Annotated in this window: 57 protein-coding genes (2 of these 57 running past the window's edge); 45 read left to right on the top strand and 12 right to left on the bottom strand. The window is 59.9% G+C overall.

Annotation, left to right across the window (positions count from 1 at the left end):
• From fabD to AC1RL4_RS21585, 14 genes are all read left to right on the top strand, one after another.
• Window positions 1-812 carry the 3' portion of an ACP S-malonyltransferase gene (gene fabD, locus AC1RL4_RS21650; protein ID WP_026286430.1) on the top strand. The gene continues 127 nt to the left of window position 1, outside the view, so 812 of the gene's 939 nt are visible here — the last part of the coding sequence; its start codon lies beyond the left edge, outside the window; the stop codon is at window positions 810-812.
• Window positions 813-828: 16 nt separating this feature from the next.
• The gene (gene fabG, locus AC1RL4_RS21645; protein ID WP_007942004.1) at window positions 829-1,572 is read left to right on the top strand and encodes a 3-oxoacyl-ACP reductase FabG; all 744 of its coding nucleotides are present in this window, start codon (window positions 829-831) and stop codon (window positions 1,570-1,572) included.
• Window positions 1,573-1,764: 192 nt separating this feature from the next.
• A complete protein-coding gene (gene acpP, locus AC1RL4_RS21640; protein ID WP_003175607.1) occupies window positions 1,765-2,001 on the top strand; it encodes an acyl carrier protein in 237 nt (78 codons plus the stop codon).
• Window positions 2,002-2,110: 109 nt separating this feature from the next.
• Entirely contained in the window at window positions 2,111-3,355 is a 1,245-nt protein-coding gene (gene fabF, locus AC1RL4_RS21635) for a beta-ketoacyl-ACP synthase II (RefSeq protein WP_007942005.1), read from the top strand.
• Window positions 3,355-4,170, top strand: coding sequence for an aminodeoxychorismate lyase (gene pabC, locus AC1RL4_RS21630; protein WP_019582733.1), 816 nt, complete (start codon window positions 3,355-3,357; stop codon window positions 4,168-4,170). Before fabF ends, pabC begins: the two co-directional genes overlap by 1 nt.
• 3 nt (window positions 4,171-4,173) lie before the next feature.
• Window positions 4,174-5,364, top strand: coding sequence for an endolytic transglycosylase MltG (gene mltG, locus AC1RL4_RS21625; RefSeq protein WP_493120119.1), 1,191 nt, complete (start codon window positions 4,174-4,176; stop codon window positions 5,362-5,364).
• Window positions 5,365-5,383: 19 nt separating this feature from the next.
• Complete coding sequence (gene tmk / locus AC1RL4_RS21620) at window positions 5,384-6,016, top strand: dTMP kinase (RefSeq protein ID WP_007942008.1); 633 nt, start codon at window positions 5,384-5,386, stop codon at window positions 6,014-6,016.
• Window positions 6,009-6,995 (top strand): DNA polymerase III subunit delta', encoded by a 987-nt coding sequence (locus tag AC1RL4_RS21615; protein ID WP_489078958.1) that lies wholly within the window; start codon window positions 6,009-6,011, stop codon window positions 6,993-6,995. The genes tmk and AC1RL4_RS21615 overlap by 8 nt, the downstream gene beginning before the upstream one ends.
• Before the next feature lie 32 nt (window positions 6,996-7,027).
• A complete protein-coding gene (locus AC1RL4_RS21610) occupies window positions 7,028-7,384 on the top strand; it encodes a PilZ domain-containing protein (RefSeq protein WP_019582736.1) in 357 nt (118 codons plus the stop codon).
• Between the two features lie 14 nt (window positions 7,385-7,398).
• Complete coding sequence (locus AC1RL4_RS21605; RefSeq protein ID WP_019582737.1) at window positions 7,399-8,190, top strand: TatD family hydrolase; 792 nt, start codon at window positions 7,399-7,401, stop codon at window positions 8,188-8,190.
• Between the two features lie 383 nt (window positions 8,191-8,573).
• Complete coding sequence (locus tag AC1RL4_RS21600; protein WP_007942012.1) at window positions 8,574-9,212, top strand: TetR/AcrR family transcriptional regulator; 639 nt, start codon at window positions 8,574-8,576, stop codon at window positions 9,210-9,212.
• 146 nt (window positions 9,213-9,358) lie between these two features.
• Window positions 9,359-10,327: a GTP 3',8-cyclase MoaA gene (locus tag AC1RL4_RS21595; RefSeq protein ID WP_018926212.1), complete on the top strand. Its 969-nt coding sequence runs from the start codon at window positions 9,359-9,361 to the stop codon at window positions 10,325-10,327.
• 159 nt (window positions 10,328-10,486) lie between these two features.
• Window positions 10,487-11,092, top strand: coding sequence for a DUF4823 domain-containing protein (locus AC1RL4_RS21590; RefSeq protein ID WP_019650440.1), 606 nt, complete (start codon window positions 10,487-10,489; stop codon window positions 11,090-11,092).
• Window positions 11,093-11,108: 16 nt separating this feature from the next.
• Window positions 11,109-11,669: a DUF1285 domain-containing protein gene (locus AC1RL4_RS21585; RefSeq protein WP_019582739.1), complete on the top strand. Its 561-nt coding sequence runs from the start codon at window positions 11,109-11,111 to the stop codon at window positions 11,667-11,669.
• A 56-nt stretch (window positions 11,670-11,725) separates the two neighbouring features.
• Here AC1RL4_RS21585 and AC1RL4_RS21580 read toward each other — a convergent pair whose 3' ends face one another.
• Entirely contained in the window at window positions 11,726-12,598 is an 873-nt protein-coding gene (locus tag AC1RL4_RS21580; RefSeq protein WP_019582740.1) for an esterase/lipase family protein, read from the bottom strand.
• Between the two features lie 241 nt (window positions 12,599-12,839).
• On the opposite strand from AC1RL4_RS21580, the gene AC1RL4_RS21575 reads away from it, so the two are divergent.
• From AC1RL4_RS21575 to AC1RL4_RS21530, 10 genes are all read left to right on the top strand, one after another.
• Entirely contained in the window at window positions 12,840-13,556 is a 717-nt protein-coding gene (locus tag AC1RL4_RS21575; RefSeq protein ID WP_018926208.1) for a FadR/GntR family transcriptional regulator, read from the top strand.
• 41 nt (window positions 13,557-13,597) lie between these two features.
• Window positions 13,598-14,473, top strand: coding sequence for an SMP-30/gluconolactonase/LRE family protein (locus AC1RL4_RS21570; protein WP_433785606.1), 876 nt, complete (start codon window positions 13,598-13,600; stop codon window positions 14,471-14,473).
• Between the two features lie 273 nt (window positions 14,474-14,746).
• Window positions 14,747-15,565 carry an SDR family oxidoreductase gene (locus tag AC1RL4_RS21565; RefSeq protein WP_018926206.1) on the top strand — a complete coding sequence of 273 codons (819 nt, stop codon included), beginning with the start codon at window positions 14,747-14,749 and terminating at the stop codon, window positions 15,563-15,565.
• Window positions 15,566-15,695: 130 nt separating this feature from the next.
• Window positions 15,696-16,700 carry a substrate-binding domain-containing protein gene (locus AC1RL4_RS21560; RefSeq protein WP_019582742.1) on the top strand — a complete coding sequence of 335 codons (1,005 nt, stop codon included), beginning with the start codon at window positions 15,696-15,698 and terminating at the stop codon, window positions 16,698-16,700.
• A 65-nt stretch (window positions 16,701-16,765) separates the two neighbouring features.
• A complete protein-coding gene (araG, locus tag AC1RL4_RS21555; RefSeq protein ID WP_019582743.1) occupies window positions 16,766-18,310 on the top strand; it encodes an L-arabinose ABC transporter ATP-binding protein AraG in 1,545 nt (514 codons plus the stop codon).
• Window positions 18,311-18,319: 9 nt separating this feature from the next.
• Complete coding sequence (gene araH / locus AC1RL4_RS21550; RefSeq protein ID WP_018926203.1) at window positions 18,320-19,288, top strand: L-arabinose ABC transporter permease AraH; 969 nt, start codon at window positions 18,320-18,322, stop codon at window positions 19,286-19,288.
• A gap of 199 nt (window positions 19,289-19,487) precedes the next feature.
• The gene (locus AC1RL4_RS21545; RefSeq protein WP_096480889.1) at window positions 19,488-20,201 is read left to right on the top strand and encodes a GntR family transcriptional regulator; all 714 of its coding nucleotides are present in this window, start codon (window positions 19,488-19,490) and stop codon (window positions 20,199-20,201) included.
• The gene (locus AC1RL4_RS21540) at window positions 20,198-21,196 is read left to right on the top strand and encodes an ADP-ribosylglycohydrolase family protein (protein ID WP_019582745.1); all 999 of its coding nucleotides are present in this window, start codon (window positions 20,198-20,200) and stop codon (window positions 21,194-21,196) included. The genes AC1RL4_RS21545 and AC1RL4_RS21540 overlap by 4 nt, the downstream gene beginning before the upstream one ends.
• Window positions 21,197-21,351: 155 nt before the next feature.
• Window positions 21,352-22,830, top strand: coding sequence for a purine-cytosine permease family protein (locus AC1RL4_RS21535; RefSeq protein WP_019582746.1), 1,479 nt, complete (start codon window positions 21,352-21,354; stop codon window positions 22,828-22,830).
• Window positions 22,823-23,752, top strand: a complete 930-nt coding sequence (locus AC1RL4_RS21530) for a PfkB family carbohydrate kinase (protein WP_019582747.1) — start codon at window positions 22,823-22,825, stop codon at window positions 23,750-23,752. The genes AC1RL4_RS21535 and AC1RL4_RS21530 overlap by 8 nt, the downstream gene beginning before the upstream one ends.
• Window positions 23,753-23,794: 42 nt before the next feature.
• Here AC1RL4_RS21530 and AC1RL4_RS21525 read toward each other — a convergent pair whose 3' ends face one another.
• The 3 genes from AC1RL4_RS21525 to AC1RL4_RS21515 form a co-directional block, all read right to left on the bottom strand.
• Complete coding sequence (locus AC1RL4_RS21525; RefSeq protein ID WP_086944608.1) at window positions 23,795-24,175, bottom strand: Rho termination factor N-terminal domain-containing protein; 381 nt, start codon at window positions 24,173-24,175, stop codon at window positions 23,795-23,797.
• A gap of 17 nt (window positions 24,176-24,192) precedes the next feature.
• Window positions 24,193-24,447: a hypothetical protein gene (locus tag AC1RL4_RS21520; RefSeq protein WP_490135348.1), complete on the bottom strand. Its 255-nt coding sequence runs from the start codon at window positions 24,445-24,447 to the stop codon at window positions 24,193-24,195.
• A gap of 127 nt (window positions 24,448-24,574) precedes the next feature.
• The gene (locus tag AC1RL4_RS21515) at window positions 24,575-25,228 is read right to left on the bottom strand and encodes an HD domain-containing protein (RefSeq protein WP_019582749.1); all 654 of its coding nucleotides are present in this window, start codon (window positions 25,226-25,228) and stop codon (window positions 24,575-24,577) included.
• 231 nt (window positions 25,229-25,459) lie between these two features.
• Between AC1RL4_RS21515 and AC1RL4_RS21510 the strand changes: the two genes are divergently transcribed.
• The 6 genes from AC1RL4_RS21510 (at window position 25,460) to AC1RL4_RS21485 (ending at window position 31,247) form a co-directional block, all read left to right on the top strand.
• Window positions 25,460-25,942, top strand: coding sequence for a GNAT family N-acetyltransferase (locus AC1RL4_RS21510; RefSeq protein WP_019582750.1), 483 nt, complete (start codon window positions 25,460-25,462; stop codon window positions 25,940-25,942).
• A 218-nt stretch (window positions 25,943-26,160) separates the two neighbouring features.
• Window positions 26,161-27,153, top strand: coding sequence for a 2-dehydro-3-deoxygalactonokinase (locus tag AC1RL4_RS21505; protein WP_204124556.1), 993 nt, complete (start codon window positions 26,161-26,163; stop codon window positions 27,151-27,153).
• Between the two features lie 19 nt (window positions 27,154-27,172).
• Window positions 27,173-27,793, top strand: coding sequence for a 2-dehydro-3-deoxy-6-phosphogalactonate aldolase (locus AC1RL4_RS21500; RefSeq protein WP_018926189.1), 621 nt, complete (start codon window positions 27,173-27,175; stop codon window positions 27,791-27,793).
• A gap of 47 nt (window positions 27,794-27,840) precedes the next feature.
• On the top strand, window positions 27,841-28,989 hold the full coding sequence (gene dgoD, locus AC1RL4_RS21495; RefSeq protein WP_007903915.1) for a galactonate dehydratase: 1,149 nt from the start codon (window positions 27,841-27,843) through the stop codon (window positions 28,987-28,989).
• 83 nt (window positions 28,990-29,072) lie between these two features.
• Complete coding sequence (locus AC1RL4_RS21490) at window positions 29,073-30,383, top strand: MFS transporter (protein ID WP_105343049.1); 1,311 nt, start codon at window positions 29,073-29,075, stop codon at window positions 30,381-30,383.
• Between the two features lie 60 nt (window positions 30,384-30,443).
• A complete protein-coding gene (locus tag AC1RL4_RS21485) occupies window positions 30,444-31,247 on the top strand; it encodes an IclR family transcriptional regulator (RefSeq protein ID WP_018926186.1) in 804 nt (267 codons plus the stop codon).
• Here the strand turns inward: AC1RL4_RS21485 and AC1RL4_RS21480 are convergent.
• The gene (locus AC1RL4_RS21480; RefSeq protein WP_019582753.1) at window positions 31,244-32,296 is read right to left on the bottom strand and encodes an NAD(P)-dependent alcohol dehydrogenase; all 1,053 of its coding nucleotides are present in this window, start codon (window positions 32,294-32,296) and stop codon (window positions 31,244-31,246) included. The genes AC1RL4_RS21485 and AC1RL4_RS21480 overlap by 4 nt on opposite strands.
• 190 nt (window positions 32,297-32,486) lie before the next feature.
• Here AC1RL4_RS21480 and AC1RL4_RS21475 point away from each other — a divergent pair, with 190 nt between their 5' ends.
• Window positions 32,487-33,377: an AraC family transcriptional regulator gene (locus AC1RL4_RS21475; RefSeq protein ID WP_064616620.1), complete on the top strand. Its 891-nt coding sequence runs from the start codon at window positions 32,487-32,489 to the stop codon at window positions 33,375-33,377.
• An 83-nt stretch (window positions 33,378-33,460) separates the two neighbouring features.
• Here AC1RL4_RS21475 and AC1RL4_RS21470 read toward each other — a convergent pair whose 3' ends face one another.
• On the bottom strand, window positions 33,461-35,125 hold the full coding sequence (locus tag AC1RL4_RS21470; protein ID WP_096480883.1) for an electron transfer flavoprotein-ubiquinone oxidoreductase: 1,665 nt from the start codon (window positions 35,123-35,125) through the stop codon (window positions 33,461-33,463).
• A 546-nt stretch (window positions 35,126-35,671) separates the two neighbouring features.
• Here AC1RL4_RS21470 and AC1RL4_RS21465 point away from each other — a divergent pair.
• From AC1RL4_RS21465 to AC1RL4_RS21420, 10 genes are all read left to right on the top strand, one after another.
• Window positions 35,672-36,421: an electron transfer flavoprotein subunit beta/FixA family protein gene (locus tag AC1RL4_RS21465; protein ID WP_028938957.1), complete on the top strand. Its 750-nt coding sequence runs from the start codon at window positions 35,672-35,674 to the stop codon at window positions 36,419-36,421.
• Between the two features lie 2 nt (window positions 36,422-36,423).
• Window positions 36,424-37,353, top strand: coding sequence for an electron transfer flavoprotein subunit alpha/FixB family protein (locus AC1RL4_RS21460; RefSeq protein WP_019582611.1), 930 nt, complete (start codon window positions 36,424-36,426; stop codon window positions 37,351-37,353).
• 81 nt (window positions 37,354-37,434) lie between these two features.
• Complete coding sequence (locus AC1RL4_RS21455; protein ID WP_028938958.1) at window positions 37,435-38,283, top strand: substrate-binding periplasmic protein; 849 nt, start codon at window positions 37,435-37,437, stop codon at window positions 38,281-38,283.
• Between the two features lie 9 nt (window positions 38,284-38,292).
• Entirely contained in the window at window positions 38,293-38,649 is a 357-nt protein-coding gene (locus AC1RL4_RS21450; RefSeq protein ID WP_018929885.1) for a DUF4398 domain-containing protein, read from the top strand.
• A complete protein-coding gene (locus AC1RL4_RS21445; RefSeq protein ID WP_018929884.1) occupies window positions 38,646-39,458 on the top strand; it encodes an OmpA family protein in 813 nt (270 codons plus the stop codon). The genes AC1RL4_RS21450 and AC1RL4_RS21445 overlap by 4 nt, the downstream gene beginning before the upstream one ends.
• A gap of 202 nt (window positions 39,459-39,660) precedes the next feature.
• A complete protein-coding gene (locus AC1RL4_RS21440) occupies window positions 39,661-41,100 on the top strand; it encodes an aminotransferase-like domain-containing protein (RefSeq protein WP_007903895.1) in 1,440 nt (479 codons plus the stop codon).
• A gap of 87 nt (window positions 41,101-41,187) precedes the next feature.
• Window positions 41,188-41,655 (top strand): translation initiation factor 2, encoded by a 468-nt coding sequence (locus AC1RL4_RS21435; protein WP_461772349.1) that lies wholly within the window; start codon window positions 41,188-41,190, stop codon window positions 41,653-41,655.
• Window positions 41,656-41,822: 167 nt separating this feature from the next.
• A complete protein-coding gene (locus AC1RL4_RS21430) occupies window positions 41,823-42,077 on the top strand; it encodes a YkgJ family cysteine cluster protein (RefSeq protein ID WP_019582607.1) in 255 nt (84 codons plus the stop codon).
• 41 nt (window positions 42,078-42,118) lie between these two features.
• Window positions 42,119-42,721 (top strand): START domain-containing protein, encoded by a 603-nt coding sequence (locus tag AC1RL4_RS21425; RefSeq protein WP_019582606.1) that lies wholly within the window; start codon window positions 42,119-42,121, stop codon window positions 42,719-42,721.
• Between the two features lie 360 nt (window positions 42,722-43,081).
• Complete coding sequence (locus tag AC1RL4_RS21420; RefSeq protein WP_019582605.1) at window positions 43,082-45,175, top strand: LTA synthase family protein; 2,094 nt, start codon at window positions 43,082-43,084, stop codon at window positions 45,173-45,175.
• 60 nt (window positions 45,176-45,235) lie between these two features.
• On the opposite strand, the gene AC1RL4_RS21415 is transcribed toward AC1RL4_RS21420, so the two are convergent.
• Window positions 45,236-45,394, bottom strand: coding sequence for a DUF3309 family protein (locus AC1RL4_RS21415; protein ID WP_172901242.1), 159 nt, complete (start codon window positions 45,392-45,394; stop codon window positions 45,236-45,238).
• 288 nt (window positions 45,395-45,682) lie between these two features.
• Between AC1RL4_RS21415 and AC1RL4_RS21410 the strand changes: the two genes are divergently transcribed.
• The 3 genes from AC1RL4_RS21410 (at window position 45,683) to csrA (ending at window position 47,235) form a co-directional block, all read left to right on the top strand.
• A complete protein-coding gene (locus AC1RL4_RS21410) occupies window positions 45,683-46,498 on the top strand; it encodes an SDR family oxidoreductase (RefSeq protein ID WP_019582604.1) in 816 nt (271 codons plus the stop codon).
• A 65-nt stretch (window positions 46,499-46,563) separates the two neighbouring features.
• Window positions 46,564-46,896, top strand: coding sequence for a YnfA family protein (locus AC1RL4_RS21405; RefSeq protein WP_019582603.1), 333 nt, complete (start codon window positions 46,564-46,566; stop codon window positions 46,894-46,896).
• A gap of 153 nt (window positions 46,897-47,049) precedes the next feature.
• The gene (csrA, locus tag AC1RL4_RS21400) at window positions 47,050-47,235 is read left to right on the top strand and encodes a carbon storage regulator CsrA (protein WP_204124561.1); all 186 of its coding nucleotides are present in this window, start codon (window positions 47,050-47,052) and stop codon (window positions 47,233-47,235) included.
• Window position 47,236: 1 nt separating this feature from the next.
• Here the strand turns inward: csrA and AC1RL4_RS21395 are convergent, their stop codons facing one another.
• The 5 genes from AC1RL4_RS21395 to mnmC form a co-directional block, all read right to left on the bottom strand.
• Entirely contained in the window at window positions 47,237-47,464 is a 228-nt protein-coding gene (locus tag AC1RL4_RS21395) for a YheU family protein (protein WP_003199186.1), read from the bottom strand.
• 65 nt (window positions 47,465-47,529) lie between these two features.
• A complete protein-coding gene (locus AC1RL4_RS21390) occupies window positions 47,530-48,720 on the bottom strand; it encodes an osmoprotectant NAGGN system M42 family peptidase (protein ID WP_018929876.1) in 1,191 nt (396 codons plus the stop codon).
• A 37-nt stretch (window positions 48,721-48,757) separates the two neighbouring features.
• Entirely contained in the window at window positions 48,758-50,506 is a 1,749-nt protein-coding gene (gene ngg, locus AC1RL4_RS21385) for an N-acetylglutaminylglutamine synthetase (RefSeq protein ID WP_493120102.1), read from the bottom strand.
• A 3-nt stretch (window positions 50,507-50,509) separates the two neighbouring features.
• On the bottom strand, window positions 50,510-52,282 hold the full coding sequence (locus AC1RL4_RS21380) for an N-acetylglutaminylglutamine amidotransferase (RefSeq protein WP_019582600.1): 1,773 nt from the start codon (window positions 52,280-52,282) through the stop codon (window positions 50,510-50,512).
• A gap of 122 nt (window positions 52,283-52,404) precedes the next feature.
• Complete coding sequence (gene mnmC, locus AC1RL4_RS21375; protein WP_493120099.1) at window positions 52,405-54,390, bottom strand: bifunctional tRNA (5-methylaminomethyl-2-thiouridine)(34)-methyltransferase MnmC2/FAD-dependent 5-carboxymethylaminomethyl-2-thiouridine(34) oxidoreductase MnmC1; 1,986 nt, start codon at window positions 54,388-54,390, stop codon at window positions 52,405-52,407.
• Between the two features lie 320 nt (window positions 54,391-54,710).
• On the opposite strand from mnmC, the gene pap reads away from it, so the two are divergent.
• Window positions 54,711-55,490, top strand: partial view of a polyphosphate:AMP phosphotransferase gene (pap, locus tag AC1RL4_RS21370; RefSeq protein ID WP_028938966.1) — the 5' portion only. 744 nt of this gene lie beyond the right edge of the window; only the first 780 of its 1,524 coding nucleotides appear in the window; the start codon lies at window positions 54,711-54,713; its stop codon lies off the right edge, out of view.

Here is a 55,490-nt window from a genome sequence, read left to right as displayed (position 1 = left end):
ACGACCTGTGGGCACTGACCCAGCAAGGGCCGGAAGAACTACTCAATCAAACCGATAAAACCCAACCGGCCATTCTGACCGCCTCGATCGCCTTGTGGCGTCTGTGGCTGGCTGAAGGCGGCGCGCGTCCGGCTTACGTTGCCGGTCACAGCCTGGGTGAATACAGCGCTCTGGTGGCTGCGGGCAGCCTGAGCCTGGGCGCTGCGGTGAAGCTGGTAGAGCGTCGCGGTCAATTGATGCAGGAAGCCGTTCCGGCTGGGCAGGGCGGCATGGCCGCTATCCTCGGTCTGGACGATGCTGACGTGCTGGCAGCCTGCGCCGAAGCGGCGCAAGGTGAAGTGGTCAGCGCGGTCAACTTCAACTCGCCGGGCCAGGTAGTGATTGCCGGCGCCAAGGCTGCGGTCGAACGCGCCATCGAAGGCTGCAAGGCGCGTGGTGCCAAGCGTGCCATGCCGTTGCCGGTCAGTGTGCCATCCCACTGCGAGTTGATGCGTCCGGCCGCCGAGCGATTCGCTGAGTCGATCGCAGCGATCGACTGGCAGGCGCCGCAGATTCCAGTAGTGCAGAACGTCAGTGCCGACGTACCAGCCGATCTGGAAACCCTCAAGCGCGATCTGCTTGAGCAGCTTTACAAGCCTGTGCGCTGGGTCGAATCGGTCCAGGCACTGGCTGCCAAGGGCGCGACCCAACTGGTCGAGTGCGGTCCGGGCAAGGTTCTGGCCGGTCTGAACAAACGTTGCGCTGAAGGCGTGTCGACCTCTAACCTCAATACCCCAGATGCTTTCGCTGCCGCCCGTGCAGCGCTGGTCTGATCAAGGAGAAGCTTGCATGAGTCTGCAAGGTAAAGTTGCACTGGTCACCGGTGCCAGCCGTGGTATCGGCCAGGCTATCGCTCTGGAGCTGGGTCGTCAGGGTGCCATCGTTGTTGGCACTGCGACCTCCGCATCGGGTGCCGAGCGTATCGCCGCCACTCTGAAAGAAAACGGTATTCAGGGCACTGGCCTGGAACTCAATGTCACCAGCGACGAGTCCGTAGCGGCCGTGCTGGCGAGCATTCAGGAGCAGTTCGGTGCGCCGGCGATCCTGGTCAATAATGCCGGTATCACCCGCGATAACCTGATGATGCGCATGAAAGATGACGAATGGCATGACGTTGTCGATACCAACTTGAACAGTCTGTTCCGCCTGTCCAAGGGCGTTTTGCGCGGTATGACCAAAGCCCGTTGGGGACGAATTATCAGTATTGGCTCGGTTGTGGGTGCCATGGGCAACGCAGGCCAAGTAAACTACGCAGCCGCCAAGGCCGGTCTGGAAGGTTTCAGCCGTGCGCTGGCGCGTGAAGTCGGTTCGCGTTCGATTACGGTAAACTCGGTGGCCCCAGGGTTCATCGACACCGATATGACCCGCGAACTGCCCGAGGCGCAGCGTGAAGCCTTGCAGACGCAAATTCCGCTGGGTCGTCTGGGGCAAGCTCAAGAGATCGCGTCTGTGGTCGCTTTTCTTGCGTCCGACGGTGCGGCTTACGTTACTGGGGCTACAATCCCGGTGAACGGCGGGATGTACATGAGTTAAATGTGACGGATTGCTTCAAAAAAATGTCATACGAGCTGTCTAAAATCCGTTATAAAGCTGCAATCTATTTTATCGGCAGAGGGCCGCAGGGTTTGAGGAGTGAAGCTTTCAGTTGAAAAACTGAAAAGTCTTTCTATACACTTACCCACTGGCCAGCTGCCTGAATTTGTCCATTAGGAGTGAAAACAAGGTATGAGCACCATCGAAGAGCGCGTCAAGAAAATCGTTGCTGAGCAACTGGGCGTTAAAGAAGAAGAAGTGGTCAACACCGCTTCCTTCGTTGAAGACCTGGGTGCCGACTCCCTTGACACCGTTGAGCTGGTGATGGCTCTGGAAGAGGAATTCGAGACCGAAATCCCTGACGAAGAAGCTGAAAAGATCACTACTGTACAAGCAGCAATCGACTACGTTACCAGCCATCAGGCGTAATAGTTTTTAGTCGTCGCTCGCTGTCATGGAAAAACCGCACTGCCATCATGGCGTGCGGTTTTTTCTTTAGGCCTTGTGCGAAGTCGTCATTTGAAAAAAGGAGAGTGCTGTGTCGCGTAGACGCGTCGTAGTCACCGGTATGGGTATGTTGTCGCCACTGGGCACGGATGTGCCGAGCAGTTGGCAGGGCATTCTGGCTGGCCGCAGTGGCATTGGTCTGATCGAACACACCGACCTTTCTGCCTATTCCACCCGTTTTGGCGGCTCGGTAAAGGGCTTCAATGTCGAGGAATACTTGTCGGTCAAGGAAGCCCGCAAACTCGACCTGTTCATTCAATACGGTCTGGCTGCAGGTTTTCAAGCCGTGCGTAACGCAGGTCTTGAGGTTACCGACGCCAATCGCGAGCGTATCGGCGTGGCCATGGGCTCGGGTATTGGCGGTCTGACCAATATCGAAGACACCAGCCGCACACTGCATGATTCCGGCCCACGGCGGATTTCTCCGTTTTTCGTGCCTGGCTCGATCATCAATATGATTTCCGGTTTCCTGTCCATTCACTTGGGTGCACAGGGACCTAACTACGCCATCGCCACGGCGTGTACCACCGGTACGCACTGCATCGGCATGGCTGCACGTAACATCATGTACGACGAAGCCGACGTAATGATCGCCGGCGGCGCCGAGATGGCCGCATGTGGTCTGGGCATGGGCGGCTTTGGTGCCTCCCGCGCACTGTCGACCCGCAATGACGAGCCGACCCGTGCCAGTCGTCCATGGGACAAGGGTCGTGATGGCTTCGTGCTGTCCGATGGTGCCGGCGCACTGGTTCTCGAAGAGCTGGAGCACGCCAAGGCCCGTGGTGCGACCATTTACGCCGAGCTGATCGGTTTCGGCACCAGTGGCGATGCCTACCACATGACCTCGCCACCGGCCGATGGCGCGGGTGCTGCGCGTTGCATCACCAATGCTTTGCGCGATGCGAAGATCAATGGTGATCAGGTGCAGTACATCAATGCCCACGGCACTTCGACCTCGGCTGGCGACCTCGCCGAAGCCTGTGCGATCAAATCGGTGTTCGGCGATCACGCCTACAAACTGGCCGTCAGTTCGACCAAGTCCATGACTGGTCACCTGCTGGGTGCGGCAGGGGCGGTCGAGGCGATTTTCAGCGTACTGGCAATCAACAGTCAGGTAGCCCCGCCGACCATCAACCTCGATGAGCCGGACGAAGGCTGCGACCTTGACTTCGTACCCCACACCGCGCGCGGCATGGATATCGACGTGGTGCTGTCCAACTCCTTCGGATTTGGCGGTACCAATGGCTCGCTGGTGTTCCGCCGGTTCGCTGACTGATGGACAGCTGGGTCGACGGTCAACCGGCTGACGCTTTGTCGCTGAAAGATCGCGGCCTGGCTTACGGCGATGGCCTGTTCGAGACCATCGCCGTCAAGGGCGGGCAGCCGTTGTTGCTGGATCGACATTTGTCGCGTCTGGCCGAAGGCTGTTCGCGCCTGGCGATTGCCGCCGATCATGAGCTGATCCGCGCGGAGCTGCTGGCCTATGCCGCCGCGCTGGGCGAGGGCGTGCTCAAACTCATTCTCACCCGCGGCGACAGCCTGCGCGGTTACGCCCCCGATCCTTCGGCCCAGGCCCGGCGCATTCTGCAAGGCAATCCTCCCGCTGCCTATCCGGCTGTGCATGCGAAGCAAGGCGTGCGCCTGTTCCCTTGTACAACACGGCTTTCCAAGCAGCCATTGCTTGCCGGTCTCAAGCACCTGAATCGTCTGGAGCAGGTTATCGCCCGTTCCGAATGGCAGGACACCGAGCATGCCGAAGGCTTGATGCTGGATCAGGTCGGGCGGGTGATCGAAGGTGTGTTCAGTAATCTGTTCCTGGTGCGCGATGGCGTGCTGGTGACCGCCGATCTCAAACGTTGTGGCGTGGCAGGCGTGATGCGTGCCGAATTATTGTTTCAAGCCGAGTCATTGGGGATCCCCACACAAATCACCGACATTACCCTCGAACAGCTGCAATGGGCTGATGAGGTCTTTGTCTGCAACAGCGTTTATGGCGTTTGGCCGGTGCGCGCCTATGCCGCACTGAGCTGGCCGGTAGGGCCGCTCACCCGTAAACTCCAAACCATTGCCCGTGCGCTACTGGATGCCTGATTCGTGAGACGTAAATTATTGCTGCTGCTGGAAACCGGACTGGTTCTGGCGGGGCTGTTGGCGGGCGCTTGCGCCTGGAAAATCCATTCGGCGCTGGAACAGCCGCTGAACATCGCCCAGGAACAGCTGTTGGATGTGCCCAAAGGCACTACGCCGAACCGCACTTTCATTCGACTTGAAGCCGATGGCGTCATCAAGGACGCTTTCTGGCTGCGCGTGTACTGGCGCTTCAACCTGCCGGGTCAACCGCTGCACAGCGGCGAATACCGCATGGTTCCCGGCATGACAGTCGAAGGGCTGATCGACCTGTGGAAGCGCGGGGAAATGGTTCAGTACAGCCTGACGCTGGTCGAAGGCTGGAATTTCCATCAGGTCCGTGCAGCCCTGGCCAAGGATGAAAAACTCGAACAGACCCTCAACGGTCTGAGCGACAGCCAGGTGATGGACAAGCTCGGGCACGGCGGGATTTTCCCGGAAGGGCGCTTCTTCCCCGACACGTACCGTTTCGTGCGTGGCATGACTGACGTCGATCTGCTCAAGAAAGCTTACGACCGCCTTGACGAAGTCCTCGCCATGGAATGGAGCCAGCGTGCTGCCGACGTGCCCTACACCGAACCCTATCAGGCGCTGATCATGGCCTCGCTGGTGGAAAAGGAAACCGGTGTGCCGCAGGAGCGCAGGCAAATCGCCGGCGTGTTCGTGCGGCGCATGGAGATGGGCATGTTGCTGCAGACCGATCCGACGGTGATCTACGGCTTGGGCGATCGCTATAACGGCAAGTTGACCCGCGCCCATCTCAAGGAGCCGACGCCGTATAACACTTACCTGATCGCTGGCCTGCCGCCGACTCCGATCGCGATGGTCGGCCGCGAGGCGATCCATGCGGCGTTGAATCCGGCGGACGGCAACAGCCTGTATTTTGTTGCGCGCGGTGATGGCAGCCACGTGTTCTCCGATGATCTGGATGCCCATAACAATGCGGTGCGGGAGTTCCAGCTCAATCGCCGGGCCGATTACCGTTCCAGCCCGGCACCGACTACCACGCCGCTGACGGAGGATGCCCAGGCGCCGATCCCGGCGGCTTCGCCTGATACGGCGGCCGAAGACGTGCCACAACTAGCGCCGCAAGGCTCTGCACAAGAGCCTGCACCAGCACCCGAGCGGGATGCTCCGGCGCCGCAAAGCCCGCAATGACTCTGATTAAGGACTGCCTGTGACTGGCTTGTTTATTACCCTGGAAGGCCCGGAAGGTGCCGGCAAGAGCACCAATCGCGAATACCTGGCCGAGCGTCTGCGCGCCGCCGGGATCGAGGTGGTGTTGACCCGGGAGCCGGGTGGCACGCCCCTGGCCGAGCGAATCCGCGACGTGTTGTTGGCGCCGGTCGATGAGGTCATGAACCCTGACACCGAGCTGCTGTTGGTGTTCGCCGCGCGAGCCCAGCACCTGGCCGAGGTGATCCGCCCGGCGCTGGCCCGTGGCGCGGTGGTTCTGTGTGATCGTTTTACCGATTCGACCTATGCCTACCAGGGCGGTGGTCGCGGTTTGTCGCTGGAGCGTATCGCGACCCTCGAAACATTCGTCCAGGGCGATCTGCGCCCGGACTTGACGCTGATCTTCGATCTGCCGGTGGAAGTGGGCCTGGCCCGCGCCAGTGCCCGCGGTCGCCTGGACCGCTTCGAGCTTGAAGGCCGCACGTTCTTCGATGCCGTGCGCAGTGCCTTCCTCGAGCGTGCCAAAGCGGATCCTGCGCGTTATGTCCTGGTGGATGCCGCTCAACCGCTGGCGCAGGTCCAGCAGTCTCTGGATGCCTTGCTGCCACGTCTGCTGGAGTTGACCCGTGGCTGAAGCCTATCCGTGGCAGGACAGTCTCTGGCAGCAATTGGCCGGTCGTGCCCAGCACGCCCATGCCTATTTGCTGCATGGCCCGGCCGGGATCGGCAAGCGTGCGCTGGCCGAGCGGTTGATGGCCAGTTTGTTGTGCCAGCGTCCGACCGCCCAAGGCGCCTGCGGTGAGTGCAAATCCTGCCTGGTGCTCAAGGCCGGTAGTCATCCCGACAACTACGTCCTGGAACCGGAAGAGGCAGACAAGGCGATCAAGGTCGATCAGGTGCGTGACCTGGTCAGCTTCGTGGTTCAGACCTCGCAGATGGGCGGTCGCAAAGTGGTGCTGATCGAGCCGGTCGAGTCGATGAACATCAACGCCGCCAACGCCTTGCTCAAAAGCCTTGAAGAGCCGTCCGGCGACACCGTATTGCTGCTGGTCAGCCACCAGACCAGTCGTCTGCTGCCGACCATCAAGAGCCGTTGCGTACAGCAGGCCTGTCCATTGCCGAGCGAAGCCATGAGCCTGGCGTGGCTGGCCAAGGCGTTGCCGGACTGCTCGGAAGACGAGCGCATTGAACTGCTGACCCTTGCTGCCGGTTCGCCATTGGCCGCGGTCAAATTGCAGGCCCAAGGCGTGCGCGAGCAGCGGGCGCTGGTGGTCGAGGGCGTGAAGAAGTTGCTCAAGCAGCAGCAATCGCCGACACAACTGGCCGAGGAATGGAAAACCATTCCCATGTTGCTGCTGTTCGACTGGTTCTGCGACTGGTCGAGCCTGATCCTGCGTTATCAGTTGACTCAGGATGAAGCGGGGCTGGGGCTGGCGGACATGCGCAAGGTGATTCAATACCTGGCGCAGAAAGCCGCTCAGGATAAAGTCCTGAATATTCAGGACTGGATTCTAGCCCAACGGCAGAAAGTGATGAGCAAGGCCAACCTCAATCCGGCGCTGTTGCTGGAGGCGCTGTTGGTGCAATGGGTATCCTTGCCTGCCCAGAGGTGACTAGACTCTGATCATCAGAAATGGAGGTCAGCATGAACGAACCCATCAGTCCGGGGCCGCGCAATGGCATTTTGTCCTTGACCATCAAGGACAGGTCCGTGCTCTACGCGGCCTACATGCCATTCATCAAGAACGGTGGCCTGTTTATCCCGACCAACAAGAGCTACAAGTTGGGCGATGAGGTCTTCATGCTGCTGCACCTGATGGACGAACCGGAAAAGATCCCGGTCGCCGGCAGGGTCACCTGGATTACCCCTAAAGGTGCCCAAGGCAACCGCGCCGCTGGAGTCGGCGTGCAATTCAACGAAGGCGATGACACCGCGCGCAGTCGAATCGAAACCCATCTGGCCGGAGCCCTGAAGTCCGACCGTCCCACTCATACGATGTAAGTTGCAGCCCTTTTATGCTTGTAGATTCCCATTGCCACCTTGATCGCCTCGACCTCACCGCCCACGATGGCTCCCTGGATGCCGCGCTCGACGCGGCTCGTCAGAGGGGAGTAGGGCACTTTCTGTGCATTGGCGTCAGCGTTGAGAACGCCGCCGATGTCAAAGCCCTGGCCGAACGCTACGACGACGTCGATTGTTCGGTCGGCGTGCATCCGCTGGACGTGCAGCCGGGTGCCGCTCCGGCGCTGGATTGGCTGTTGCGCGAACTCAATCATCCGCGGGTGGTGGCGATCGGGGAAACCGGCCTGGATTACCACTACGAACCGGAAGCGGCAGAGTTGCAGCAGGAGTCGTTCCGCCTGCACCTGCAAGCGGCGCAACAGACCGGAAAACCGGTAATCATCCACACCCGTGGCGCCCGGGCCGACACCCTTGAACTGCTGCGTGAGGCGGCGCTGCCTCAAGCAGGCGTTCTGCATTGCTTCACCGAAGACTGGGAGATGGCCAAGGCCGCGCTGGATATGGGTTATTACATTTCCTTGTCCGGTATTGTCACTTTTCGCAATGCCGATGCCTTGCGCGATGTGGCCAGCAAAGTGCCGGCCGACCGCTTGCTGGTGGAAACCGATTCGCCGTACCTGGCGCCGATCCCGTATCGCGGCAAACCGAACCTGCCGCAGTACGTGCGTGAGGTAGCGGAATTTCTGGCAATGTTGCGAGGCGAGCCCTACGAGCGATTTGCCGAGCAGACTACCGAGAATTTCAAGCGGTTATTTCCGTTGGCGCACGTCAGGGCATCGGCGTAACGTTGGAAAGGGTCGCAACCTGTGGCGGGCTTTGCTCTCAAATCGCAGGCAAAAAAAACCCGGGTTCTGGGGGGTGAATCCGGGTTAAGACCATTAGGAGTAAAACAAAGGCACGCAATCCTTTGGTACCTTCATCGGCGCGACACTTGGGGGAGATGCCTCGCCGACAGTTGAAGTATTGATCAGTATCGCGCCGAGTCCAGTTTGGTTGGTCGGGTTTTTAAACAAATTTGGAATACGTGCGCTTCGGTTGAGTTCTCATCAACCGGCGAGGTCGCGTGAATTCATCAAGAAACACATATATGGTCGGATGATCCGTGCATTTTTGCGCAAGTTAGGCATAATACGCGGCTTCGAATTTTGACCCCTACAGACCTTTTCTTATGCATAAAGAACCTCGTAAGGTCCGTGAGTTTCGTCGCCGCGAGCAAGAAATTCTCGATACCGCGCTCAAGCTGTTCCTCGAACAAGGTGAAGACAGTGTCACCGTCGAGATGATTGCTGATGCCGTAGGTATCGGCAAAGGCACGATCTACAAGCACTTCAAATCCAAGGCGGAGATCTACCTGCGCCTGATGCTCGACTACGAGCGTGATTTGAACGAGCTGTTGCATTCCGCCGATGTCGATAAGGACAAGGAAGCCCTGTCCCGGGCCTACTTCGAATTCCGCATGCGCGATCCGCAACGCTATCGGTTGTTCGATCGCCTGGAAGAAAAGGTGGTCAAGGGCAACCAGGTACCGGAGATGGTGGAGGAACTGCACAAGATCCGCGCCTCGAACTTCGAACGCCTGACCCTGCTGATCAAGGGCCGGATCAGCGAAGGCAAGCTCGAAGACGTGCCGCCTTACTTCCATTACTGCGCAGCCTGGGCGCTGGTGCATGGCGCCGTGGCGCTGTATCACTCGCCGTTCTGGAGCAATGTGCTGGAAGATCAGGAAGGTTTCTTCCAGTTCCTGATGGACATCGGCGTGCGCATGGGCAACAAACGCAAGCGCGATACCGACACTCCGAGCAGCTGAGCCATCCAGTTGTCTAATTGCGCCATGAGCCATGATTTAGCTACGTGGCGCAGTACCGCAGGAATATACTCAGGCATAGGGCTTGCTAAAACTTGATTTGTGAGTCAAGTTTTGCGCGTTCGAATCTTCTTTCGCCGGAGTGATCCATGATCGTTGACCGTCAAGGCAGGCGTTTTCGCAATTTGCGGATCAGTCTGACCTCCGCCTGCAACTACGCCTGTACCTACTGCGTGCCCAACGGCAAACGGCTGGTGGCTGCGCAGGATGAGTTGTCGGCCGAGGCGATGGCACGCGGCGTGGCCTATCTGATCGAAGCAGCCGGCATCGAGCGCCTGCGCATTACCGGTGGCGAGCCACTGGTCAGCCCCAAACTCGAAGCCTTCATGACCGCCGTCGGGCAGATGGGGCTGGCGGACATCAGTCTGACCACCAATGGCCAGCTGTTGGCGAAGAAGCTGCCGCTGCTGGTGGATGCCGGCATTCGGCGCATCAACGTTTCCCTCGATACCCTGGACGCCGGGGCTTTCCGCAGCATTGCCCGCGGCGGCGATCTGGCGACCGTGCTCGACGGCATGGCCCAGGCCGCGGCAGCCGGCATGAAGATCAAGGTCAATATGGTGCCGCTGCGTGGGCAAAACCTTGATCAGGTGATGCCACTGCTCGATTACTGCCTGGAACGCGGCTACGAGCTGCGCTTCATCGAGTTGATGCGCATGGGCCACCTGGCCAGCGATTCCAACGCCTTCCTGCAACAGTTCGTCAGCCTTCAGCAATTGCTGAGCCTGATCGGCGAACACTACGAATACCTGCAGGCCGACGCGCCGGTCGATGCCACGGCGGTGCGCTACGAGATTCCGGGGCAGGGCCACTTCGGCGTGATCGCCAACGAAAGCGTGCCGTTCTGCCGCACCTGCTCGCGGTTGCGCTTGTCGTCCACTGGCTGGCTGCATGGCTGCCTGTCGTCGAGTAATCGCCACTATGTCGGCGATCTGCTGGACAAACCTCGTCACCAGGCATTGCCGGCGTTGCAGCGACTGCTGGTGAAGGCTCTGGGGGACAAGCAGGAAGTGGCGTTCTCCGGTGGCGCGACCATCATGAAAATCATCGGCGGCTGATCGCGATCTGTAGCAGCTGCCTCGCTGGGGCTCGACAGCTGCTACAGCCGAACGCAGCCTTCGGCAGCTGCTACAAAGATGATCCTGGCATGAGCTGGCGCGGAAGCTGCATCCCTCGGCCATTCGCCGGTTTTCCGTCACCGGCTTCTGGAGGGAAGGATGCGTAGCCTGGTTTTGCTGCTGGCCGTTTTGGCGCTTGGTGGCTGCATGAATGTCAGCGATATGGCTGAAGGAACTCGCTACCACATGAGCGACGCGGGGCTGCTGGACCACAGCGACAGCCGTCGCGTGAATAACATCCGCATTCAGCCAGATTCGTTCATCTACATCGCCCAGGGCGCCTTCGCGCCGCCGGGCACTGCCTATCCGCGACCTAACGTGGTGGCCGAAGAAGCCTTCAACGGCTTTATCGAATATTTCCCAATGGTCCGCCGTGCCCGCGCGCCGGAAGGCCTCGACGCCGCCATGGGCGAAGCCCGTGCCGCCGGTGCCCACTACCTGCTCTATACACGTTTTGCCAAGGCCGACGACCGCATCGGCAACACGGACGAATTGATCGATCAGGAACGCTCGGATCGCCTCGGGATCGACAGTGGCGTCATACAGATCATGTTGATCGAGACCAGCACCCAGTATTTGATCGATACTGCACGTATCAAGAGTCGTGGCGGTTTACTGACGTTCCACGATAACAAACCAGAAGATCTGCTGGGCCCGCCGCTGGAGCAATACGCTCGTAGCCTGCTGGGGATCAGCGACCAGTAATTCAAAGGAGAACGCCATGAGTGGCCCGCAAAAAGCCAATGACCTGCTGGGACAAATCCCCAAAACCAAAGGCTTGCCACCGGTCCACTTGTGGAACCCCGACTTCTGTGGCGACATCGATATGCGCATCGCCCGCGACGGCACCTGGTATTACCTGGGCACGCCGATCGGGCGCAAGCCGATGGTCAAGCTGTTCTCCACCATCATTCGCCGCGACGGCGATGATTACTTTCTGATTACTCCAGTCGAGAAGGTCGGCATCAAGGTCGACGACGCACCGTTCGTGGCGATTGCCGTGGAAGTCGAAGGCGAGGGTGAGGCTCAGGTCTTGCGCTTTACCACCAACGTCGATGAAACCACCGACGCCGGTGTCGAGCACCCCATGCGCGTGGTGATCGACCCGGTGACTCAGGAACCCGCCCCGTACGTGCATGTGCGCAGCAACCTTGAAGCGCTGATTCACCGCAATGTGTTCTACCAATTGGTAGAGCTGGCCGTGAGCCGTGAGATTGACGGGCAGAGCTGGCTCGGTGTCTGGAGCGGTGGTGAGTTTTTCCCGATCGGACTTGAGCCGTAAGCGCTGAACCCGAGAAACGAAACGGCCCGTTATTGCAACGGGCCTTTTTTATGGGCTTACAAACCCTTGCTCTTGAGCCGGGCGGCATGTTCTAGGTAGAGCATCACCGGGCTCACGTTCCAACTGTTGATCCCGGCCATCTGGTTGACTGCATCAAAGTGGTCCATGGGGTAATCCGAGCGGATCACTTTGCCCAAATGAGAGCTGTAGCGGCCGACCAGCCCATCATTGGCGTGCTTCTCTTTATAAAATAACTGCGACAGCACTTTACAGTTCAAATGGGTCGGGTCGAGGAGTTGCAGGCTTTGAAAGTTCTGCACGATCCCGCTCCAGGAGTAGTAATACACGCCGTTCTCAACTTCGTTGCCTTCCCCGCCCCAAACCTTTGGCAACCCTTGCGGGTACTTGCGATTGAAGGCGGCCAGGCCTGCGCTGGTCAGCGATTCGAACGCCGCTTGAGGGTCGATGGGGTTTTCCGGATGGCCACTGATCAACGAAATGAAGGTGCCGACTGCGCCTAACAGGGCTAATACCAAGGCTTCGGGTAATTCTCCGGGTGTCAGTGCCTTGTGCAGTTGGTCGGCAATCTCGGAGCCGTGGTTAGGGCAACTGACCGAGGTGACCGACGCAACCTTTTCCGGGTACAGGGCTGCGACGTAGCGTGCCGCCAGCGGACCTTGGCTATGGCCGATCAGATTGACCTTGGCGGCGCCCGTTTCCCGCAAGATGCGGTCGACGTGTTCGAGCAGTTTTTCACCACGCTCCTCATTGCCGTTGACGGTTGGAATATTCACGGCAAACACCTGGGCACCGGCACGTTCCAGGGCTTCCTCGATTTCGAAGAAGTACGGATAACCGGCGATTCTGTCGAAGCCGAAAAGACCGTGAACCAACACAATGGGGTATTTCGTAGACGCATCCATGTCCATGTTCATACCTGCGATAGCGGATTTTAGTGAGGTTGTCTGATCTGTTGCGGGCTAACCGTAGTTTACAAAGTGGGTGGGTTCAAAGCGCCGGGGGGAGTAATCGGACGAACAGTCATGCCTGTGTTGGCAAGGACTCCAGAAAAATCCAATTGACACCCAATCATATGATGATTAGCGTGGGCATCCATCGCGAACGGCTTTTGTGTCGTTTCATTTTTTTTCACCGGGCGGTGAGGTACCCATGTCCAGCAGTTTTCACGCGTCGACGGTTGATTGGCTGGGGTGCTGGATTGCCGCTGGCCAGGTGAAGCCCGGTCAGACCATCAAGGTTGAAGCCGACCTGGGCGAGCAGCTTGGGGTCAGCCGTACGGTCATCCGCGAAGCGATCAAAACCCTGGTGGCCAAAGGCATGCTCGAAGTCGGGCCGAAGGTCGGCACGCGGGTGTTGCCGGTACGGCGCTGGAACCTCTTCGATCCACAAGTCGTCGGCTGGCTGTCGCGCAGCGGTTTGCCGGAAAACTTCGTCGACGACTTGCTTGACCTGCGCCGCACCATCGAACCGATGGCGGTGCGTTGGGCCTGCGAGCGCGCAACAGTGGAACAAGTGCAAGCGGTGCTTCAGGCCTACAACGCGCTGGAACGAGCCGTAGACAGCGGCATCGATTACAACCGCGCCGACCAGTTCTTCCACGAGTGCATCCTCGCCGCCAGCCACAATCAATTCATCGAACAAATGGTCCCGGCCCTCGGCGCGCTGCTGGCGGTGTCGTTCGAAGTGTCTGCCGCCGACCCGGACGAACTGCGCCGAACCTTGCCGATTCACAAAGACATGGCCGACGCCATCGCCGCCCGGGATGCCGCGCGGGGTGTGTGGGCCTGCATGACCCTGATCGATAACGCCGACCTGGCGATCAAACGGTTTTACCCCCAAGTCATGGCCGACAAGAAGGCAAGCTGACCAGGCTCGCTCCCACATAAAAGCAATAAAAAGGAGGTTTCATGACGTGGACTGCGGTTACCGAACACCGTGCGCGACTCGGTGAAGGTCCGTTCTGGGATGCACCGACCCAGGCGCTGTACTGGGTTGATATCGCCGGCAAACAGGCGCTGCGACTGATCGGCGCCAATGTGGAAATCTGGCAGATGCCGGAACACGTGTCCGCATTCATCCCCTGCGAAAGTGGCGATGCCCTGGTGACATTGAGCAGTGGGGTTTATCGGCTGGACCTGAACTCTCCCGGCCTGGAACCTCGGCTGACCTTGCTCTGCGTGGCCGATCCGCAACCCGGCAATCGCGCCAACGAAGCCCGCTGCGATGCCTTGGGCCGGCTCTGGCTGGGCACCATGCAAAACAACATCGGCGAGCAGGGCGAAGACTTGCCGATCGTGCGCCGCTCCGGTGGCCTGTTTCGCATCGACCGCGATGCTCGGGTCACGCCGCTGCTTCGAGGGCTCGGCATCCCCAACACATTGCTATGGAGCGACGACGGCACGACCCTGTATTTCGCCGACAGCCTCGACGGCACGTTGTACCAACATTTCATCCATACCGACGGCAACCTCGACACCGCCTACGTCTGGTTTGGCCCCCACGAACGGGGTGGCCCCGACGGCTCGGCGATGGATGCCGAGGGCTATATCTGGAACGCCCGCTGGGACGGCAGTTGCTTGCTCAGGTTGAGCCCGGACGGTCATGTCGATCGGGTGATCGAACTGCCTGTCAGTCGCCCCACCAGTTGCGTGTTTGGTGGCGAAGACTTCAGAACCTTGTACATCACCAGTGCGGCGAGCCCGCTCAACCATCCATTGGATGGTGCGGTGTTGTCGGTTCGAGTCGATGTACCCGGAAAACCTTGTCAGAGATTTGCTGGTTAAATCCCAAAATATGGGATGTAAAATTATATATTGAGATTTGTTGGTGGCCGGGTTTATAGTCGGCCCCATCAGTTACACGCACTCACACTTAAAAAAACAAAACAGGTGAAGTGATGCAGCGATATTCCACCGTCCTCCCTTGGGTCGACAGTGCTTCAGGCCGCCCCGGCGCCCGGGCGTTTGCACGCCTGCCTGCCTATTCCAAAAAGCCTTTTGACCGGACATCGACAGATGTCCGGTTTTCGTCGTGCCCTCGAACAGGAGTGTTGATCCATGGCTGAACCCCTTTCCTTGCCACCGGTGCCCGAACCGCCGAAGGGTGAGCGCCTGAAAAACAAGGTCGTGCTGTTGACCGGCGCCGCTCAGGGGATCGGCGAAGCGATTGTCGCGACCTTTGCGTCCCAGCAAGCCAAGCTGGTCATCAGCGATATCCAGGCCGAGAAAGTCGAAAAAGTCGCGGCGCATTGGCGTGAACAAGGCGCGGATGTGGTGGCGATCAAGGCCGACGTATCGCGCCAGCAAGACCTGCACGCCATGGCCAAGTTGGCCATTGAGCTTCACGGTCGCATCGATGTGCTGGTCAACTGCGCTGGGGTCAACGTGTTCCGCGACCCGCTGCAAATGACCGAGGACGACTGGCATCGCTGCTTCGCCATCGACCTGGACGGCGCTTGGTATGGCTGCAAAGCCGTGCTGCCGCAGATGATCGAGCAGGGCATCGGCAGCATCATCAACATCGCCTCGACCCATTCCACTCACATCATTCCCGGCTGCTTCCCGTACCCGGTGGCCAAGCATGGTTTGCTCGGGCTGACCCGCGCCTTGGGCATCGAATACGCACCCAAGGGCATTCGCGTCAACGCCATCGCGCCGGGCTATATCGAAACCCAACTGAACGTCGACTACTGGAACGGCTTTGCCGACCCTCATGCCGAACGTCAACGGGCCTTCGACTTGCATCCACCGCGCCGCATCGGTCAGCCAATCGAAGTGGCGATGACCGCCGTGTTCCTGGCCAGCGATGAGGCGCCATTCATCAACGCTTCGTGCATCACCATCGATGGTGGTCGTTCGGTCATGTACCACGACTGAATAATTTGGGTTTCAGGCGCAAAACTACACCTGAAATCCAATCATCATACGATATGACTATTGTCTGCATGTTTCGACCGCTGTATTGGCTTTCAAATAACGCTCAAAAAAAATAACAAGGAGTCAGCTTATGAAACGTCGTCGTGGGATCCGTTCCCTGTGCTGTGCCGCTTTGGCGGTCACCGCGGTCAGCCTGAGCAGTACGTTGCTGGCGGCCGAGGAAGTGAAGATCGGTTTTCTGGTCAAGCAAGCCGAAGAGCCCTGGTTCCAGACCGAATGGGCCTTCGCTGAAAAGGCCGGCAAGGACAAGGGCTTCACCGTCATCAAGATCGCCGTGCCTGATGGCGAGAAAACCCTCTCGGCCATCGACAGCCTGGCGGCGAACGGCGCCAAGGGCTTCGTGATCTGCCCGCCGGACGTCTCCCTGGGCCCTGCGATCATGGCCAAGGCCAAGCTCAATGGTTTGAAAGTGATCGCTGTCGATGACCGTTTCGTCGATGCCGGCGGCAAGTTCATGGAAGACGTGCCGTACCTCGGCATGGCAGCTTTCGAAGTTGGCCAGAAGCAGGGCGCCGCCATGGCCGCCGAAGCGAAAAAACGCGGCTGGGACTGGAAACAAACCTATGCGGTGATCAACACCTTCAACGAACTCGATACCGGTAAGAAACGCACCGACGGTTCGGTTAAAGCCCTGGAAGACGCCGGGATGCCGAAAGACCACATTCTGTTCTCGGCCCTGAAAACCCTCGACGTACCTGGCAGCATGGACGCCACCAACTCGGCGTTGGTGAAGCTCCCGAGCGGGGCGAAAAACCTGATCATCGGCGGGATGAACGACAACACCGTGCTGGGCGGCGTGCGCGCCACCGAAAGCGCCGGTTTTGCCGCCGCCAACGTAATCGGTATCGGCATCAACGGCACCGATGCCATCGGCGAACTGAAGAAAGCCAACAGCGGCTTCTTCGGCTCGATGCTGCCGAGCCCGCACATCGAGGGCTACAACACCGCCAGCATGATGCACGAGTGGGTCACCACCGGCAAAGAACCGCCGAAATACACCGCCATGGACGACGTGACGCTGATCACGCGCGACAACTTCAAGCAGGAACTGGAAAAGATCGGCCTGTGGAATTGAGGGTCGGTTGATTTCATTGGTGGCCCCGGCGACGGGGCCGCCTGATCGGTGTGATGAGGTGGGTTATGCACGCACACGTACAAACAGATGAACAGCGCATTGGCGGCAGCCTGCGCTTCAACGGGATCGGCAAAACCTTTCCCGGGGTGAAGGCGCTGGACGGCATCAGTTTCGTCGCGCATCCGGGGCAGGTCCATGCCTTGATGGGCGAGAACGGCGCCGGTAAATCCACGCTGCTGAAGATCCTCGGCGGTGCTTACACGCCGAGCAGCGGCGACCTGCGGATCGGCGAGCAGACGAGGGTCTTCAAATCCACTGCCGACAGCATTGGCAGCGGGGTCGCGGTGATCCATCAGGAGCTGCACCTGGTACCGGAAATGACCGTAGCCGAAAACCTGTTTCTTGGGCATCTGCCGGCAAGTTTCGGCCTGATCAATCGCAGCGTTTTGCGGCAACAGGCACTGGCCTGCCTCAAAGGCCTGGCCGATGAAATCGATCCGCAAGAGAAAGTCGGGCGCTTGTCCCTCGGTCAGCGGCAACTGGTGGAAATCGCCAAGGCGCTGTCCCGTGGCGCGCATGTGATTGCGTTCGACGAACCCACCAGCAGCCTGTCGGCGCGGGAGATCGATCGCTTGATGGCGATCATCGGTCGTCTGCGCGACGAAGGCAAAGTGGTGCTCTACGTCTCCCATCGCATGGAAGAGGTCTTCCGCATCTGCAACGCGGTAACGGTGTTCAAGGACGGTCGCTTCGTGCGCACCTTCGAGGACATGAGCGCGCTGACCCATGACCAGTTGGTGACGTGCATGGTCGGCCGCGACATTCAGGACATCTACGATTACCGCAGCCGACCGCGTGGCGCGGTGGCGCTCAAGGTTGACGGTTTACTGGGGCCGGGTTTGCGTGAACCGGTGAGTTTCGAGGTGCACAAGGGCGAGATTCTGGGTCTGTTCGGCTTGGTTGGCGCGGGCCGCACCGAGCTGTTTCGCATGCTCAGCGGACTTACCCGCAACACGGCCGGACGCCTGGAGTTGCGTGGACATGAACTGAAACTGCGTTCACCGCGCGATGCCATTGCGGCGGGGATTCTGCTGTGCCCCGAGGACCGCAAGAAAGAGGGCATCCTGCCACTGGCCAGTGTCGCCGAGAACATCAACATCAGTGCTCGTGGCGCTCATTCCACCTTCGGTTGCCTGTTGCGCGGGCTGTGGGAAAAGGGCAACGCCGACAAGCAGATCAAGGCGCTGAAGGTGAAGACACCCAACGCGGCGCAGAAAATCATGTACCTGTCCGGCGGCAATCAGCAGAAGGCGATTCTCGGTCGCTGGCTGTCGATGCCGATGAAAATCCTGCTGCTCGATGAGCCTACACGCGGCATCGACATCGGCGCCAAAGCCGAGATTTACCAGATCATCCACAACCTGGCCGCCAGCGGTATTGCGGTGATTGTGGTGTCCAGCGACCTGATGGAAGTCATGGGTATTTCCGACCGCATCCTGGTGCTCTGCGAAGGCACGATGCGCGGCGAACTGACCCGCGAACACGCCAATGAATCCAACCTGCTGCAACTGGCTTTGCCACGCCAACGCGCTGCCGACGTGGCGAACTGAGAGGTGACTATGACCATCCAAAACAACGCTCTGCCAACCCCGCGCAAACCGCTGGACCTGCGACGCTTTCTCGATGACTGGGTAATGCTGCTGGCGGCCGTCGGGATCTTCGTGCTCTGCACCTTGCTGATCGACAACTTCCTGTCGCCGCTGAACATGCGCGGTCTGGGCCTGGCGATTTCCACCACCGGGATTGCCGCCTGCACCATGTTGTATTGCCTGGCGTCGGGGCACTTCGACTTGTCGGTGGGCTCGGTGATTGCCTGCGCCGGCGTGGTCGCGGCGGTGGTGATGCGCGACACCAACAGCGTGTTCCTCGGCGTCAGTGCGGCGCTGGTGATGGGGCTGATTGTAGGGCTGATCAACGGGATCGTGATCGCCAAGCTGCGGGTCAATGCATTGATTACCACACTGGCGACGATGCAGATCGTTCGTGGCCTGGCTTACATTTTTGCCAACGGCAAAGCGGTGGGCGTGTCCCAGGAGTCGTTCTTCGTCTTCGGTAACGGCCAGTTGTTCGGCGTGCCGGTGCCGATTCTGATCACCATCGTTTGCTTCCTGTTTTTCGGCTGGCTGTTGAATTACACCACCTACGGGCGCAACACCATGGCCATCGGTGGCAACCAGGAAGCGGCGTTGCTGGCTGGGGTAAACGTTGACCGAACCAAGATCATCATCTTCGCCGTGCACGGGGTGATTGGTGCATTGGCCGGGGTGATTCTGGCGTCGCGCATGACCTCGGGTCAGCCGATGATTGGCCAGGGTTTCGAGCTGACAGTGATCTCGGCTTGCGTGCTGGGCGGGGTGTCGCTGAGTGGTGGGATCGGGATGATTCGGCATGTGATCGCCGGGGTGCTGATTCTGGCGATCATCGAGAATGCGATGAACCTGAAGAACATCGATACCTTCTATCAGTACGTGATTCGCGGTTCGATCCTGTTGCTGGCGGTTGTGATCGACCGACTGAAACAACGCTGATTTTCCCCGGGGGAGCGGGATGTCCGGCACATGGATACTGGATGTGCCGACGCCTTCGCGGGCAAGCCTCGCTCCTACAGTACCGTGCAGATCCCCCTGTAGGGGCGAGGCTTACCCGCGAAAGCGGTCTGTCTGTCACACAATCCAGCCACAAAATATCCCTTGCTCGCCCTAATCCCTTTCGGTTATCACTTTGTACATGGTTAGACAGGTACGATTTGACAAGAAACAACGGGTTATCGATGAGCTTGTCCGGCGCATCGAAAGCGGCCTCATGGAGGACGGCTTGCTATTGCCGGGTGAACATCAGTTGGCTCAAGAATTCAAGGTCAGCCGCGGCACGCTGCGTGAAGCCCTGGCCGAACTGAAACGGCGTCACTACATCGCCACGCAAAGCGGAGTCGGTTCCATCGTTACTTACGACGGCGTAGTGCTTGATCAGAGCAGCGGCTGGGCCCAGGCACTGGCGGACAGCGGGGCGTTGATCAATACCGAAGTGCTGCGGCTGGAGGCGGTGACTCGGCCTGACCTGCTGTCGCGGTTCGGCACCGATCAATTCATTACCCTCGACCGTCGCCGGCGCGCCACCGACGGCACGCTGGTGTCTCTGGAACGCGCGTTGATGCCCGCGACCGGAGGCCTGGAAGGCCTGCCGCGAGTGGGACTGATTGATAACTCCCTGACCATCACGTTGGCTGCCTACGGCTATGTCGGCGAGCACGGCGATCAGTGGATCGGTGCTGAACCCTTGAACGCCGAAGACGCCGAACTTCTCGGGCGCCCGGTCGGCACGGTATTTCTCAAGGCCCTGCGCACCACCTACGACCGTCAGAACCGTTTTATGGAGCAGGTCGAAAGCCTGCTCGATCCGGTGCACTTTCGCCTGCATTTGCAGTTTGGAGCTCCAAAATGACCGCGCTCAACCGTGCCCTCGGCGCGTTCTATGGACTGGCCCTGGGCGATGCGCTGGGCATGCCGACCCAATCCCTGAGCCGCGCCGAAATCAAGGCGCGCTTCGTTGAAATTACCGATCTGCAAGACGCCGGCCCCGATCAACCGATTGCCGCGAACTTGCCCAAAGGTTCGATCACCGACGATACCGAGCAGGCGATTCTGGTCGCTCGGTTGTTGATCGAGGGCGAGGGCCGGATCGAACCGGCGGTACTGGCCCAACGATTGATCGAATGGGAAGCCGGGATGCAGGCCAAGGGCTCGCAAGACTTGCTCGGCCCTTCGACCAAACGCGCGATCGAAATGATCCTTGCCGGCCACTCGCTGGAAGAGGCCGGGCGCTACGGCACCACCAATGGCGCGGCGATGCGCATCACCCCGGTGGGGATTGCGGCCGATGTCGCCGATCCTGAGCGTTTCATCCGCGCCGTGGTGCAAGCCTGTCAGGTGACCCACAACACCACGCTGGGGATTGCCAGTGCGGCGGCGGTGGCGGCAGTGGTTTCCGCCGGGATCAACGGCATGGACCTGGGTGAGGCGTTGAACCTCGGCCAACAATTCGCGCAGCAGGCCGAAAGTCATGGTCACTGGGTCGCCGGCGGGCGCATCGCCTCGCGCATCAGTTGGGCGCGGAGCATCGGCATCGACAGCGACAAGGCGTTGCTGGCGGATTTGCTGTACGACGTGATCGGCACTTCGGTGGCCTCACAGGAATCGGTGGTGGTGTCGTTTGCGCTGGCCCAGCAAGTGGCCATCGGCGAGATGACGGCCTTCGAAGCGCTGTGCATGGCCGCGAGCCTGGGCGGCGACACCGACACCATCGCGGCGATGCTCGGCGCCATGCTCGGGGCCTGTCTGGGGCTTGAGAGTTGGCCGGTGGCGATGATCGAGCAGGTTAAAGCGGTTAACTCGTTGGAGTTGGAACCGTTGGTAAAAGGTCTGTTGGCTTTACGTTGACTGAGCTGGCCCCATCGCGGGCTGCCCGCGATGAATACGCCGCATACTTGAATTTTTCACCCGCAATGGAATGCACAAACACGGGCAGGACGGTCGGCTGTTGTTTTGTCCTCCGAGATTGCCCACAACCACAATAATGGCAAGGAGCATTTTTCATGAGTTCATCGAGCGCCGGGCAAAGTTCCGGGCAAAGCGCCGGACAACTGGAAACCCGTGGTATAGAACCGGTACCGGAGGGGGAGTGCAACGGTCATCCGCTGCAACTGTTCTGGGTCTGGTTTGCGGCCAACATTTCCATTCTCGGCTTGCCGTTGGGTGCCACGCTGGTGGCCTTTCGCGGCCTGGCGATCTGGCAAGCGATCATCGTCGCGATCCTTGGTGCCGCCGGTTCTTTCGCGGTGGTCGGGATCATCTCCATTGCCGGTCGTCGTGGTCGCGCACCGAGCCTGACGCTGTCGCGAGCGATCTTCGGCGTACGCGGCAATATCGGCCCGACGCTGGTCTCGCTGATGTCGCGTCTGGGCTGGGAAACCGTTAACACCACCACCGCCGCCTTCGTCTTGCTGTCGCTGTGCTCGATAGTGTTCGGCTCGCCGGTGGAAGCCAAAAGCGCACCGCTGCTGACCCTGGTGTTCATCGCGATTTTCGTGCTGCTGACGTTGTCGGTGTCCGGTCTCGGCCACGCCACATTGCTGGTGATCCAGAGATGGGCAACCTATGTGTTCGGTGCGCTGAACATCCTGGTCGGCGGTTTCCTCTGCGCGACCATCGATTGGAGCGCCGTATTCAATGCCACGCCAGCACCGCTGAGCGCGATGATCATCGGCATCGGCACTATGGCCGCCGGCACCGGGATCGGCTGGGCCAACGCCGGCGCAGACATGTCGCGCTATCAGCACCGCAGCGTCAAAGCCGTGCGCCTGGTGGCGTCGGCGGCGTTCGGTGCGGGGATTCCGCTGGTGCTGCTGATCACCCTCGGTGGTCTGCTGTCGGTGGGTAACAACGATCTGGCCTCGGCCACTGACCCGATTGTCGCGATCCGCGACATGCTGCCGACCTGGATGGCGGTGCCGTACCTGATCACCGCGTTCGGCGGGCTACTGCTGTCGAATAACCTGTCGGTGTACTCCGCCGGTTTGACCACCTTGACCCTCGGCCTGAAGGTCAAGCGCGTGTATGCGGTGGTGGTCGATATCATTGCGATCTTCGCCGGCTCGATCTACTTCATGCTGATCGCCGAAAGTTTTTACGGTCCGTTCATCACCTTCATTTCCTTGCTGGCGGTGCCGATCACGGCGTGGGTCGGGATCTTCGTGGTCGACCTGATCCATCGTCATTACTACAGCCCCAAGGACCTGCTGGACGTCAGCCCGAGCAGCGCCTACTGGTATCGCGGTGGCGTCGAGTGGCGTGCATTCGGTGCGTGGGCGGTGGCGATTGTGTTGGGTTTCAGCTTCACCACCATTGGCACCACTGAACAAGATGTCTGGTTCCGGGGCTTCCTGTCCGACTCCTGGCTGGGCCACAACGGTCTGGGCTGGATCGTGACGTTCGTGGTAGCTGGCGGGATTTACTGGGCGCTCGGCGGTGCGAAGGACCGTCGTACCGCGTTGCTCGAGCCTGCGCATGTCTAGGCTGCTGCACACCGGCCAGGTCATCATCGACCTGGTCATGGCCGTGGATAAACTGCCTCATTCGGGCGGTGACGTGTTGGCGCAATCCGCCCGTTTCGAGGCGGGCGGCGGTTTCAATGTGATGGCCGCGGCCCGACGGAACGGCTTGCCGGTGGTTTACCTCGGGCGCCATGGCAACGGCCGTTTTGGTGACCTGGCCCGGGAGGCGATGACGGCAGAAGGCATTCGGATCGGCATCGCTCACCGTGCTGAGCGCGACACCGGGTTGTGTGTCGCACTGACTGAAGCCTCGGCCGAACGCACGTTCATTTCCTACATCGGTGCCGAAGGCGAATTGACCGCCGAAGACCTGGCGAGTGTGTCGGCCGAGGCGGGCGACTTTGTCTATGTCAGCGGCTACAGCCTGCTGCATGCCAGCAAGGCTCAGGTGCTGGTGGATTGGGTGCTGGAGCTGCCGGACGGGATCAAAGTGGTATTCGATCCGGGACCGTTGGTGGATTCGCCGGACACACCGCTGATGAAGGCCTTGCTGCCGCGCATCGATCTGTGGACCAGCAACCGTGTCGAGGCGCTGCGGTTTGCCGGGGCGTCGGACATTGCCGAGGCGTTGAATATTTTGGCGGATCAGTTGCCGACGGACGCCCTGATGGTGGTTCGCGATGGGCCGCAGGGTTGCTGGATCAGCCAGCATGGCGACCGTCGGCAGGTGCCGGGATTCAAGGTCTCGGCCGTCGACAGCAACGGTGCGGGGGATGCCCATGCCGGGGTGTTTGTGGCCGGGTTGGCGCAGGGCTTGCCGGCGGTTGAAGCAGCACGGCGGGCGAATGCGGCAGCGGCGTTGGCGGTCACTCGTTGGGGGCCGGCGACTTCGCCGGGGGCGGCGGAGGTGGATGCGTTGATCCGCGAAACTTTCAGCGCCTGATCAGCCGCCATCGGCCCTCAAATTCACCCTCAATCCTGACGTTCAACCCGCCTTGCGCAACGCCTCGATCAACTCTTGCTTGCGCATGCTCGAGCGCCCCGGAATCTTCTTCGCCCGGGCTTCCTTCATCAGGCTGTCCACCGTCTGGGTATCGCGTGAAGCCTTGCTGTTGCGCGGTTTGCCCTCTCTGGTGGCGACTGCACGGCGGGCTGATTCCTTGCGATCGGCAGACTTGGCAGCGGCCGGCTTCTTGCGTCCCGAGCCACCGGCGCGCTCACCGCCACCCGACTGCTTGTTCACCGTCGCCCAGGCGCGGGCCTCGGCTTCATCTTTCGACACGCCTTTGCGTTCGTAGCTTTCTTCGATGTGTTCGGCCTTGCGTTTCTGCTCGGCGGTGTATTTGTCTTTGCTTCCACGAGGCATGGGATTTCTCCTACGCGTCAGGTATCCAGTTTGCGCGCCGCCTCAACCCCAGCGGCGCTGAGTTTGATCGGCAGGTTCAGCGAGTGTTCGCCGGCTTCGTTGCAGATCACATGACCGTGCTGGATCAGCCCACGCTCCTGCAGCGTCGCAAGGGTGCTGGCCACGACTTTCTCCCCCCGGTAATTGTCCAGAACCTCCTTACCCAAGCCGCTTGGATGGGCATGCAGCAGGCGGGTCAGGACTTCTTTTTCCAGGTTTTTATCGACGTTCATGGTGACCTCTTGGTTGGGATGGACGAGTGTTGCTCCTCGCTCGCATTGGCGAGCCCTTACTCGATATTGGTCCGTCCACGATCTGGATTGGTGCCTGATGAACGACGAGCGGTGTGGCCCTGGCTCCTCAGCCGACGCCGATTTCTTCCTTGAACAGCTCCATGAATCCCTTCAAACGTTGATGGCGAACCTGTGCCAGACGCTGGCCGGTGGTCGTTTGGAAGCCGTCCGCCAGGTGCAGCAGCTTGGTCTGGAAATGATCGAGGCAAAAGCGTTTGTCGTCGTAGTCCCGCTCGTTTGCCTCCGGGTCCACAGGATCGTACAGCGCGCTGCCCATGCGCCCGGCTATGTAGAAGGTACGCGCCACGCCGAGCATGCCAAGCGAGTCGAGGCGGTCGGCGTCCTGGATGATTCGGGCTTCGAGGGTCGTGGGTGTGATGTTGGCGCTGAAGCTATGGGCCTCAATGGCATGGACGACCGCGGTGATTTTTGCGTCAGGCCAATCCATGGCTGTCAGCACTGTCGACGCTTTCTGCGCCGCCAGCCGCGACGCCTGGGAACGCAGCGGCGAGTTCTTCTCCACCGCCACGCAATCGTGCAACAGCACGGCGGCCAGCAGCACTTCAAGATCACCGCTTTCTTCAGCATGAAGCGTGCGCACGTTGTGCCATACCCGTTGCAAGTGCGACAGATCGTGAGCACCGTCCTCGCCAGGTTCCAGCGCATGGGGCAGCAGTTCAGAAGCCAGATTCTGCAGAGGTGCGAAAGCAGCGGTGCTCATAAATGTCCTAAGTATGAAAACGCTTTTGTGGCGAGGGAGCTTGCTCCCGTTGGGCTGCGCAGCAGCCCCGACCCCAGACGGCACGGTATTTCAATTAGACCCGCGTCGCCAGTTTTTGCGACTGCTTTGCAGCCGAGCGGGAGCAAGCTCCCTCGCCACATTGCTTTCAAATGTGACGAGCGCCGCGCGCGGACTTAGTATGGCGTTTTCAACTTTTGACAAGGCACGTCCATGACGATCGAAATCCGCCCGGCAACCCCCAGCGATGCTCCGCAAATCCTCGCGTTCATCACTGAACTGGCCGACTTCGAACGTGCCCGCCACGAAGTCATCGCCAGCGTCGCCGACATCGAGCGCAGCCTGTTCAGCGAAGGCGCCACCGCCCATGGCCTGATCTGCCTGCGCGATGGCCTGCCGATCGGCTTCGCAGTGTTCTTCTTCAGCTATTCCACCTGGCTGGGCAGCAATTGCCTGTACCTCGAAGACCTCTACATCACCCCTGAACAACGCGGCGGTGGTGCCGGTAAAACCCTGCTGCGCCACCTGGCAAAAATCGCCTGCGCCAATGACTGCGGCCGTTTCGAATGGAGCGTGCTGGACTGGAACAAGCCGGCGATCGAATTTTACAAATCCCTTGGCGCACAGCCACAGGAAGAGTGGGTGCGGTATCGGATGGATGGGGCGGTGTTAAGGGATTTTGCCGCCGGTCATTGATCCTCTAAAAGATCGCAGCCTTCGGCAGCTCCTGCACGGGATTGTGTTTCGACCGCGATATTGCGGGCGTACATCGAATCTGTAGGAACTGCCGAAGGCTGCGATCTTTTTTTTGTCGAATCTCAATATGTGGGATTGATATTTATATATTGAGATTGTCCCTCGTCCAGGTTTATAGTCCAGCTCACTCACTGCCAAAAAACAAAACAGGTGAAGCGATGCTGGCGCAATTGATCGCGCTCGATTGGGGGACAACCTCATTACGTGCTTACAAACTCGGCTTCGGTGGCCAGGTGCTGGAACAGCGTGCGCTGTCGTCCGGGATCATGCAGTTGCCCAAGACGCCGCGAACCATCGCCGGTCAGGCGTGCGCCGACGGTTTTGAACTGGCCTTCGACGAGGCTTGCGGTGACTGGCTCGACGCGCAGCCCGATGTACCGGTGATTGCCTGTGGCATGGTCGGCAGCGCTCAGGGCTGGCGCGAAGCGGCCTACTGCGACACGCCGGCGAACGTCGCCAATCTCGGAACCTCCCTACAAACCGTTCGCAGTCTTCGCGGTATCGATGTGCACATCGTGCCGGGTGTGATTCAGCGTTCGCACTTGCCCAACGTCATGCGTGGCGAGGAAACCCAGGTCCTCGGCGTATTGCAGAATCTGCCGGGCGAGGCGGGTAGCGATCTGTTGATCGGCCTGCCGGGCAGTCATTCGAAATGGGTGCAAGTGGCCGACGGCTGCATCGTGCATTTCGATACCTTCATGACCGGCGAAGTCTTCGCCGTGCTCAGCGAACACAGCATTCTGGGGCGCACTCAGCAGCGCGGCGGGGCTTTTGATGGCGATGCTTTTGACCGTGGCGTGCAAGTGGCGCTGTCGGCGGACGGCGAGATCGGGCCGCTGTCGACGTTGTTCAGTACCCGCAGCCTGGGGCTGACCGGCGAGCTGAGCGCCACCGCTCAGCCGGACTATCTGTCCGGCCTGCTGATCGGCCATGAACTGTCGGCCCTGGCCAATGTTCAGCGGCGTCGACGCAATAGCGTGCACCTGCCCTCGATCATCCTTATCGGCAATGCCCAACTCTGCACTCGCTACAGCCGGGCGCTCGACGCCTGCGGTTTTACCCGGGTGACCCTGGCCGAGCAGGCCACCGAACGCGGCTTGTGGCAGTTGGCGGTCGCCGCCGGACTGGTCACTGCAAACCCATCCCGTTAAACCTGACTGGAGGTCTGACATGCTCAAGCAAGCATTGGCACAAAACGGTCTGATCGCGATCTTGCGTGGCCTGCGTCCGCAAGAGGCGGCAGCCGTCGGCGAAGTCCTGTATTCAGCCGGATTTCGCGTCATCGAAGTGCCGCTTAATTCCCCCGAGCCGTACGAAAGTATCCGCATCCTGCGCAGCACATTACCCGCCGACTGCCTGATCGGCGCGGGCACGGTGTTGACGCCGGAACAGGTCGAGCAGGTGAAAGCGGCGGGCGGCCAGGTGATCGTCATGCCCCACAGCGATGCCAAAGTGTTGCGCGCGGCGAAGGCAGCAGGGCTGTTCTTGTCGCCGGGCGTGGCAACGCCGACCGAAGCCTTTGCAGCCCTGGCCGAAGGGGCGGATGTGCTGAAGATGTTCCCGGCCGAGCAGATGGGCCCAGCCGTAGTGAAAGCCTGGCTGGCGGTGTTGCCGGCGGGGACGGTGCTGGTGCCGGTGGGCGGGATTACGCCAGACAACATGCAGGTGTTTGTCGAGGCCGGCGTCAAAGGTTTCGGTCTCGGTTCCGGGTTGTTCAAACCGGGCATGACGGCTGACGAAGTAGCGGTGCGCGCCAAGGCATATGTCGCTGCATGGAACGCTCTGCGTTAAGACTTTCTGGCGCTGTGAGCGCTGCATCTACAAGAGAGACAATAGAGATGAAAATCACCAAACTCACCACCTTCATCGTTCCGCCGCGCTGGTGCTTCCTCAAGGTCGAGACCGACGAGGGCGTGACCGGTTGGGGCGAGCCCGTGGTCGAAGGCCGCGCGCACACCGTTGCCGCTGCGGTTGAGGAATTGTCCGACTACCTGATCGGCAAAGACCCACGCAACATCGAAGACATCTGGACCGTGCTCTACCGTGGCGGCTTCTATCGAGGCGGGGCGATCCACATGAGCGCGCTGGCCGGTATCGACCAGGCGCTGTGGGACATCAAGGGCAAGGCGCTGGGAGTGTCGGTCAGCGATCTGTTGGGCGGTCAGGTGCGGGACAAGATCCGGGTTTATTCGTGGATCGGTGGTGATCGCCCGGCGGACACTGCTCGCGCCGCGAAAGAAGCGGTCAGCCGTGGTTTCACCGCAGTGAAAATGAACGGCACCGAAGAGCTGCAATTCCTCGATTCCTTCGAGAAAGTCGACCTGGCGCTGGCCAACGTTGCCGCCGTGCGCGATGCGGTCGGCCCGAATGTCGGCATCGGCGTGGACTTCCATGGTCGGGTACACAAGCCGATGGCCAAGGTGCTGATGAAGGAACTCGACCCGTACAAACTGATGTTCATTGAAGAACCAGTGCTCAGTGAAAACTACGAAGCGCTGAAGGAGCTGGCGCCGCTGACCAGCACACCGATTGCTCTTGGTGAGCGGTTGTTCTCGCGTTGGGATTTCAAGCGTGTGCTTAGCGAAGGCTACGTCGACATCATCCAGCCTGATGCGTCCCACGCGGGCGGCATCACCGAAACCCGCAAGATCGCCAACATGGCCGAAGCCTACGACGTGGCGCTGGCGCTGCATTGCCCATTGGGGCCGATTGCCCTGGCGGCGTGCCTGCAACTGGACGCGGTTTGCTACAACGCGTTCATTCAGGAACAGAGCCTGGGCATCCATTACAACGAGAGCAACGACCTGCTCGATTATGTGAAAGATCCGCGGGTGTTCGACTACGACAAAGGCTTCGTGAAGATCCCCAATGGGCCGGGCCTGGGCATCGAGATCAACGAGGAATACGTGATCGAACGCGCCGCCGTCGGCCACCGCTGGCGCAATCCGATCTGGCGCCATGCCGATGGCAGTTTTGCCGAGTGGTGATACTCGCGCGGTGATCGTTCCCACGCAGAGCGTAGGAACGATCAAACACCATGACCTCAATAAACATAAGAAGAGGCACCCCCATGCAACCGCAAACCCTCACCGGGCAGGCGTCGTTGGTGACGCCCAGTCGCAAGCGATTTTTCATCATGGTCCTGTTGTTCATCACGGTGGTGATCAACTATCTGGATCGCAGCAACCTGTCCATTGCCGCCCCGGCGTTGACCAGCGACCTGGGCATCGATCCGATTCATGTCGGGCTGATTTTTTCCGCATTCGGCTGGACCTACGCCGCCATGCAGATCCCCGGCGGCTGGCTGGTGGACCGAGTGCCGCCGCGCATTCTCTATAGCGTTGCATTGCTGCTGTGGTCGCTGGCCACGGTGATGCTCGGTTTCGCCGCCAGTTTCATTGCGCTGTTCGTGCTGCGCATGGCCGTCGGCGCCCTGGAAGCGCCGGCGTATCCAATCAACAGCCGCGTGGTCACTACCTGGTTTCCCGAGCGCGAACGCGCCACCGCCATCGGTTTCTATACCTCCGGGCAGTTCGTTGGACTGGCATTTCTGACACCGGTGCTTGCCTGGCTGCAACACCAATATGGCTGGCACATGGTGTTTGTCAGCACCGGTGTGGTGGGCATCCTTTGGGCGGTGATTTGGTACGCGGTGTATCGCGAACCACGGGATTTCAAGGGCGCCAACGACGCGGAAATCGAGCTGATCCGCGAGGGCGGCGGGTTGGTGGATATCCAGGCCGAGACTGCCAAGGCCAAGGCGAAATTCAGCTGGATCGACCTCGGGATTGTCCTGAGCAAACGCAAGTTGTGGGGCATCTACCTCGGCCAGTTCTGCCTCAATTCAACCTTGTGGTTCTTTCTGACGTGGTTCCCGACCTACCTGGTGAAGTATCGCGGCATGGACTTCATCAAGTCTGGCTTGCTGGCGTCGCTGCCGTTTCTCGCAGCGTTTGTCGGCGTGCTGTGTTCGGGGTTCTTCTCGGACTTTTTGATCCGTCGTGGCTACACCGTAGGTTTTGCCCGCAAATTGCCGATCATTGGCGGATTGCTGATTTCCACCTCGATCATCGGCGCCAACTTCGTCGAGTCGACACCGTTGGTGATTGCCTTCCTCGCGTTGGCCTTCTTCGGTAATGGCCTGGCCTCGATCACCTGGTCGCTGGTGTCAACCCTGGCTCCAGCGCGGTTGCTCGGGCTGACTGGTGGGGTGTTCAATTTCATCGGCAACCTGGCGGCGATCACCACGCCGATCGTCATCGGTTTCCTTGCCTCCGGTGATTCGTTTGCTCCGGCGATCACCTATATCTCGGTTCTGGCGTTGCTGGGCGCGCTGTCCTACGTGTTGCTGGTGGGCAAGGTCGAGCGTATCAAGTTGTAGTCGCAGCCGTCGGGCGACCATAATGCCGCCCGTTCCCTCGCTCAACGGTAAAGGCTGGATATGCAGGAAGACGCCCCAAAAATCGCCAAGGACGCCGCGCCGACCGGCACCCAGACACTGCTTCGTGGCCTGGGTGTGGTGCAGGCGGTGGCCAGTGGCGCCCGCGATCTCAAGGAAATTGCCCGGCTGATCGGCACCACGCGCAGCACCACCCATCGTCTGGCCAGTTGCCTGGTGGACGAGCGTTATCTGCGGGTAGTGCCGCAGGTGGGCTATCTGCTGGGGCCGAAACTGATCGAGCTGGGTTTTCAGGCGCGCGAAGAGCTGCCGTTGGTGACGCTGGCCGGGCCGTATCTGGATGAGTTGTCGGCGTTGACCGGCGACACCATTCACCTGGCGATTCGTGAAGGCGACGAGGTGCTGTACCTGCTCAAGAATCCGGGGCGCAATGGCCCGGAAATGCGTTCGCGGGTCGGCCATCGCATGCCGTTGGCGCGTACCGGGATTGGTAAGGCGCTGATGCTTGATGACTCGCAGGAAGAATGGCAACGGCTGTATGAAATCAGCTTGCCGGTGGGTGGGAAAAATCAGTTCTGGCCGCAGCACCCGGAGCAATCCTGGGAGCAGTTTCAGCAGCGCATGATCGAGTACGTGGCCGGCGGCTATGCCTTCGACCTGGAGGATAACGAACCGTCGATTCGCTGCGTGGCGGCACCGATCCGCGATGCCAGCAAGCGCATTGTCGCCGGCATCAGCATCGCCAGCACCGTGCCGTACATGCCACTGGAAAAAATGGCCGAGCTGATTCCCCTGATCAAAGGGGTCACAGCCCGGCTGTCGGCGGAATTGGGCCTGAAGGTTTAGAGTTTCAGCGTCGCCATGTCGATCACGAAGCGGTATTTCACGTCACCGGCGATCATGCGGGTGTAAGCCTCGTTGATCTGGCGGATGTCGAGCATTTCGATGTCGCAGGAGATGCCGTGCTCGGCACAGAAATCCAGCACTTCCTGGGTTTCGGCGATGCCACCGATCAGTGAGCCGGCCAGCATGCGACGACCCAATACCAGTTTGGCAGCATGCACCGGCGGATCGATCGGCTCGATCAAGCCCACCAGAATGTGCACGCCGTCGAAACGCAGGGTATCGAGGTAGGGGTTGAGGTCGTGCTGCACCGGAATGGTGTCCAGCAGGAAGTCGAATTGTCCGGCGGCGGCCTTCATCTGTTCGGCATCGGTGGACACGATCACGTGGTCCGCGCCTTGGCGACGACCTTCTTCAGCCTTGCTCGCCGAGCGGGTGAACAAGGTCACCTCAGCGCCCATCGCCTTGGCGAACTTGATCCCCATGTGACCGAGACCGCCCATGCCAAGAATCCCGACCTTGTCACCGGCCTTCACGCCGTAGTGCTTGAGCGGCGAGTAGGTGGTGATGCCGGCACATAGAATCGGCGCGGCGCTGGCCAGGTCGAGCTTCTCCGGGATGCGCACGACAAAGTGCTCGCTGACCACGATGCTGTCGGAGTAACCGCCCATCGTGTTGCTGCCATCGACCCGGTCCGGGGTGGCGTACGTCATGGTCGGGCCTTCGAGGCAGTATTGCTCCAGATCGGCCTGGCAGGCTTCGCAATGGCGGCACGAGTCGACCATGCAACCGACGCCGACCAGATCGCCGACTTTGTGTTTAGTAACGTTCGCGCCGACGGCGGTCACTTTGCCGACGATCTCATGGCCGGGCATCAGCGGGTAAACCGCAATGCCCCACTCGTTGCGCGCCTGGTGGATGTCGGAATGGCAGACGCCGCAGTAGAGAATCTCGATTGCGACGTCGTCGGCCCGTGGACTGCGGCGTTCGAATTTCATCGGGGCGAGGGGAGTGGTGGGCGACTGAGCGGCGTATCCGATGGCGGTGTACATGGTGAACCTCGCAAAGCAGTGACAGGTGAGGCGAGCCATTCTGGGCACCGCACGGGTGGCCGGCCATGGCGATTCCTCCGGGTGTCATGCCTAATCCTCCGGTATGCGCCGTTGATTGGCCGCATTGGCGTTCAGACCTGCGATGATGTTTTCATCCCTTTTTTCGCGACTTTTTTGTGAAGAGCTCTCCATGTTGTTGACCCGTCATCTCGATGCCAATGCCACGCTGGTTTCGCTGATCCAGCCGCTGACCACCCGCGATGGTTTCACGCCTACCACGTTGCCGGGCGTGCAGATTTTGCGGGCCAGTTGTGATTTGGCCCGTGGCCCGCAAATCTACGAGCCAAGCCTGGTCATCATCGCCCAGGGCAGCAAGTTGGCGTATCTGGGGTCGCGTACTCTGGAATACGGTGCCGGGCATTATTTGATTCAGGCGCTGCCGGTGCCGTTCGAGTGCGAGACGTTTTCCGCGCCCGATGGCCCGATGCTGGGCATTTCCATCGCCATTGACCGGGTGTTGCTCGGTGAGTTGGTGCTGGCAATGGGGCTGGCGTCGGGGCGCTATATCGCGGCGCAGACGCCAGAGTCCATGACTTCGGCGGTGCTCGATGATGCGATGCGTGGTTGTGTTGAACGGCTGTTGCGCTGTCTGCACGACCCGCTGGAGAGCCAGGTTATGGGACAGGCGCGATTGCGTGAGTTGTTGTTCGTCGCCTTGCGTGGGCCGCAAGCTGATGTATTGCGGGCGCTGGTGGAGCAACAGGGGCAGTTCGCCCGGATCGCGGCCTCTCTGAGTCATCTGCATGCGCATTACACCGAGCCGCTGAACGTCGAAGCCCTGGCCAGTTGCGCCAACATGAGCGCATCGACGTTTCACGAGCATTTCAAACGCTGCACCTTGTTGTCGCCAGTGCAGTATCTGAAGCGTTTGCGCTTGCTCAAGGCCCAGCGCTTGCTGCAGGGCGAAGGATTGGGCGTGGCCCAGGTGGCGCATCGGGTGGGGTATCAGAGTACGTCGCAGTTCAGCCGTGAGTACAAGCGCTACTTCGAGCGTAATCCGGGGGATGAGCGCGCTGCCTGATCCACAGGTTCTTGTGGTGACGCTTGAATTGCGGGCAACAAAAAGGCCCCCGTTCAGGGAGCCTTGTTGTTCAGACGGTCGACTTACATGTTCGGGTAAGTCGGGCCGCCGGAGCCTTCCGGCGCCACCCAGGTGATGTTCTGTGCAGGGTCCTTGATGTCGCAGGTCTTGCAGTGAACGCAGTTCTGGGCGTTGATCTGGAAGCGCTTCTCGCCGTCTTCCTGGGTGACCACTTCGTACACGCCGGCCGGGCAGTAACGCTGGGCAGGTTCATCGTACAGCGGCAGGTTCTTGCTGATCGGGATGCTCGCGTCGGCCAGCTTCAGATGGCACGGCTGCTCTTCTTCGTGGTTGGTTCCGGAGATGAACACCGAGCTGAGTTTGTCGAAGCTGATCTTGCCGTCCGGTTTCGGGTAGTCGATCTTCTTGCAGTCGGCCGCCAGTTTCAGGCACGCATAATCCGGCTTGGTGTCGTGCAGGGTGAACGGTAGTTTGCCGCCGAAGATGTTCTGGTCGATCCAGTTGAAGCCAGCGCCGAGGATCGGGCCGAACTTGTGCATCGCCGGGCCGAAGTTGCGGCTGGCGAACAGTTCGTCGTAGAGCCAGCTCTTCTTGAACGCTTCGACATAAGTGGTCAGCTCTTGCGTGCCGTCCAGATCGGCGAACAGCGCGTCGGCCACGGCGTCAGCGGCGAGCATGCCGGACTTCATCGCCGTGTGGCTGCCCTTGATCTTGGCGAAGTTCAGGGTGCCGAGGTCGCAACCGATCAGCGCGCCGCCCTTGAAGACCATTTTCGGCAGCGAGTTCAGGCCGCCTTTGCAGATGGCGCGGGCGCCGTAGCTGACGCGCTTGCCGCCTTCCAGGTATTGCTTGAGCACCGGGTGATGCTTGAGGCGCTGGAATTCATCGAATGGCGACAGGAAGGTGTTGCTGTAGGAAAGATCGACGATCAGACCGACCACCACCTGGTTGTTTTCCAGGTGATAGAGGAACGAGCCCCCGGTGTTCTCGGTGCCCATGATGTCCAGCGGCCAGCCGGCGGTGTGGACCACCAGGCCTGGCTGGTGCTTGGCCGGGTCGATTTCCCAGATTTCTTTCAGGCCGATGCCGTAATGCTGGGCGTCGGCTTCGCTGTCGAGGTTGAAACGCTTGATCAGCTGCTTGCCGATGTGGCCGCGGCAACCTTCGGCGAACAGCGTGTACTTGGCGCGCAGTTCCATGCCTGGGGTGTACAGGCCTTCCTTCGGATTGCCTTCGCGGTCAACACCCAGATCGCCGGTGATGATCCCGCGAACCACGCCGTTCTCGTCGAACAGCGCTTCCTGGGCGGCGAAGCCCGGGTAGATTTCCACGCCCAGGTTTTCGGCCTGCTGGGCCAGCCAGCGGCACAGGTTGCCCAGGGAGATGATGTAGTTGCCTTCGTTGTGCATGGTCTTGGGCACAAAGAAGTCTGGAATCTTCTGCGCGCTGTCAGCGTTTTTCAGAACGAAGATGTCATCGCGGGTGACTGGCGTGTTCAGCGGCGCGCCGAGTTCTTTCCAGTCTGGGAACAGTTCGTTCAGGGCCCGTGGTTCGAACACGGCACCGGACAGGATATGAGCGCCGACTTCGGAGCCTTTTTCGACCACGCAGACGCTGATTTCCTTACCGGCTTCGGCGGCCTTCTGCTTCAAACGGCAGGCGGCGGACAGGCCAGCGGGGCCGGCACCGACGATGACCACGTCGAATTCCATGTATTCGCGTTCCACAGGCTATCTCCTACTCAAGGCTCAACAGTTTTTTTTCTAATTGGAGGTTAGGTGTCGCATTCATGAATTCCCCACAGTGCGGCACAGAGGACAATCGATGAACCACCTTTCTCTCTGGGTGGCGCATTATATCTACACCACTCTTAGCGTCCAATACAAACGTTTGTTTGAATCGGCTCAAAGCCAGATAAATCAAAGTCACGCGGCTTATGACTGGCCATTTTGCCGTATTGACCGGAATAGGTGTTCCGGTCAAGATACGGGCGGTTTTGCGCTCGCCGTAGGCTGAATACAGGTTCCAAGAGCACCTCTAAAGACAGGGCGATGGCAGTACAAGGTGAAGCGCCGCGCAGGTATCGCGCGCAGTTTACACGTCGCGGTAATGAATGACTTATCGGTCACCACTGACGAACGGTCATCAGCCTCGTGAGCAAGGTTCACCCGATACACCTGCCAGCGTTTTTAGAGGTGCCCTTGCGCCGATGAGCATCAACCGCCAGGTTCGCCTAGGCGACTTTCTTTTCACCGGAGAGTAACGAGGAATCCATGAAGGTTCTTGTAGCTGTCAAACGCGTTGTGGATTACAACGTCAAGGTTCGCGTCAAGGCGGACAATTCCGGCGTCGACCTCGCCAACGTCAAGATGTCGATGAACCCGTTCTGCGAAATCGCAGTGGAAGAAGCCGTACGTCTGAAAGAGAAAGGCGTGGCGACTGAAATCGTCGTCGTCTCCATCGGCCCATCCACCGCCCAAGAGCAACTGCGCACCGCGCTGGCTCTGGGTGCCGACCGCGCCATCCTCGTCGAATCCGCTGAAGATCTGACTTCCCTGGCCGTGGCCAAGCTGCTCAAGGCAGTGGTCGACAAGGAGCAGCCACAGCTGGTGATCCTCGGCAAACAAGCCATCGACAGCGACAACAACCAGACTGGCCAGATGCTCGCGGCATTGAGCGGCTACGGTCAGGGCACATTCGCGTCGAAAGTCGAAGTGACCGGCGATACAGTTGCAGTGACCCGCGAAATCGACGGCGGCGCGCAGACGGTTTCCCTGAAACTGCCGGCCATCGTCACCACCGACCTGCGTTTGAACGAGCCGCGCTATGCGTCCCTGCCAAACATCATGAAAGCCAAGAAGAAGCCTCTCGAAGTGCTGACTCCGGACGCTTTGGGCGTTTCCACCGCCTCCACCAACAAGACCCTGAAAGTCGAAGCGCCAGCTGCACGCAGCGCGGGTATCAAGGTCAAGTCGGTGGCTGAACTGGTCGAGAAACTGAAAAACGAAGCGAAGGTAATCTAATCATGACTATCTTGGTAATCGCCGAACACGACAACAAAGTGCTGGCCCCGGCCACGCTGAACACCGTTGCTGCTGCCGCCAAGATCGGTGGCGACATCCACGTTCTGGTTGCAGGCCAGGGCGCTGGCGCCGTGGTTGAAGCCGCTGCGAAAATCGCTGGCGTGAGCAAAGTCCTGAACGCTGACAATGCTGCTTACGCGCATCAGCTGCCGGAAAACGTTGCTCCACTGGTAGCCGAGTTGGGCAAGGGCTACAGCCACATCCTGGCTGCCGCCACTTCCAACGGCAAAAACATCCTGCCGCGCGTCGCCGCTCAGCTGGACGTTGACCAGATCTCCGAGATCATCTCGGTAGAAAGCGCCGATACCTTCAAGCGCCCGATCTACGCCGGTAACGCCATCGCTACTGTGCAATCGAATGCTGCAGTGAAAGTGATCACTGTGCGTGCTACCGGTTTCGACCCGGTGGCTGCCGAAGGTGGTTCGGCCGCCGTTGAAGCTGTTGCCGCTGTTCACAACGCCGGCACTTCCAGCTTCGTCAACGAAGAACTGGCCAAGTCCGATCGTCCGGAACTGACCGCTGCCAAGATCGTCGTTTCCGGTGGTCGTGGCATGCAGAACGGCGACAACTTCAAACACCTGTACGCCCTGGCCGACAAGCTGGGCGCTGCCGTCGGTGCTTCGCGCGCTGCGGTTGACGCAGGTTTCGTACCCAACGACATGCAGGTCGGTCAGACCGGCAAGATCGTTGCGCCACAGCTGTACATCGCCGTCGGTATCTCCGGCGCGATCCAGCACCTGGCTGGCATGAAAGACTCCAAAGTGATCGTGGCGATCAACAAGGACGAAGAAGCGCCGATCTTCCAAGTGGCCGATTATGGCCTGGTGGCAGACCTGTTCGAAGCCATCCCTGAGTTCGAGAAGCTGGTCTAATCCGGCGGCTTGACTTATAAAGAGCCCGGCCTTTTGGTCGGGCTTTTTTTTGTTCCGGATTTGAGTGGGGAGAGTGTTGCCATGGATCTGCGCCACTGGTTTGGCTGCTCTTTTTTGCCAGGATTGTGTTTAAGTCTGGCGCTGATGCCGGGGCTGTCCAGCGCTGCAGGTAAATGCGAACGCTTGATCGTGACCGGCAGTCCCGACGCGCCGCCGTACCTGTGGCAAGACCCGCAAAACCCCAAGCATCTGATCGGCGCCAGTGCTGATTTGTTGCAGCAAGTGGCGGGGGAGTTGGGCATCAAGGTTGAGCTGCTGTACGCCGGCAAACGCTCCCAGGCCCTGGATGAAGTGCGTAGCGGGCGCATGGACATGCTGGCCGATGCGCCGTTGATGGTCACAGAACTGGAAAATCTGGATTACATCCATCCTGCGCTGCTGGAAAACGATTATCTGGTCTGGACTCGCAACGACTCGTTATTGGTTTACAACGAAGCGCAGGACCTCCACGGTCATCCCGGCGCGTTGTCGGAAAAGGCTCGAGTGACCCCTTCATTCGGCACTTTCGCCGAGCAGCAATTGACCCTCGTGCGCACACCCAATCTGACTCAGGCCTTTCAGAAATTGCTGCTGGGCGAGGTAGAATTTGTCCTCGCCGGTCGCTACTCGGGCATGGCCATGGTGCAAACGCTGGGAATGGCCAATGACTTGATGGCCCACCCACAACCCATCGACAAACCCGGCCTGTACCTCGCGGTTTCCCATAACTCCGCCTGTAACGATCCTTGGTTGCGCGGACAGCTGGCTAAAAAGATGACAGAATTGCCCGCGTCCGGACTGACGGAAGCTGCGTTGCTGCGCAATATCGAGCGTTGGAAAGCGCAAGGCTCACAACCGCAGCCAAACCCTGTCAGTACCCCAAAACAGTAGGGATTTTTAGTGAGTATTCGACCTCTTTTCGCTGCCCTGGCCGTTCTGGCTCTGGCGGGTTGTGCAGCCGATCCGGCGCCGAATGAACAAATACGCCTGACCGAACAGGCCCTCGAACAAGCCAAGGCCGTGGGCGCTACCGCCGAGGAAGTGCCGGAGCTGAAACTGGCCCAGGACAAGTTCAACCGGGCCAAGGGCAACATGGCCGACCAGTCCTTCAAGAATGCGCGCATGCGGGCCGAGCAGGCCGAGCTGGACGCGCGCCTGGCCGAAGCCCGGGTCCTGACCCACAAGAGCGAGGAGCAGTTGAACGTGCTCAATACCCGCATCACCCGCCTGCGCAAGCAACTGGGAGATGCCCAATGAACCTGAAGACCAAAGCACTCGGCGGCTTGATCCTGGCCGGCTGCGCAAGCCTTTATGGCTGCGCCGGTCAACACAGCGAAGCTGCGTTGCAGCAGGCCGGTGCCGACTTCCAGAAGGTCAAGGAAGACTCCAACGTGTTGCGTATCGCGCCCAAGGACGTGATCCGTGCCGGCGAGTCCCTGGCCCGCGCCGATCGACTGTCCAGCTACTGGGGCAGCGGTTCGGACGTGGCGCATTACGCCTACCTGAGCCAGCGCTACAGCGAAATCGCCCGGGAACACACCAATCAAGTGCTCAATGAAGAGCGCGCAGCGAAGCTCGAACTCGAGCGTCAGCGCCTGCAATTGGCACTGCGTGAGTCCAAGTTGCTCAGCGTGCAGCAACAGGGCAAGTGGCTCGAAGAGCAGATCGTGGCGCTGGCGACCACCCAGACTGACCGTGGTCTGGTGATGACCCTGGGTGATGTGCTGTTCGATACCGGTGAGGCGGAGCTGAAGAGCTCGGCGAACCGCGTGGTGCTGAAGATCGTCCAGTTCCTGCAGCTCAACCCCAAGCGTGTGGTGCGGATCGAGGGCTACACCGACAGCACTGGCGGTAAACAGGAAAACCTCAAGCTGTCCCGCGACCGGGCGCAATCGGTAGCTGACGTATTGACGGACCTGGGCATCGACGACAAACGCATCCAGGTTGAAGGGTACGGCGATGAATACCCGGTGGACGCCAACGCTTCCGAGCGCGGCCGTGCACAGAACCGTCGGGTGGAAATTGTGTTCTCCGACGAAAAAGGCCAGCTCGGCGCGGCTCGTTAAGGGCTGCGTCACTGGAAAAACCCGGCCTGCTCAGCAGCGCCGGGTTTTTTTGCGCCCGTCAAATGCATCGTAAAACAGTACAGTTTTTGCTGACACCGCACTGTATGGTCGACTATTGTATTAACTGTCCCAGTACACTTCTAAACTGTTCCGGTATTGTTTCACACAAGAATAAAATGCCCGTGAAATCGAGTGCTGCGTCATGACCAATCTCTTGCTCTATCAACGTATTGCTCAGCAACTGGCCGAAGATATCCGCCGCGGTGTCTATCAACCGGGCGAGCGCGTGCCTTCAGTGCGCAAGATGAGCTCGCAGCTCAATGTCAGCCATGCGACGGTGTTGCAGGCCTACGCCAACCTTGAAGATCAAGGGCTGATCCGTGCCCGGCCGCAATCCGGTTACTACGTGCACCAGACGCCCGCCCTGACGGCACCGACCCCGGACATCGCCCGGGTCGAGCGCCCAGGCCTGGTCACCCGCAGCAGCATCATTCAGCAAGTCCTGGTCGAATCCCGCCGCGAAGGCGTGTTCCCGTTGGGCGCGGCTGTACCGAGTGTCGATTATCTGCCGGTGCGGGCACTGCATCAGCAACTGGCCAAAGTCACCCGTTTCCATAGCCCGCGCGCGTTCAGCTATATGTTCAGCCCTGGTTTCGAGCCGTTGCGTCGGCAAGTGGCGATCCGCATGCGCGACGCTGGCGTGGTGGTCGATCCGTCGGAAGTGGTAATCACCCACGGCTGCGTCGATGCGTTGCAGATGTCTCTGCGCGTCTTGACCCGGCCGGGCGATCTGATCGCCGCCGAGTCGCCGACCTATTACGGTTTGCTGCAACTGGCCGACCTGCTGGGGCTGAAAGTCATCGAGATCCCCAGCGATCCGGCCACCGGCATGAGCCTCGAAGCCTTGCAACTGGCGGCCAACCAGTGGTCGATCAAGGCACTGGTGCTGACCACGCGCCTGAGCAATCCCTTGGGCGGCACCATGCCTGAAGAGCGGCAGAAACAACTGCTGCGCCTGGCTTCGGATTTCGATATTCAGGTTGTTGAAGACGATATTTACGGCGAGCTGATGTTCGAGCAGGGCCGCACCAAATCGCTCAAGGCCTATGACCGGCTGGATCGGGTGATTTATTGCTCCAGCTTCTCCAAAACCCTGTCGCCCGGCGTGCGGATCGGCTGGATGATTGCCGGCAAGTACCAGCAGGAAATCCAGCGCTTGCAGACCTTCAGCACGCATTCGGCCTGCAGTGTCACGCAAATGGGCATTGCGGCCTATCTGGAGAACGGCGGGTACGACCGGCATTTGCGTTATATCCGTCAGGAGTACCGCAAGAACCTCAGCGCTTTCCAACTGGCAGTGCAGCAGTACTTCCCGGAAGGCACACAGATGACCCGGCCTACCGGCGGTTTCATTCTGTGGGTCAGTCTGCCGGGGCGGGTCAATACGCAAGAGTTGCATGTGCGTGCGCTGCAGCAGGGCATCAGCATTGCGCCGGGGCTGATTTTCAGTAACACCGAGCAATTCAATCACTGTATTCGCCTGAACTGCGGCATCCCCTGGAACCGTGAGGCCGAGCGCGCATTGATGACGCTAGGGTTGCTGGCAACGCAACTGTGTCAGGAGACAGCGAGCGGTTTTTGACTTGCGGGGCAGTTATGAACTGCCCGCTTGTCTTGTCGCCTCCAACAGGCGAGCATATAACCTTCTGCCGTTCGCGCCGTTGGGTCCATGAAGCCGATTTTTCCTTCTGCCTGGTTATTGATCTGCCTGTTGATGACTTGTCATGCGGAAGGTGTCATGGCGGCTTCCGTTCAGGAAAAACCGACAGCCGCCGCAACCGCGAAAAAACCGGTGACGGTTATAAAAACCGCTCCGGTCAAAAAGAAGGCTGCACCGGTCAAAAAGCGTTCTCCCATTGCTTCCAAGTCAAAACCAGCCAGTGAAGCGCTGAAGACCAAACTCCCTCCCGCCAATCTCGACTTGAGCTTGCCCAAGGATAAGGTCGATGAATTGAAACCGGTCGGCACGGTACCGTTGCCTCGACACGATGCGGTGTTGCCGCAAATGTTCGGTGGCAAAAGCAGTCCGTTTCAGCTGAACGGTCGCCTGATCAGCAACGAAATGCAGCTGCAGCGGCGCAATGAAGAGCGCCGGGACGTTGAAGGCGCGGCGCTGGAATTCGAGTTCAAGCAGTAAATTTCCCCCTGTTCGTGACCCGCGCAACAGACGCTTTGTCGGAGACTGGTCAGTCACGTTCGTTTGAGCGTAAAAACCCGGGCCCGGGTAATTTAAAACAACTGTTTTAGCCGTTACTCTGTGCCACGTCCCTTTAACACATTGCTCGTCGCGAGGAGCTTGTCGTCATGAGATGCCGTGAAGGCTGTGGCGCCTGTTGCATTGCCCCTTCCATCAGTTCACCGATTCCCGGCATGCCCAATGGCAAAGCCGCCGGAGAACGATGCGTACAACTGTCTGCCGATAACCTGTGCAGCATTTTCGGCAAGCCGGAACGCCCCGCGGTGTGTTCGGCATTTGAGGCCGATGTCGAGGTTTGCGGAAGCAGCAGCGACGAAGCGATCAAATTGCTGGGCTGGTGGGAGCAAATGACGGCCGCGTGATGTGTTCAACGAACGGAACTTCAACAATAAGGAATAAGACTATGGGTTCGCTGCATCGTATCGCTGTGCTGTGTGGTTTGACGGTTTTGCTGGCCTCCACGGCCCAGGCCGAAGACTGGAAAACCGCCAAGGACGAAGACGGCATCAAGGTGTCCTTGAGTGAGGTGGCCGGTTCCCAATACAAGGCTTACCGTGGTGTAACGATCATGAAGACCACCATGGCCAAACTGCGTGCACTGCAGGAAGATGTTCCGGGAGCCTGCGCCTGGATTCACGAGTGCAAGGTCCAGAAGCTGCTCAAGCATGAAGGCAACCAGAGCTGGACCTACACTCAGTTCAATACACCGTGGCCGGTGACTTCTCGCGATTCGGTATTGCATGTCACCACCGTTGACGGCGCCGATGGCAGCCTGACCCGAGAGCTGGAAGGGCAGCCGAAGTACCTTCCGGAAGAAAAAGGTTTTGTACGGGTTGCCCAGGTCAAGGGTTTCTGGAAGTTCGTGCCCAAAGGCGATCAAGTCGAAGTGACGTATCAGGTCCACACCGATCCAGGCGGCAGCGTGCCGTCGTGGTTGGCCAACAAGTTCGTGGTCGATGCACCGTTCAATACTCTCAAAGCCCTGAAAGAACGCGCCGAGAAGTAACCGCGTATCCAGTTGATACGACCCGTTGAACAACGCCCCGATTTGATCGGGGCGTTTGCGTTTTTTACCAAGGGCTGTCTTTATTTTGTTTCCGGATATGCGTTGAACAAAATTTTCACAAAGTCTCCAAGACAATTCGCTCTCGCCTCAACGAGTCAACCCCGCAACTTTGTGCCATGCCCTCTTGTCCCAGAGCGCTACAAGCGGCAGTTGGGCTGTCGGGCAGTAATCAATGGCAATGCCGCTGTTGATCGTGCAACATTTGCGCACCGCGCACGCCCCGGGGCCGAGGATGGCCAACAGAGGGCAAGGCGCCACTGTATTTTTGTAACTTCAACTTCCAATGGGTCCTAAAACGACATGGCAAACCCGGACGCCCTGAATCAGCAGCGAGCTACTAGTCGCCTGCTGCAACCGACCGTCAAATCGCATATGGCCTACACGCTGTTGTGCGCCCTGATCATGATGGTCATGTTCAGCCTGCTGCGCGTCGCGCTGCTGGTCTATAACCGCTCGATGATCCTCGACACACCGGCTTCGACCTTCCTGGAAGCGTTCGCCAATGGCCTGCGCTTCGACTTGCGCCTGGTGGTTTACCTCAGCGTTCCGCTGCTGCTGGCCCTGTTCAGCGCCCGGGCCATGGCGGCCCGCGGGTTCTTCCGGCTCTGGTTGACCGTTGCCTCGAGTATCGCGCTGTTCCTCGGCCTGATGGAGATGGACTTTTACCGCGAGTTCCACCAGCGCCTCAACGGCCTGGTCTTCCAGTATGTGAAAGAAGACCCGAAAACCGTGATGAGCATGCTCTGGTACGGTTTTCCGGTAGTTCGCTACCTGTTGGCCTGGGGTGTGGGCACGTTGATTCTGACCCTCGCGTTCAAGGGGGCCGACCGCGCCACACGTCCTCGCGGGCCGTTCAGCGGTGGCAGCATCGGCACACGCCAGGTCGCTCCGTGGTATGCGCGCGGCGTGGTGTTCGTGGTCTGCCTGCTGGTCTGCGTGGTCGCGGCGCGTGGCACCCTGCGTCAGGGCCCACCGCTGCGTTGGGGTGACGTCTATACCACCGACTCGAACTTCGCCAACCAGTTGGGCCTCAACGGCACGCTGTCGCTGATTGCCGCGGCCAAGAGCCGGATGTCCGAAGATCGCGACAATATCTGGAAGGCAACGCTGCCACAGCCGCAAGCTCAGCAAATCGTACGTGACATGCTGGTGATGCCGGACGAAAAACTGGTGGATGCCGATATCGCAGCGGTGCGTCGCGATTACATGCCGCCGGCCGACAAGACCCTGCCGATCAAGAACGTCGTCGTGATCCTGATGGAAAGCATGGCCGGTCACTCGGTGGGGGCCTTGGGCGCATCGGGCAACATCACGCCGTACCTCGATAAACTGTCGAAAGAAGGCCTGCTGTTCGATCGCTTCTTCTCCAACGGGACGCATACCCACCAGGGTATGTTCGCCACCATGGCCTGCTTCCCGAACCTGCCGGGTTTCGAATACCTGATGCAGACCCCGGAAGGCAGCCACAAGTTGTCCGGCCTGCCGCAGCTGCTCAGCGCACGTAATTACGGCGACGTGTATGTCTACAACGGCGATTTTGCCTGGGACAACCAGTCGGGTTTCTTCAGCAACCAGGGCATGACCAACTTCATTGGTCGTAACGACTTCGTGAACCCGGTGTTCTCCGACCCGACCTGGGGCGTGTCCGACCAGGACATGTTCGACCGTGGTCTGGTAGAGCTCAAGGCGCGGGAAAACGGCAAGCCGTTCTATGCGTTGCTGCAAACCCTGTCCAACCACACGCCATATGCCTTGCCGACACCATTGCCGGTTGAACGTGTAACCGATCGCGGCAGCTTGAACGAGCATTTGACCGCGATGCGTTACGCGGACTGGGCAGTGGGTCAATTCTTTGAAAAGGCCCGCAAGGAGCCGTACTTCAAGGAAACCCTGTTTGTCATCGTTGGCGACCATGGTTTTGGCAACGAACGTCAGATCACCGAAATGGACCTGGGCCGCTTCAACGTACCGATGTTGATGATTGCACCGGGCATCCAGGAAAAGTTCGGCCAGCGTAACCACACCGTGGGCACCCAGATCGACATCGTGCCAACCATCATGGGCCGTATTGGTGGCGAAGTACGTCATCAGTGCTGGGGGCGTGACCTGCTCAACCTGCCTGAAGGCGACACCGGTTTTGGTGTGATCAAGCCGTCGGGTAGCGAGCAGACTACCGCCATCGTTACGGCTGACCAGATCCTGGTGCTGCCGAAAGAAAAGGAAATGGCGCCGAAGATGTACCAGTACGAACTGGGTGCGACGCCTCACGCCGAGATCGTTCCGGATGCACCGCGTACAGCTGAGCTGAAGCTCAAGCTCGAAGCGTTCCTGCAAACGGCGACCAAAAGCCTGCTCGACAACACCGCGGGTGTGGTTAACGGCAAACCGGATTAACTATTGACGCAATAAAAAAGAGGCCCTTCGCAGGGCCTCTTTTTTTTGTCGGTAAAATCTTTATATCTTGCCAAGCAACAGCAGGATCAACAGCACCACCAACACCACGCCGATGATGCCGGACGGGCCGTAACCCCAACTTCTGGAGTGCGGGAAGACCGGCAGGCCGCCTATCAGCAACAGGATAAGAATAACGATAAGAATTGTGCCCATGTCTATTTCCTTGTTGGAAGCGTTGTGGGTTTGACCTGGCGTTTTAGCCATCAGCTGGACTTGTATTAATCCTAGCTGCTTAAAAAATCCGACTCATGGCTATGAAGAAAAATTCCAAGTTTTTTTAATGTTTTTGGAAAGTATGTTTATTTCTTTTGCTGTGTCTCGAAGTTGAAACAACCGCACCGCGCCGTGGTTCATCGCTGGCCATTCAGCACTCTGATGGAGCGTGGGTCGCGCATTATCCTTCGCTACACTCGGTGCATCTTCCCCGGAACAACAAGGCTGTTTGCTATGCAAAATCGCATGATGATCACTGGCGCGGGCTCAGGCCTGGGTCGCGAAATCGCGCTGCGCTGGGCGCGTGAAGGCTGGCAGCTGGCCTTGTCGGATGTCAGTGAGCCCGGCCTGCAGGAAACCCTCAAGTTGGTGCGCGAAGCCGGCGGTGACGGCTTCATTCAGCGCTGCGATGTGCGCGACTACAGTCAGTTGACCGCCTTCGCCCAAGCCTGCGAAGAGAAACTCGGCGGTATCGATGTCATCGTCAACAATGCCGGTGTGGCCTCGGGCGGGTTCTTCAGTGAACTGTCGCTGGAGGACTGGGATTGGCAAATCGCGATCAACCTGATGGGCGTGGTCAAGGGCTGCAAGGCCTTCCTGCCGCTGCTGGAGAAAAGCAAAGGCAAGATCATCAACATCGCCTCGATGGCGGCGCTGATGCAAGGCCCGGCCATGAGCAACTACAACGTGGCCAAGGCAGGTGTGGTGGCGTTGTCCGAAAGTTTGCTGATTGAACTGGCCCATGAGGAAGTCAGCGTGCATGTAGTTTGCCCGTCGTTCTTCCAGACCAATCTACTGGACTCCTTCCGTGGCCCGACCCCGGCCATGAAAGCCCAGGTCGGCAAATTGCTGGAAAGCTCACCGATCACCGCTGCTGACATTGCCGACTACATCTATCAGCAGGTCGCTGCCGGCGAATTCTTGATCCTGCCTCACGAGCAGGGCCGTATCGCCTGGGCGATCAAACAGAAAGACCCGCAATTGCTCTACAACGAAATGACTGTGATGGCCGACAAAATGCGCGCCAAGGCCAAACAAAACGCAGGCTGAACTTGCCTGTGCGCAACACCGTCGTTAGGGTGGCCGCCAACCGGCCATCCCAACGAGACGTCTGCATGCTCAATTACCTGTGGTTTTTCCTCGCCGCGCTGTTCGAAATCGCCGGCTGCTTCGCTTTCTGGATGTGGCTGCGCCAGGGTAAAAGCGTGTGGTGGGTCATCCCGGCCTTGCTCAGCCTGACGTTATTCGCGCTGCTGCTGACCCGGGTCGAAGCGAGCTACGCCGGTCGCGCCTATGCCGCCTACGGTGGCATCTACATCATTGCGTCGGTTGGTTGGCTGGCGGTGGTCGAGCGGATTCGACCATTGGGCTCTGACTGGATCGGCGTGGCGCTGTGTGTACTCGGGGCGACTGTCATTTTGTTTGGTCCGCGCCTTACCGCTTCCTGACGGATCGGTCCTTCATTCAAGCGGTTTGTCAGATACGTCCGTCAGGGTGATGCAGCCTGCATTGTAGGGCGGGACTGTTTTGCGGTCGTTGCATTGAAGACCCGCTCTGCGCCGGGCATCTTCAGGGGCCGGTAACCCTGAAGGATGAATGCCATGCTTGTACTCAGTCGCGTTGTGGGCGAAATGATATCCATTGGTGACAACATTTCCGTGCGGGTGCTCGCCGTCAACGGAAGCAGTGTGCGCTTCGGTGTTGAAGCGCCACAGGAGGTCAACGTACACCGCGCCGAAGTCTACGAGCGCATCCAGATCAAACAGGCAAAAGCTAAAGGTCGTTGACTCAGTCGAACAGGTGCTTGGGCACGTCGTGCTTGAGCATCAACTGGCATTGCTCGCTTTCCGGATCGAAGACGATCAGCGCCTGGCCCTTGGTCAATGCCTGACGCACACGCAATACACGGGTTTCCAGCGGCGTGTCATCGCCGTTGTCCGTGCCGTCACGGGTCACGAAATCCTCGATCAGGCGGGTCAGGGTGTCGACTTCAAGTTGGTCGTGGGGGATCAGCATAAGGCACCTCGGTTAAACATTGGCGCGATGCTACGGCGGATATGAACACATCACCAGTGTTCGCCTCAGCTTTCTGTGCGCTGTCCCAGCAGGCTATCCACCGACGGCACCCGGGTATCGCTTTCCATCTGGGTCTCGTGCTCGATCTGGTGACTGAACCGCTCCAGCGATCCCGTGGCTGGTTGTGCATCACTGGCGAATACCGGCGGGCTGAGGATGTAGGCGCCAAGCAGGCGGCTGAGGGCGGCGAGGCTGTCGATGTGGGTGCGTTCATAGCCGTGGGTGGCGTCGCAACCGAAGGCCAGCAGCGCGGTGCGAATGTCGTGGCCGGCGGTGACGGCCGAGTGAGCATCGCTGAAGTAATAGCGGAACAGGTCCCGACGCGCCGGCAGTTCGTTGTCAGCGGCCAGGCGTAGCAGGTGCCGCGACAGATGATAGTCATAAGGCCCGCCGGAATCCTGCATCGCCACGCTCACCGCGTGTTCGCTGGAGTGCTGGCCGGGCGCGACCGGCGCGATGTCGATGCCGACGAATTCGCTGACATCCCAGGGCAGGGCAGCCGCCGCACCACTGCCGGTTTCCTCGGTGATGGTGAACAGCGGATGGCAGTCGATCATCAACTCTTCGCCGCTGTCGACAATCGCTTTCAGTGCCGCCAGCAGAGCGGCAACGCCAGCCTTGTCGTCGAGGTGACGGGCGCTGATGTGGCCGCTTTCGGTGAACTCCGGCAACGGGTCGAAGGCGACGAAATCGCCGACGCTGATCCCCAGCGAATCGCAATCGGCGCGGGTGGCGCAATAGGCGTCCAGGCGCAATTCGATGTGATCCCAGCTGATCGGCATTTCATCCACGGCGGTGTTGAACGCGTGCCCGGAAGCCATCAGCGGCAACACGCTGCCACGGATCACGCCGTTGTCGGTGAACAGGCTGACGCGGCTGCCCTCGGCAAAACGGCTGGACCAGCAGCCGACGGGCGCCAGGGTCAGGCGTCCGTTGTCCTTGATCGCGCGAACCGCCGCGCCAATGGTATCCAGGTGAGCGGAGACTGCTCGGTCCGGGCTGTTCTTCTTGCCCTTGAGAGTCGCGCGGATGGTGCCGCGACGGGTCATTTCAAAGGGAATGCCCAGCTCTTCGAGGCGCTCGGCGACGTACCGCACGATGGTGTCGGTAAACCCGGTGGGGCTGGGAATGGCGAGCATTTCCAGCAGGACTTTTTGCAGGTAATCGAGATCCGGTTCGGGAATTTTGCTGGTCATGGAAACTCCTGATGGTGTTGGTACAGACAACACATCACTAAGGGACTGCCGGCTGACTATGCGCAAACAACAAGTCCACAAACCGCTCGGCCGTCGGCTGCGGTTCATGGTTGGCCAGGCCGGCGCGTTCATTGGCTTCGATAAACACGTACTGCGGCTGGTCGGCGGCCGGAACCATCAGGTCGAGCCCGACCATCGGAATATCCAGCGCTCGCGCCGCGCGCACCGCCGCGTCCACCAAGGCTGGATGCAGAATCGCCGTGACGTCTTCAAGGATGCCGCCGGTATGAAGATTCGCCGTGCGCCGCACGAACAAGTGCTCGCCGGCCGGCAGAATGCTGGCGTAGTCATAACCCGCCGCCTGTAAGGTGCGTTGGGTCTCCTGATCCAGCGGGATTTTGCTTTCGCCGCTGGTTGCCGCCTGACGGCGACGACTCTGGGCTTCGATCAGCGCACCGATGGAATGCTGACCATCGCCCACCACTTCCGCCGGCCGGCGAATGGCAGCTGCGACCACCTCGAAGCCGATCACCAGAATCCGCAAATCGAGGCCTTCGTGAAAACTTTCCAGCAGCACTCGACTGTCGAATGCGCGAGCGTTTTCGATGGCTTGCTGGACCTCCTCAATGCTGCGCAAATCCACCGCCACCCCTTGACCCTGTTCACCGTCCAGCGGTTTGACCACCACCCGTTCGTGCTCGTCGAGAAACGCCAGATTGTCGTCCGCGCTTCCCGCCAGTTGTTGGGCGGGCAGTTTGAGGCCGGCGTTTTTCAGCACCTTGTGAGTCAGGCTTTTGTCCTGGCACAAGGTCATGCTGATGGCGCTGGTCAGATCGCTCAGGGATTCGCGGCAACGCACCCGACGACTGCCGTGGATCAAGGTAAACAGACCGGCTTGCGCGTCATCCACCTGCACCTCAATACCGCGCCGATGAGCCTCTTCGACGATGATCCGCGCATACGGATTGAACTCGGCTTCGGGGCCGGGGCCGAGAAACAACGGCTGGTTGATGCCGTTCTTGCGCTTGATCGCAAAGGTCGACAAGTTGCGAAAACCGAGTTTGGCGTAAAGATTCTTCGCCTGAAGGTTGTTGTGCAGCACCGACAGGTCCAGGTAACTCAGCCCACGGCTCATGAAGTGTTCGATCAAGTGCCGCACCAGCACTTCACCGACGCCTGGGCGGGAACATTGCGGATCCACCGCCAGGCACCACAGGCTGCTGCCGTTTTCCGGATCGTTGAATGCCTTGTGGTGATTGAGGCCCATGACGCTGCCGATAATCGCGCCGCTGTCCTCGTCTTCCGCCAGCCAGTACACCGGGCCGCCCTGATGATGGGGCGTCAGCAAACCTGCATCGATCGGCAGCATGCCGCGAGCCTGATACAGCTGATTGATCGCCTGCCAGTCCGCCTCGCTTTGCGCCCGACGAATGCGAAAACCGCGAAACACCCGGGTGGCCTGACGGTAATCGCTGAACCACAGGCGCAAAGTATCGGACGGGTCGAGAAACAGTTGCGCCGGTTCCAGCCCCAGCACTTGCTGGGGCGCTGCGACGTACAAGGCGATGTCCCGCTCACCGGGTTGCTCATTGAGCAACTCTTGGGCGAGGCTCGCCGCATCGGGAAAGGTATGGCCGATCAGCAACCGGCCCCAACCGCAATGTACGGCGATGGGCGCGGCGCTCAATGCACTGCCGTCTTCGGCCAGGCGTGCCTGCAAGCGTTCGTAGGAGGGGGCCTGACCGCGCAACAGGCGTTGGCTGTAAACCGTGGCGTGGGGTTTCATCGATCAGATTCCTTGTTCACTGAGCCACAGGTTCAGGGCCGCCAATTGCCACAGCTTGGAGCCGCGCAACGGCGTTAACTGGCCTTGCGGATCGGTCAGCAGGCGGTCGAGCATGGCGGGATTGAACAAGCCGCGATCCTGGCTCGGGTCGAGCAGCAGTTCACGTACCCAGTTCAACGTGTCGCCCTGCAAATGCTTGAGGCCGGGCACCGGGAAGTAGCCTTTTTTGCGATCGATCACTTCGCTCGGAATCACCAGCCGCGCCGCTTCTTTCAACACTTGCTTGCCGCCATCCGGCAGTTTGAATTTGCCCGGCACCCGCGCCGACAATTCCACCAGGCGATAGTCGAGAAACGGCGTGCGCGCTTCCAGGCCCCAGGCCATGGTCATGTTGTCGACGCGTTTGACCGGGTCGTCCACCAGCATCACGGTGCTGTCCAGGCGTAGGGCTTTGTCCACCGCCGCGTCGGCACCGGGCTGTGCGAAATGTTCCTTCACGAAGTCGCCGGCGGCATCGTTGGCTGTCAGCCATTTCGGCTGCACTGTGGCGGCATAGTCGGCATAGCTGCGGTCGAAAAACGCATCGCGATATGCCGCATACGGATCGCTCGCGCCGTCCACCTGCGGATACCAGTGATACCCGGCGAACAACTCGTCCGCACCCTGGCCGCTCTGCACCACTTTGCAATGCTTGGCCACTTCCCGGGACAGCAGGTAGAAGGCAATGCAGTCATGGCTGACCATCGGCTCGCTCATGGCGCGGAACGCTGCCGGCAGTTGCTCGATGATCTCTTGTTCGTCGATACGCAGTTGGTGATGCCGGGTGCCGTAGTGTTTGGCGATCAGGTCCGAATACTGAAATTCATCACCGCGTTCGCCACCGGCATCCTGGAAACCGATGGAAAAGGTCGACAAGTCTTCGACCCCGACTTCGCGTAACAGCCCCACCAACAGACTCGAATCGACACCACCGGACAGCAGCACACCGACATCCACCGCCGCCCGTTGACGGATTGCCACCGCTTCACGGGTGCTGTCGAGCACGCGATCGCGCCAGTCTTCGAGGGTCAGATTCAGTTCGTCGGCATGTGGGCCGTAGGGCAGGGTCCACCAGGTTTTCTGCTCGGTGGTGCCGTCGGCTTCGATACGCATCCAGCTCGCCGGGGGCAGTTTTTCGATGCCCGCCAGCAAGGTGCGCGGGGCCGGGACCACCGCGTGGAAGTTCAGGTAATGATTGAGCGCCACCGGATCGAGGATCGGGTTGATGTCGCCGCCCTTGAGCAATGCCGGCAATGCCGAGGCAAAGCGCAGGCGCTGGCCGGTGCGCGACAGGTACAGCGGCTTCACACCGAGACGGTCGCGGGCGATGAACAGACGCTGGGCGTCACGTTCCCAAATGGCGAAGGCGAACATGCCGTTGAGCTTGGGCAACAGCGCTTCACCCCAGGCGTGATAGCCCTTGAGCAGCACTTCGGTGTCGCCACCGGAGTAGAAGGCATAACCGAGGCTTTCCAGCTCGGTGCGCAGTTCCGGGAAGTTGTAGATGGCGCCGTTGAAGGCCAGGGACAGACCCAGTTGGTTATCGATCATCGGCTGCGCCGAGCCGTCCGACAGGTCCATGATTTTCAGGCGCCGATGGCCCAGGGCAATCGGGCCTTGGCTGTGGAAGCCCCACGCATCAGGGCCGCGAGGGGCCAGGTGATGGGTGATTCGTTCAATGGCTGCGAGGTCTGCAGGCTGATGGTCGAAACGTAATTCTCCAGCTAATCCGCACATAAGTCCTTACCGGTTTTTCCGTTGGGGAGGGTCAATCGATACCTCGCCAAAACGGCGGGTACCCGAAAACTGACCCATGTGAATCCCTGGAGTTTTAGACCGATAAGTTATAAGTCTATGGATCAGACTTTTCCGCGGATCAACTGGCGCAAGGCAAAACGGTTGGGATGGCAGGCCTCGGCCACGGTTTTGGGCAAGGGCAAAGGCTCGTTCTCAAGCCAGGCCGCCAACAGTTCGCCGGACAATGGCGCGGTGATCAAACCGCGAGAACCATGGCCGCTGTTGACGTAAAACCCATCAAGCCACGGGCAGGGCACATCGGGCACTTGCCGGGCATCTTTGCTCAGCGCGGCATAGGCATTGGCGAAGCTGGCCTGATCGGCCAACGGTCCGACGATCGGCAGGTAATCGGGACTGGTGCAGCGGAACGCCGCGCGCCCTTCAAGCTGCTGCGGGTCCAGGTCTTGAACATGCAGGCGGGTGACCAGGTCGGTGGAGATTTCTTCGAGCAACGCCAGGTTGCCGAGGTGCTCGGCGACAGTCGGGGCCAGATCGTCACTCTTGAAATCGAAGCTGGCGCCAAGCGTGTGTTCGCCCAGACGTGCCGGTGCCACATAGCCTTCGGCGCAGACGACGGTCGCCAGGCTCTGGCTTTCAGGGGTTTGCGCCAGTCGGGTGATCTGGCCGCGAATGCGTTTGAGCGGCAGCTCGGCGCTCTGGGGAAAACGCTTGATCTCGGCGGCGCCGGCCAGAATCACCACAGGCGCGCTGGCCAGCAGTGTCTCGCCGTCCCAGGCCTGCCATTGATCATCGACCTTGCGCAGTTCCAGCACCTCGCGATGGGGCAGCCACTGAATGTTCGTTGAAGACGCCTGCCACTGGCACAACGCAGGAGGATGAACCCAGCCGCCTTCGGGGAAGAACAGGCCGCCGTGCTCCAGTTCGATGCCGGTCCGGGCCTGTGCTTGCGGTTGATCGAGCAGGTGTACCAGGTCTGGCGAAAAAGCGGCGGCCAATTGCGTCTGACGCTCGGCTTCCTTGGCATTGAAGGCCAGTTGCAAGACCCCGCAATCGTCCCAGTCGACGCCGCGCTGCAATTGTTCCAGCAGGCGCCGGGTGTAACCAAAACCGCTGACGATCAATTGCGATAACGCCGTGCCGTGGGCCGAAAGCTTGAGGTACAGCACGCCTTGAGGATTGCCCGAGGCTTCCTGCGCCAGTGCTTCGTGGCGCTCCAACAGGCTCACTTGCCAACCCCTCGCGGCGAGACTGGCGGCGCTGGCGCAACCGGCCAGCCCGGCACCGATTACCAGGGCGGCGCGGCGCTCGCCAGTCGGCGGAGTTGGGCGAGCGAACCAGGGTTTAGTCGCGGCAGGTCGTGCGGTCTCTTCGGGCCAGCCAAGAAAGGTGCCCCGCAGGATCTCCCACTTGTGACCGATGCCTGGCGTGCGTTTCATCTTGAAGCCTGCGGCGTTCAACAGGCGGCGTACCCAGCCGGTGCTGGTGAAGGTGCTGATGGTCGAGCCGGGTGCCGCCAAGCGGGCCAGTTCGGCAAACAGTTCGGCGGTCCACATGTCGGGGTTTTTCGCCGGGGCGAAACCGTCGAGAAACCAGGCGTCGATCTGCGCGTCCAGTTGCGGCAACTGCTCCAATGCATCACCAATCAGCAGGGTCAGGGTGACGCGGCCGTTGCCCAGCACCAGCCGCTGAAAGCCTTGATGGATCGCCACGTATTGCGCCAGCAGTTGATCGGCGAACGGCTTGAGATCCGGCCATAACGCCAGGGCCCGTTGCAGATCGGCGGTGCTCAGCGGGTACTTTTCGACACTGACAAAATGCAGCCGCGCACCGGCCACTGCGTGCTGTTCAAACAACTGCCAGGCACAGAGGAAATTCAGCCCGGTGCCGAAACCGGTCTCGCCAATCACCAGTCGCCCACCCGCCGGCAATGCGGCGAAGCGGTCGCGCAAATCGTTTTGCTCCAGAAACACGTAGCGGGTTTCTTCAAGGCCCGACTGGTCGGAAAAGTACACATCATCGAACACCCGCGAACGCGGGCGACCTTGGTCGTCCCAGTCGAGCTGGGCGTGGGGCAATACAGGTTTCATGGCAGGCTCGGCAACGGCAAGACCGCCATTCTAGCCGATCGCCACGGTGGTGCTTGATCCGTGGCAAGTGCCACATTCGGGGGGCAGGGAGAATCGTCGTTTTGTGGCGAGGGAGCTTGCTCCCGCTCGGGTGCGAAGCAGCCGCAAGTTGGTTGTCTATGTAGCACCGGAGTACATGTTTTCTGATATCGGGACGGCTTCGCCGTCCAGCGGGAGCAAGCTCCCTCGCCACAGGGTTCGTATCAGTCTCAAGGATGGATTTGTCCTACGCATGAGACGCCAATCCGCTAGTCTTGCTCAATCCTGGAAGGAGTGTCTCCATGTTCGAATCCGCCGAAATCGGTCATGCCATTGACAAAGAAACCTATGAAGCCGAAGTGCCGGCCCTGCGTGAAGCCTTGCTCGAAGCGCAGTTCGAACTTCGGCAGCAACACCGTTTTCCAGTGATCATTTTGATCAACGGCATCGAAGGGGCCGGCAAGGGCGAGACGGTCAAGTTGCTCAACGAATGGATGGACCCGCGCCTGATCGAGGTCCGCACCTTCGACCAGCAGACCGACGAAGAGCTGGCTCGACCACCCGCCTGGCGCTACTGGCGGATGCTCCCAGCCAAGGGGCGCATGGGGATTTTCTTCGGTAACTGGTACAGCCAGATGCTGCAAGGGCGGGTTCATGGTTTGTTCAAGGATCCGCGACTCGATCAAGCCATCAACGGCGCCGAACGGCTGGAGAAGATGTTGTGCGACGAAGGCGCGCTGATCTTCAAGTTCTGGTTTCACCTCTCCAAGAAACAAATGAAAGCGCGGCTCAAGGCGCTGAACGACGATCCGCTGCACAGCTGGCGCATCAGCCCGCTGGACTGGCAACAATCCGCGACCTACGACAAGTTCGTGAAGTACGGCGAACGGGTACTGCGCCGCACCAGCCGCGACTACGCGCCGTGGCACGTGATTGCTGGCCTGGATGCGCGTTATCGCAGCCTGGCGGTCGGCAAGATTCTGCTCGAGGGCCTGCAGAGCGCGCTCAAGAGACCCAGGATTCACCCGCACAAAGTCAGTGCCGCGCCCTTGTCTCCCAGCGTCGATCACGTGAATCTGCTC

It is taken from the genome of Pseudomonas sp. GW822-FHT07A10 (assembly GCF_058798795.1).
This window is presented reverse-complemented; position numbering and strand designations above follow the sequence as displayed.

Excerpts from the sequence above, each read along its gene's own strand:
- AC1RL4_RS21610 (WP_019582736.1), top strand. The coding sequence starts at position 7,028 with ATGAACGAACCCATCAGTCCGGGGCCGCGCAATGGCATTTTGTCCTTG.
- AC1RL4_RS21520 (WP_490135348.1), bottom strand. The coding sequence starts at position 24,447 with ATGAACGTCGATAAAAACCTGGAAAAAGAAGTCCTGACCCGCCTGCTG.
- AC1RL4_RS21525 (WP_086944608.1), bottom strand. The coding sequence starts at position 24,175 with ATGCCTCGTGGAAGCAAAGACAAATACACCGCCGAGCAGAAACGCAAG.
- ngg (WP_493120102.1), bottom strand. The coding sequence starts at position 50,506 with ATGAAACCCCACGCCACGGTTTACAGCCAACGCCTGTTGCGCGGTCAG.
- AC1RL4_RS21500 (WP_018926189.1), top strand. The coding sequence starts at position 27,173 with ATGCTCAAGCAAGCATTGGCACAAAACGGTCTGATCGCGATCTTGCGT.
- AC1RL4_RS21380 (WP_019582600.1), bottom strand. The coding sequence starts at position 52,282 with ATGTGCGGATTAGCTGGAGAATTACGTTTCGACCATCAGCCTGCAGAC.
- AC1RL4_RS21530 (WP_019582747.1), top strand. The coding sequence starts at position 22,823 with ATGTCTAGGCTGCTGCACACCGGCCAGGTCATCATCGACCTGGTCATG.
- AC1RL4_RS21595 (WP_018926212.1), top strand. The coding sequence starts at position 9,359 with ATGATCGTTGACCGTCAAGGCAGGCGTTTTCGCAATTTGCGGATCAGT.
- AC1RL4_RS21510 (WP_019582750.1), top strand. The coding sequence starts at position 25,460 with ATGACGATCGAAATCCGCCCGGCAACCCCCAGCGATGCTCCGCAAATC.
- AC1RL4_RS21455 (WP_028938958.1), top strand. The coding sequence starts at position 37,435 with ATGGATCTGCGCCACTGGTTTGGCTGCTCTTTTTTGCCAGGATTGTGT.
- fabG (WP_007942004.1), top strand. The coding sequence starts at position 829 with ATGAGTCTGCAAGGTAAAGTTGCACTGGTCACCGGTGCCAGCCGTGGT.
- AC1RL4_RS21560 (WP_019582742.1), top strand. The coding sequence starts at position 15,696 with ATGAAACGTCGTCGTGGGATCCGTTCCCTGTGCTGTGCCGCTTTGGCG.
- csrA (WP_204124561.1), top strand. The coding sequence starts at position 47,050 with ATGCTTGTACTCAGTCGCGTTGTGGGCGAAATGATATCCATTGGTGAC.
- AC1RL4_RS21580 (WP_019582740.1), bottom strand. The coding sequence starts at position 12,598 with ATGGACATGGATGCGTCTACGAAATACCCCATTGTGTTGGTTCACGGT.
- AC1RL4_RS21480 (WP_019582753.1), bottom strand. The coding sequence starts at position 32,296 with ATGTACACCGCCATCGGATACGCCGCTCAGTCGCCCACCACTCCCCTC.
- AC1RL4_RS21605 (WP_019582737.1), top strand. The coding sequence starts at position 7,399 with ATGCTTGTAGATTCCCATTGCCACCTTGATCGCCTCGACCTCACCGCC.
- AC1RL4_RS21570 (WP_433785606.1), top strand. The coding sequence starts at position 13,598 with ATGACGTGGACTGCGGTTACCGAACACCGTGCGCGACTCGGTGAAGGT.
- AC1RL4_RS21590 (WP_019650440.1), top strand. The coding sequence starts at position 10,487 with ATGCGTAGCCTGGTTTTGCTGCTGGCCGTTTTGGCGCTTGGTGGCTGC.
- mnmC (WP_493120099.1), bottom strand. The coding sequence starts at position 54,390 with ATGAAACCTGTATTGCCCCACGCCCAGCTCGACTGGGACGACCAAGGT.
- AC1RL4_RS21585 (WP_019582739.1), top strand. The coding sequence starts at position 11,109 with ATGAGTGGCCCGCAAAAAGCCAATGACCTGCTGGGACAAATCCCCAAA.
- AC1RL4_RS21425 (WP_019582606.1), top strand. The coding sequence starts at position 42,119 with ATGGGTTCGCTGCATCGTATCGCTGTGCTGTGTGGTTTGACGGTTTTG.
- dgoD (WP_007903915.1), top strand. The coding sequence starts at position 27,841 with ATGAAAATCACCAAACTCACCACCTTCATCGTTCCGCCGCGCTGGTGC.
- pabC (WP_019582733.1), top strand. The coding sequence starts at position 3,355 with ATGGACAGCTGGGTCGACGGTCAACCGGCTGACGCTTTGTCGCTGAAA.
- AC1RL4_RS21420 (WP_019582605.1), top strand. The coding sequence starts at position 43,082 with ATGGCAAACCCGGACGCCCTGAATCAGCAGCGAGCTACTAGTCGCCTG.
- AC1RL4_RS21505 (WP_204124556.1), top strand. The coding sequence starts at position 26,161 with ATGCTGGCGCAATTGATCGCGCTCGATTGGGGGACAACCTCATTACGT.
- AC1RL4_RS21600 (WP_007942012.1), top strand. The coding sequence starts at position 8,574 with ATGCATAAAGAACCTCGTAAGGTCCGTGAGTTTCGTCGCCGCGAGCAA.
- AC1RL4_RS21445 (WP_018929884.1), top strand. The coding sequence starts at position 38,646 with ATGAACCTGAAGACCAAAGCACTCGGCGGCTTGATCCTGGCCGGCTGC.
- AC1RL4_RS21405 (WP_019582603.1), top strand. The coding sequence starts at position 46,564 with ATGCTCAATTACCTGTGGTTTTTCCTCGCCGCGCTGTTCGAAATCGCC.
- AC1RL4_RS21575 (WP_018926208.1), top strand. The coding sequence starts at position 12,840 with ATGTCCAGCAGTTTTCACGCGTCGACGGTTGATTGGCTGGGGTGCTGG.
- AC1RL4_RS21565 (WP_018926206.1), top strand. The coding sequence starts at position 14,747 with ATGGCTGAACCCCTTTCCTTGCCACCGGTGCCCGAACCGCCGAAGGGT.
- AC1RL4_RS21485 (WP_018926186.1), top strand. The coding sequence starts at position 30,444 with ATGCAGGAAGACGCCCCAAAAATCGCCAAGGACGCCGCGCCGACCGGC.
- AC1RL4_RS21390 (WP_018929876.1), bottom strand. The coding sequence starts at position 48,720 with ATGACCAGCAAAATTCCCGAACCGGATCTCGATTACCTGCAAAAAGTC.
- AC1RL4_RS21545 (WP_096480889.1), top strand. The coding sequence starts at position 19,488 with ATGGTTAGACAGGTACGATTTGACAAGAAACAACGGGTTATCGATGAG.
- AC1RL4_RS21435 (WP_461772349.1), top strand. The coding sequence starts at position 41,188 with ATGAAGCCGATTTTTCCTTCTGCCTGGTTATTGATCTGCCTGTTGATG.
- AC1RL4_RS21460 (WP_019582611.1), top strand. The coding sequence starts at position 36,424 with ATGACTATCTTGGTAATCGCCGAACACGACAACAAAGTGCTGGCCCCG.
- AC1RL4_RS21410 (WP_019582604.1), top strand. The coding sequence starts at position 45,683 with ATGCAAAATCGCATGATGATCACTGGCGCGGGCTCAGGCCTGGGTCGC.
- AC1RL4_RS21540 (WP_019582745.1), top strand. The coding sequence starts at position 20,198 with ATGACCGCGCTCAACCGTGCCCTCGGCGCGTTCTATGGACTGGCCCTG.
- araH (WP_018926203.1), top strand. The coding sequence starts at position 18,320 with ATGACCATCCAAAACAACGCTCTGCCAACCCCGCGCAAACCGCTGGAC.
- AC1RL4_RS21440 (WP_007903895.1), top strand. The coding sequence starts at position 39,661 with ATGACCAATCTCTTGCTCTATCAACGTATTGCTCAGCAACTGGCCGAA.
- AC1RL4_RS21465 (WP_028938957.1), top strand. The coding sequence starts at position 35,672 with ATGAAGGTTCTTGTAGCTGTCAAACGCGTTGTGGATTACAACGTCAAG.
- AC1RL4_RS21535 (WP_019582746.1), top strand. The coding sequence starts at position 21,352 with ATGAGTTCATCGAGCGCCGGGCAAAGTTCCGGGCAAAGCGCCGGACAA.
- AC1RL4_RS21475 (WP_064616620.1), top strand. The coding sequence starts at position 32,487 with ATGTTGTTGACCCGTCATCTCGATGCCAATGCCACGCTGGTTTCGCTG.
- AC1RL4_RS21490 (WP_105343049.1), top strand. The coding sequence starts at position 29,073 with ATGCAACCGCAAACCCTCACCGGGCAGGCGTCGTTGGTGACGCCCAGT.
- AC1RL4_RS21515 (WP_019582749.1), bottom strand. The coding sequence starts at position 25,228 with ATGAGCACCGCTGCTTTCGCACCTCTGCAGAATCTGGCTTCTGAACTG.
- AC1RL4_RS21395 (WP_003199186.1), bottom strand. The coding sequence starts at position 47,464 with ATGCTGATCCCCCACGACCAACTTGAAGTCGACACCCTGACCCGCCTG.
- acpP (WP_003175607.1), top strand. The coding sequence starts at position 1,765 with ATGAGCACCATCGAAGAGCGCGTCAAGAAAATCGTTGCTGAGCAACTG.
- araG (WP_019582743.1), top strand. The coding sequence starts at position 16,766 with ATGCACGCACACGTACAAACAGATGAACAGCGCATTGGCGGCAGCCTG.
- AC1RL4_RS21430 (WP_019582607.1), top strand. The coding sequence starts at position 41,823 with ATGAGATGCCGTGAAGGCTGTGGCGCCTGTTGCATTGCCCCTTCCATC.